Source organism: Nitrincola salilacus, assembly GCF_046271865.1.
GTDB lineage: Bacteria > Pseudomonadota > Gammaproteobacteria > Pseudomonadales > Balneatricaceae > Nitrincola > Nitrincola salilacus.
This window is the reverse complement of record NZ_CP176580.1, coordinates 2,878,428-2,936,098: the sequence shown is the minus strand read 5'-3', so window position 1 is coordinate 2,936,098 and position 57,671 is coordinate 2,878,428. Positions and strand designations below refer to the sequence as shown.

45 protein-coding genes (2 of these 45 cut by a window edge) are annotated in these 57,671 nt (G+C 52.5%); 27 read left to right on the top strand and 18 right to left on the bottom strand.

The features are described 5' to 3' along the window. Window positions 1-2,032: the 3' portion of a cation-transporting P-type ATPase gene (locus ACK3CJ_RS13715; protein ID WP_409522783.1), read on the top strand. Its footprint begins 698 nt before the window's first position; 2,032 of the gene's 2,730 nt are visible here — the last part of the coding sequence; the start codon falls outside the window, past its left edge; the stop codon is at window positions 2,030-2,032. Window positions 2,033-2,038: 6 nt separating this feature from the next. Here ACK3CJ_RS13715 and ACK3CJ_RS13710 read toward each other — a convergent pair whose 3' ends face one another. Then, complete coding sequence (locus ACK3CJ_RS13710; protein WP_409522782.1) at window positions 2,039-2,359, bottom strand: DUF3301 domain-containing protein; 321 nt, start codon at window positions 2,357-2,359, stop codon at window positions 2,039-2,041. Between the two features lie 133 nt (window positions 2,360-2,492). On the opposite strand from ACK3CJ_RS13710, the gene ACK3CJ_RS13705 reads away from it, so the two are divergent. The 9 genes from ACK3CJ_RS13705 (at window position 2,493) to ACK3CJ_RS13665 (ending at window position 13,690) form a co-directional block, all read left to right on the top strand. Then, window positions 2,493-3,971, top strand: a complete 1,479-nt coding sequence (locus tag ACK3CJ_RS13705; RefSeq protein WP_409522781.1) for a protein adenylyltransferase SelO — start codon at window positions 2,493-2,495, stop codon at window positions 3,969-3,971. Window positions 3,972-4,047: 76 nt separating this feature from the next. Further along, window positions 4,048-4,812: a DUF599 domain-containing protein gene (locus tag ACK3CJ_RS13700; RefSeq protein WP_409522780.1), complete on the top strand. Its 765-nt coding sequence runs from the start codon at window positions 4,048-4,050 to the stop codon at window positions 4,810-4,812. Window positions 4,813-4,970: 158 nt separating this feature from the next. Further along, window positions 4,971-6,890 carry a molecular chaperone HtpG gene (htpG, locus tag ACK3CJ_RS13695; RefSeq protein ID WP_409522779.1) on the top strand — a complete coding sequence of 640 codons (1,920 nt, stop codon included), beginning with the start codon at window positions 4,971-4,973 and terminating at the stop codon, window positions 6,888-6,890. A gap of 184 nt (window positions 6,891-7,074) precedes the next feature. After that, complete coding sequence (locus ACK3CJ_RS13690; protein ID WP_409522778.1) at window positions 7,075-7,971, top strand: GGDEF domain-containing protein; 897 nt, start codon at window positions 7,075-7,077, stop codon at window positions 7,969-7,971. A 414-nt stretch (window positions 7,972-8,385) separates the two neighbouring features. Then, window positions 8,386-9,501, top strand: coding sequence for an ABC transporter ATP-binding protein (locus tag ACK3CJ_RS13685; RefSeq protein ID WP_409522777.1), 1,116 nt, complete (start codon window positions 8,386-8,388; stop codon window positions 9,499-9,501). A 50-nt stretch (window positions 9,502-9,551) separates the two neighbouring features. Then, window positions 9,552-10,652 carry an extracellular solute-binding protein gene (locus ACK3CJ_RS13680; RefSeq protein WP_409522776.1) on the top strand — a complete coding sequence of 367 codons (1,101 nt, stop codon included), beginning with the start codon at window positions 9,552-9,554 and terminating at the stop codon, window positions 10,650-10,652. Next, the gene (locus tag ACK3CJ_RS13675; protein ID WP_409522775.1) at window positions 10,621-11,931 is read left to right on the top strand and encodes an ABC transporter permease; all 1,311 of its coding nucleotides are present in this window, start codon (window positions 10,621-10,623) and stop codon (window positions 11,929-11,931) included. The genes ACK3CJ_RS13680 and ACK3CJ_RS13675 overlap by 32 nt, the downstream gene beginning before the upstream one ends. A gap of 14 nt (window positions 11,932-11,945) precedes the next feature. Then, complete coding sequence (locus ACK3CJ_RS13670) at window positions 11,946-12,797, top strand: ABC transporter permease (protein ID WP_409522774.1); 852 nt, start codon at window positions 11,946-11,948, stop codon at window positions 12,795-12,797. A 188-nt stretch (window positions 12,798-12,985) separates the two neighbouring features. Next, entirely contained in the window at window positions 12,986-13,690 is a 705-nt protein-coding gene (locus ACK3CJ_RS13665; RefSeq protein WP_409522773.1) for a spermidine synthase, read from the top strand. Between the two features lie 61 nt (window positions 13,691-13,751). On the opposite strand, the gene ACK3CJ_RS13660 is transcribed toward ACK3CJ_RS13665, so the two are convergent. Continuing rightward, window positions 13,752-16,007 (bottom strand): Orn/Lys/Arg decarboxylase N-terminal domain-containing protein, encoded by a 2,256-nt coding sequence (locus ACK3CJ_RS13660; RefSeq protein ID WP_409522772.1) that lies wholly within the window; start codon window positions 16,005-16,007, stop codon window positions 13,752-13,754. Between the two features lie 237 nt (window positions 16,008-16,244). On the opposite strand from ACK3CJ_RS13660, the gene ACK3CJ_RS13655 reads away from it, so the two are divergent. The 9 genes from ACK3CJ_RS13655 to ACK3CJ_RS13615 all read left to right on the top strand — a co-directional run bounded on the left by ACK3CJ_RS13655 (window position 16,245) and on the right by ACK3CJ_RS13615 (window position 30,207). Then, entirely contained in the window at window positions 16,245-17,765 is a 1,521-nt protein-coding gene (locus ACK3CJ_RS13655) for a sensor histidine kinase (protein ID WP_409522771.1), read from the top strand. Then, window positions 17,762-19,999, top strand: a complete 2,238-nt coding sequence (locus tag ACK3CJ_RS13650; RefSeq protein ID WP_409522770.1) for a bifunctional diguanylate cyclase/phosphodiesterase — start codon at window positions 17,762-17,764, stop codon at window positions 19,997-19,999. The genes ACK3CJ_RS13655 and ACK3CJ_RS13650 overlap by 4 nt, the downstream gene beginning before the upstream one ends. Before the next feature lie 152 nt (window positions 20,000-20,151). Further along, the gene (locus ACK3CJ_RS13645; RefSeq protein ID WP_409522769.1) at window positions 20,152-21,666 is read left to right on the top strand and encodes a FecR domain-containing protein; all 1,515 of its coding nucleotides are present in this window, start codon (window positions 20,152-20,154) and stop codon (window positions 21,664-21,666) included. Continuing rightward, window positions 21,663-23,036, top strand: a complete 1,374-nt coding sequence (locus tag ACK3CJ_RS13640; protein WP_409522768.1) for a tetratricopeptide repeat protein — start codon at window positions 21,663-21,665, stop codon at window positions 23,034-23,036. The genes ACK3CJ_RS13645 and ACK3CJ_RS13640 overlap by 4 nt, the downstream gene beginning before the upstream one ends. Before the next feature lies 1 nt (window position 23,037). Continuing rightward, window positions 23,038-24,948, top strand: a complete 1,911-nt coding sequence (locus ACK3CJ_RS13635; protein ID WP_409522767.1) for a CHASE2 domain-containing protein — start codon at window positions 23,038-23,040, stop codon at window positions 24,946-24,948. Window positions 24,949-24,961: 13 nt separating this feature from the next. After that, entirely contained in the window at window positions 24,962-25,186 is a 225-nt protein-coding gene (locus tag ACK3CJ_RS13630; RefSeq protein WP_409522766.1) for a hypothetical protein, read from the top strand. A gap of 285 nt (window positions 25,187-25,471) precedes the next feature. Further along, window positions 25,472-26,035: a TMEM165/GDT1 family protein gene (locus tag ACK3CJ_RS13625; RefSeq protein WP_409522765.1), complete on the top strand. Its 564-nt coding sequence runs from the start codon at window positions 25,472-25,474 to the stop codon at window positions 26,033-26,035. A gap of 36 nt (window positions 26,036-26,071) precedes the next feature. After that, window positions 26,072-27,079 (top strand): efflux RND transporter periplasmic adaptor subunit, encoded by a 1,008-nt coding sequence (locus ACK3CJ_RS13620; RefSeq protein ID WP_409522764.1) that lies wholly within the window; start codon window positions 26,072-26,074, stop codon window positions 27,077-27,079. Next, the gene (locus tag ACK3CJ_RS13615; RefSeq protein WP_409522763.1) at window positions 27,079-30,207 is read left to right on the top strand and encodes an efflux RND transporter permease subunit; all 3,129 of its coding nucleotides are present in this window, start codon (window positions 27,079-27,081) and stop codon (window positions 30,205-30,207) included. Before ACK3CJ_RS13620 ends, ACK3CJ_RS13615 begins: the two co-directional genes overlap by 1 nt. A 63-nt stretch (window positions 30,208-30,270) precedes the next feature. Here the strand turns inward: ACK3CJ_RS13615 and ACK3CJ_RS13610 are convergent, their stop codons facing one another. The 3 genes from ACK3CJ_RS13610 to ACK3CJ_RS13600 all read right to left on the bottom strand — a co-directional run bounded on the left by ACK3CJ_RS13610 (window position 30,271) and on the right by ACK3CJ_RS13600 (window position 32,980). Next, window positions 30,271-31,041 (bottom strand): heme ABC transporter ATP-binding protein, encoded by a 771-nt coding sequence (locus ACK3CJ_RS13610; protein ID WP_409522762.1) that lies wholly within the window; start codon window positions 31,039-31,041, stop codon window positions 30,271-30,273. Between the two features lie 92 nt (window positions 31,042-31,133). Continuing rightward, window positions 31,134-32,156 carry a FecCD family ABC transporter permease gene (locus ACK3CJ_RS13605; RefSeq protein ID WP_409522761.1) on the bottom strand — a complete coding sequence of 341 codons (1,023 nt, stop codon included), beginning with the start codon at window positions 32,154-32,156 and terminating at the stop codon, window positions 31,134-31,136. Further along, window positions 32,153-32,980 (bottom strand): heme/hemin ABC transporter substrate-binding protein, encoded by an 828-nt coding sequence (locus tag ACK3CJ_RS13600; RefSeq protein WP_409522760.1) that lies wholly within the window; start codon window positions 32,978-32,980, stop codon window positions 32,153-32,155. Before ACK3CJ_RS13600 ends, ACK3CJ_RS13605 begins: the two co-directional genes overlap by 4 nt. Before the next feature lie 139 nt (window positions 32,981-33,119). Between ACK3CJ_RS13600 and ACK3CJ_RS13595 the strand changes: the two genes are divergently transcribed. The 3 genes from ACK3CJ_RS13595 to hutZ are packed head-to-tail and all read left to right on the top strand — an operon-like array spanning window position 33,120 to window position 36,443. Then, entirely contained in the window at window positions 33,120-35,387 is a 2,268-nt protein-coding gene (locus ACK3CJ_RS13595; protein WP_409522759.1) for a TonB-dependent hemoglobin/transferrin/lactoferrin family receptor, read from the top strand. A 32-nt stretch (window positions 35,388-35,419) separates the two neighbouring features. Further along, window positions 35,420-35,923 (top strand): heme utilization cystosolic carrier protein HutX, encoded by a 504-nt coding sequence (hutX, locus tag ACK3CJ_RS13590; protein ID WP_409522758.1) that lies wholly within the window; start codon window positions 35,420-35,422, stop codon window positions 35,921-35,923. Continuing rightward, on the top strand, window positions 35,916-36,443 hold the full coding sequence (hutZ, locus tag ACK3CJ_RS13585) for a heme utilization protein HutZ (RefSeq protein ID WP_409522757.1): 528 nt from the start codon (window positions 35,916-35,918) through the stop codon (window positions 36,441-36,443). The genes hutX and hutZ overlap by 8 nt, the downstream gene beginning before the upstream one ends. A 97-nt stretch (window positions 36,444-36,540) precedes the next feature. Here the strand turns inward: hutZ and ACK3CJ_RS13580 are convergent, their stop codons facing one another. Both ACK3CJ_RS13580 and ACK3CJ_RS13575 read right to left on the bottom strand, forming a co-directional pair. Beyond that, window positions 36,541-37,902: an 8-oxoguanine deaminase gene (locus ACK3CJ_RS13580; protein WP_409522756.1), complete on the bottom strand. Its 1,362-nt coding sequence runs from the start codon at window positions 37,900-37,902 to the stop codon at window positions 36,541-36,543. Window positions 37,903-38,029: 127 nt separating this feature from the next. Next, on the bottom strand, window positions 38,030-39,517 hold the full coding sequence (locus ACK3CJ_RS13575) for a nucleobase:cation symporter-2 family protein (protein WP_409522755.1): 1,488 nt from the start codon (window positions 39,515-39,517) through the stop codon (window positions 38,030-38,032). A 402-nt stretch (window positions 39,518-39,919) separates the two neighbouring features. Here ACK3CJ_RS13575 and kbl point away from each other — a divergent pair, with 402 nt between their 5' ends. From kbl to yfaE, 5 genes are all read left to right on the top strand, one after another. Further along, entirely contained in the window at window positions 39,920-41,113 is a 1,194-nt protein-coding gene (gene kbl / locus ACK3CJ_RS13570; protein ID WP_409522754.1) for a glycine C-acetyltransferase, read from the top strand. 23 nt (window positions 41,114-41,136) lie between these two features. Beyond that, window positions 41,137-42,159 (top strand): L-threonine 3-dehydrogenase, encoded by a 1,023-nt coding sequence (gene tdh, locus ACK3CJ_RS13565; RefSeq protein ID WP_409522753.1) that lies wholly within the window; start codon window positions 41,137-41,139, stop codon window positions 42,157-42,159. 467 nt (window positions 42,160-42,626) lie between these two features. Continuing rightward, a complete protein-coding gene (nrdA, locus tag ACK3CJ_RS13560) occupies window positions 42,627-44,888 on the top strand; it encodes a class 1a ribonucleoside-diphosphate reductase subunit alpha (protein ID WP_409522752.1) in 2,262 nt (753 codons plus the stop codon). 75 nt (window positions 44,889-44,963) lie between these two features. Continuing rightward, complete coding sequence (gene nrdB / locus ACK3CJ_RS13555) at window positions 44,964-46,094, top strand: class Ia ribonucleoside-diphosphate reductase subunit beta (protein ID WP_409522751.1); 1,131 nt, start codon at window positions 44,964-44,966, stop codon at window positions 46,092-46,094. Window positions 46,095-46,106: 12 nt separating this feature from the next. Continuing rightward, window positions 46,107-46,370 carry a class I ribonucleotide reductase maintenance protein YfaE gene (gene yfaE, locus ACK3CJ_RS13550; RefSeq protein ID WP_409522750.1) on the top strand — a complete coding sequence of 88 codons (264 nt, stop codon included), beginning with the start codon at window positions 46,107-46,109 and terminating at the stop codon, window positions 46,368-46,370. Window positions 46,371-46,699: 329 nt separating this feature from the next. On the opposite strand, the gene nth is transcribed toward yfaE, so the two are convergent. From nth to cysD, 11 genes are all read right to left on the bottom strand, one after another. After that, the gene (gene nth / locus ACK3CJ_RS13545) at window positions 46,700-47,332 is read right to left on the bottom strand and encodes an endonuclease III (RefSeq protein ID WP_409522749.1); all 633 of its coding nucleotides are present in this window, start codon (window positions 47,330-47,332) and stop codon (window positions 46,700-46,702) included. A 24-nt stretch (window positions 47,333-47,356) separates the two neighbouring features. Continuing rightward, window positions 47,357-48,334 carry a sensor domain-containing diguanylate cyclase gene (locus ACK3CJ_RS13540; RefSeq protein WP_409522748.1) on the bottom strand — a complete coding sequence of 326 codons (978 nt, stop codon included), beginning with the start codon at window positions 48,332-48,334 and terminating at the stop codon, window positions 47,357-47,359. Then, window positions 48,331-49,362 carry a response regulator gene (locus ACK3CJ_RS13535; protein WP_409522747.1) on the bottom strand — a complete coding sequence of 344 codons (1,032 nt, stop codon included), beginning with the start codon at window positions 49,360-49,362 and terminating at the stop codon, window positions 48,331-48,333. Before ACK3CJ_RS13535 ends, ACK3CJ_RS13540 begins: the two co-directional genes overlap by 4 nt. Window positions 49,363-49,593: 231 nt before the next feature. After that, window positions 49,594-50,298, bottom strand: coding sequence for an electron transport complex subunit E (locus ACK3CJ_RS13530; RefSeq protein WP_409522746.1), 705 nt, complete (start codon window positions 50,296-50,298; stop codon window positions 49,594-49,596). Further along, the gene (gene rsxG / locus ACK3CJ_RS13525; protein WP_409522745.1) at window positions 50,295-50,957 is read right to left on the bottom strand and encodes an electron transport complex subunit RsxG; all 663 of its coding nucleotides are present in this window, start codon (window positions 50,955-50,957) and stop codon (window positions 50,295-50,297) included. Before rsxG ends, ACK3CJ_RS13530 begins: the two co-directional genes overlap by 4 nt. A 3-nt stretch (window positions 50,958-50,960) precedes the next feature. Then, window positions 50,961-52,016, bottom strand: coding sequence for an RnfABCDGE type electron transport complex subunit D (locus ACK3CJ_RS13520; protein ID WP_409522744.1), 1,056 nt, complete (start codon window positions 52,014-52,016; stop codon window positions 50,961-50,963). 43 nt (window positions 52,017-52,059) lie between these two features. Then, window positions 52,060-53,817: an electron transport complex subunit RsxC gene (gene rsxC / locus ACK3CJ_RS13515; protein ID WP_409522743.1), complete on the bottom strand. Its 1,758-nt coding sequence runs from the start codon at window positions 53,815-53,817 to the stop codon at window positions 52,060-52,062. Then, on the bottom strand, window positions 53,814-54,410 hold the full coding sequence (rsxB, locus tag ACK3CJ_RS13510; protein WP_409522742.1) for an electron transport complex subunit RsxB: 597 nt from the start codon (window positions 54,408-54,410) through the stop codon (window positions 53,814-53,816). The genes rsxC and rsxB overlap by 4 nt, the downstream gene beginning before the upstream one ends. Window positions 54,411-54,422: 12 nt before the next feature. Beyond that, window positions 54,423-55,007: an electron transport complex subunit RsxA gene (gene rsxA, locus ACK3CJ_RS13505; protein ID WP_409522741.1), complete on the bottom strand. Its 585-nt coding sequence runs from the start codon at window positions 55,005-55,007 to the stop codon at window positions 54,423-54,425. A gap of 112 nt (window positions 55,008-55,119) precedes the next feature. Next, window positions 55,120-56,811: a sulfate adenylyltransferase subunit CysN gene (gene cysN / locus ACK3CJ_RS13500; protein WP_409522740.1), complete on the bottom strand. Its 1,692-nt coding sequence runs from the start codon at window positions 56,809-56,811 to the stop codon at window positions 55,120-55,122. Between the two features lie 56 nt (window positions 56,812-56,867). Next, window positions 56,868-57,671, bottom strand: the 3' portion of a protein-coding gene (cysD, locus tag ACK3CJ_RS13495; protein WP_409522739.1) for a sulfate adenylyltransferase subunit CysD. 114 nt of this gene lie beyond the right edge of the window; only the last 804 of its 918 coding nucleotides appear in the window; the start codon falls outside the window, past its right edge; the stop codon is at window positions 56,868-56,870.

Below are 57,671 nucleotides of genomic sequence, written 5' to 3'. Positions count from 1 at the left end.
ACTGCTGTCGGAAACCCAGAGTTTGACCACGCCACTGATTCGGCAGATGGATGAGTTTGGGCGCCGGCTCAGTTTTGCCATTATGGCGATTGCTGTAATGACTTTTGCCTTTGGTCTCTGGGTGCGTGATTACTCGGCGGTGGATATGTTTCTGGCAGCGGTCAGCCTGGCTGTGGCTGCAATTCCCGAAGGGCTGCCAGCTATTATGACCATTACTCTGGCCATTGGTGTGCAGCGTATGGCGCGCCGCAATGCAATCATTCGAAGGCTCCCAGCCGTGGAGACACTGGGGTCGGTCACAGAGATCTGCTCCGACAAAACCGGTACGCTGACACGTAATGAAATGACCGTTCAGACAATTGTGACGCGTGAGCGCGAATATCGTGTCAGTGGAGTGGGTTACGGGCCGCAGGGAGACTTCTATCTGGGGGAGGTGGATGTCGAGCCGGGTGATACTGAGGAGGTTCTGGATGAGTTGCTGCAGGCAGTCCTGCTGTGCAATGAGGCGCATCTGGCAGAGCGCGATGGACGTTGGGTACTGGAGGGTGATCCGACTGAAGGTGCATTAATGGCAGTGTCCATGAAGTCTGGCCTTGATCCGGATCAGTTGCGCAAGGATCGCCCGCGTACCGACAGCATCCCCTTTGATTCCGCACATAAGTTCATGTCCACGCTGCATCATGATCATGAAGGACATGGCTATATCATACTCAAGGGTGCGCCCGAGCGGGTTCTGGAGCGTTGCTCCAGTCAGCGAATGCTGGAGGGAGATGCGCCGCTGGACAGAGACTACTGGCATCAGCAGATGGAGCAGGTGGCTGCACATGGGCAGCGGTTGTTGGCGATAGCAGCACGACGCACAGCTCAGGAACATGTTGAGCTGAACTTTGCTGATCTGGAAACGAATATGGTGTTGCTGGGTCTGGTCGGCATCATCGACCCACCACGTGAAGAGGCAATCGTTGCTGTGCGCCAGTGTCACGAAGCCGGTATCCGTGTGCGTATGATTACCGGGGATCATGCAGCAACAGCGTTGGCGATCGGTCGTGAGCTGGGTATCGGGGATGGCAAACAGGCGTTGATCGGACAGGATATAGAGGCGATGACCGATCAGGAGCTGCAGGAGCGGGCGCGTGATATCGAAGTTTTTGCGCGCACGACCCCCGAGCATAAGCTGCGTCTGGTCAAGGCACTACAGGCGGATCAGCAGGTGGTGGCGATGACAGGCGATGGTGTCAATGATGCCCCAGCCCTTAAGCGTGCGGATGTCGGGATCTCAATGGGGATGAAAGGGACAGAAGCCGCCAAAGAAGCATCGGAAATGGTGCTGGCGGATGATAACTTTGCATCCATAGCTTATGCCGTTGAAGAGGGGCGGACGGTTTATGACAATCTGAAAAAAGCGATCCTGTTTATTCTGCCGACTAATGGTGGGCAGGCGTTTACCATAGTAGCAGCGATCTTTCTTGGGCTGGCGCTGCCGCTGGAGCCGGTTCAGGTGCTCTGGGTCAATATGGTGACGGCAGTCACATTGGCGTTGGCGTTGGCGTTTGAACCACCGGAGCCAGGGCTGATGACAAGACAACCGAGGCGCCCGAATTCACCGCTGTTAAGTGGCTTTCTGGTCTGGCGGGTGCTGTTTGTGTCGGTACTGCTTGTGGCTGGAACATTCGGCCATTTCTACTGGATGCTGGAACAGCAGGGGGCAAGCGAAGCGCTGGCCAGAACCACGGCGATCAATACACTGGTAGTGGCGCAGATGTTCTATCTGATCAATAGCCGCTATATCCTGGAATCTGTTCTGAATCGAAACGGTCTGCTGGGCAGCCGTCCGGTTCTACTGGCGATTGGTATTCTGGTGGTGCTGCAGTTGCTGTTCACCTATGCAGGGCCTTTCCAGTTCCTGTTCAACACGGTCGCTATAGGGTTTGATGAGTGGGTGAGGATACTGATTTTCGGTGTGTGTCTGTTATTGGTGGTTGAAGCGGAAAAAGCGATACTGCGACCAAGACTTGATCGCAGTAACACCTGATCCGGTTTATTCAAATCGATGGGGGTCCACCTGCAGGCTGGTGACACGGTGTCCGAGCAGAATGATTTTGCCCTGATACCGCTCATCACCGGTTGATGTGAACTCAAACAGATAGCTGCGCCAGAGGTGCAGTCGGCCGTCATCACCACGTTTAAACCAGAAACCGCGCAGTGCAATACTCTCATCCAACAGTTGCAGATCCATGCTGGCGCAGTAGCGTTTAACATGGCGCAGAGCCAGCTCTTTCATTTTCAACCCCTGCCACCATTGCAACAGGATGAGCAGTATCAGAATCAGCCAGAAAAGGTCGCGCAGTTCAACAAACACCGGTTTCAATCTCCACGCCAGAAGCCACTGAGAGCGGTCGCACAGTGCTAATACCCCTGCTAATCATACAATGATAATTCCTGAGTAAAATGATAAGGTATAGACAGGACTCAACAGAAGATGGATACACGATATGGCTTCACATCATCACCCTCTGGAGCAGCTCACTTTCGATAACAGCTATGCTCGGCTGCCCGAAACCTGGTATCAACGCACCCAGGTACAGCCGCTGAAAAACGCCCATCTTATCAGCTTTAATCCTCAGGTTGCATCTCTTCTGGATCTTGATCCGTGCCGTGTTAATCCCGATCAGTTGGCATACTATTTCGGTGGTGGCGGGCAGTTGCCGGGCAGCGATCCGCTGGCAATGAAATACACAGGCCATCAGTTCGGTGTTTATAACCCGCAACTGGGAGATGGTCGTGGTTTGCTTCTGGGTGAGGTGTTGAATCATAAGGGCGAGCGCTGGGATCTGCATCTTAAAGGGGCAGGGCGTACCACTTTTTCCCGCTTTGGTGATGGTCGTGCCGTTTTGCGCTCCAGTATCCGTGAGTATCTGGTCAGTGAGGCGATGCATGGGCTAGGCATCCCTACCACACGGGCCTTGTGTCTGATCGGCAGTGAGGAATATACGATGCGTCAGGGTATGGAACCCTGTGCCATGCTGCTTCGTGTTACCCAGTCGCATATCCGCTTCGGGCACTTTGAGTATTTTTATTACAGCAACCGACATGATGAGTTGGCTCAGTTGGCTGATTACTGCATTGAACGTTACTACCCAGAATGCAGGCAGACCGAGAACCCGGTCAGTGCTATGTTGGATGAGGTGATTGAACGGACCGCCAGGCTGGTGGCGCAATGGCAGAGCTATGGTTTTGTGCATGGTGTGTTGAACACAGATAACATGTCGATTCTGGGTGAAACCTTCGATTATGGTCCCTATACCTTCATGGATGAATACAGGCCCTCTCTGGTCAGCAACAGTAATGATCATGACGCACGCTATGCCTTTGAACGCCAGCCCGCGATTGTAATGTGGAATCTGGCTTGTCTGGCACAGGCGCTGTTGCCTCTGGTTCCGCGTGAAGTGTTGGAAGCGCAGCTGGACAGTTTCCAGACTCTATTTGAGGCTCACGAGTTGGATATTAAACGTCGCCGCCTTGGATTGCTGACACATCAACCGGGCGATGATGAATTGATTGCAAATCTCTGGCAACTGATGGCTGAACAGCGTCTTGATCTTAATCGTCTGCTGCGCGCTCTGGCACAGTTTCATCCCTCTCAACCGGAAAGTCGCACGGCGGCATTGGCACTGACAGCGACCGAACAGCCCTTGAGCGCCTGGCTGGATCGTTATGCTGATCGCATCGCTCTTGAGGCTGCCAGTCAGCCGATACGTCGGCAGCAGATGCATGCCATGAATCCTCTGTTTGTGTTGCGTAACTATATGGCCGAAGAGGCGATACGTGCTGCGACCCAGGGGGATTATCGTCTGGTGAATGAGCTGCTGGGGCTTTTGCGCCATCCAGGCCAACACAATGACAGCATGATGCACTATGCGTCCACTCCACCTGACTGGGCTGCAGGGATCTGTTTGAGTTGCTCCTCTTGAGCAGCTTCTGCAGTGATTCGTAGAGGTTTATGTTTTACTATAGTGCGACACTATTTGCGGATGTTGAGTCGACTGAATGGAAGATCTGCTGAGTTTTATTTCGGGGAACTGGCTGAACCTGATCGCGTTGGTCTGGTTTCTGATCTGCTTCAATGGCTATATGACTTATACCAGAGTCAAGAGCTACAACACGCCTTGCCTGGCGAGTATTCTGCACCTGTATCGCACCGAATGGATGCGTCACATGCTGATGCGGGAAAACCGTATCACTGACACCACCGCCGTGGCTAACCTGGAGCGTAGTGTCTCGTTTTTTGCATCCACCACCATACTGGTGCTGGCGGGCCTGCTGACGGTTTTCAGTGCCATGGACAAGGCAATCACGCTGGTCGCCGAGATCCCCTTTGCTTATCCCGCTACAAAGGAAGAGCTGGAACTGAAGCTGTTGGTGATGGTGATTCTATTCGTATTTGCATTCTTTAAATTCACCTGGAGCCTGCGTCAGTACGGCTTTGTCTCTGTGATGATCGGCGGTGCGCCCATGCCGCAAGAGGGTGTAGACCGACGTGCGAATGAAGCACATGCGGCACGTATTTCCAAGATGTCGTCGATGGCGGCAAATAATTTCAACCTGGGGCTACGCTCCTATTACTTCAGCATTCCGGTCTTGAGCTGGATGATCAACCCCTGGTTGTTCATGATTCTGACTGTTGTGATTGTGTTTGTACTCTATCGTCGTGAATTTGCGTCCTCCACGTTGAAAACCCTGATGATGAGTTCGGAGTTGAACCCCGAGCTTTATGATCGCCGTCAGGACGATAAATCCATGGGTGGCCTCTGAAAAGGGGACACTTGCTTTATCTTCCCACTTGGCGCCCTTGAAAAAACCCGGGTCTTACCCCATATCCTCACCACGTAGCAGAATTTTCAGTGTACATGCCAGGTGCGTGTATGTTTTTTGAACAAAACGACTGCAGTGATTGATTGGGTAATAGATTTATGAGCACAGAAACTCAGAAAGAAACACTTGGCTTCCAGACCGAAGTAAAACAGCTTCTGCACCTGATGGTGCATTCTCTGTATTCCAATAAAGAGATCTTTTTGCGTGAGCTGATCTCCAATGCGTCAGATGCGGCTGAGAAGCTTCGTTTTGAAGCGCTCTCCAACGCCGACATCTATGAGGGTGATGGCGATCTGAGAGTGCGTGTTGAGTTCGATAAGGATGCCCGCACCGTCACGATAGATGATAACGGTATTGGTATGAGCCGCCAGGAAGTGATCGATCATCTGGGTACGATCGCCAAGTCCGGTACAGCTGGCTTCATGTCCAATCTGACAGGTGATCAGGCAAAAGACAGCCAGTTGATCGGCCAGTTTGGTGTCGGTTTCTACTCCTCCTTCATTGTTGCCGAGAAGGTTGATGTTTACTCACGTCGTGCCGGTTTGCCCGTCACAGAAGGTGTGCACTGGTCCTCTGCCGGTGAGGGTGACTTCTCGATCGGTACGATTGAAAAATCCAGCCGTGGTACGCGCATTGTGCTGCACCTGAAAGAATCTGAAAGCGAGTTTGCTGATGGCTGGCGCCTGCGTTCACTGGTGCGCAAATACTCTGATCATATTGCCGTGCCCGTGCAGATGCTGAAAGAGGCGATGCCGGCTGACGAGGAAGGTGAAGAGGCGAAAGCCGAACCAGTCATCGAGTATGAAAACGTCAACAGTGCCACAGCACTTTGGACGCGCAGCAAGAATGATGTCAGTGATGAGGACTATCAGGCTTTTTACAAGCATATCTCGCACGACTTCAATGAACCGCTGTCATGGTCACACAATAAGGTTGAAGGTAATCTCGAATACACCAGCTTGTTGTATGTACCGGAAAATGCGCCATATGACCTCTGGAACCGTGATGTTCCCCGTGGGCTGAAGCTTTATGTGCAGCGCGTATTCATCATGGATCAGGCAGATCAGTTCCTGCCACTGTACCTGCGCTTTATTCGCGGGGTGGTCGACACCAACAATCTGTCGTTGAATGTATCGCGTGAAATTCTACAGAAAGATCCGAATGTCGATAAGCTGCGCTCAGCCTTGACCAAGCGTGTTCTGGACATGTTGGCGAAGCTGGCCAAAGACGATACCGAGAAGTACAACAACTTCTGGAAAGAGTTCGGACAGGTGCTGAAGGAGGGCCCGGCTGAAGACTACTCCAACCGCGAGAAAGTACTCAAGCTGTTGCGCTTTGCATCCACTCATGAAGGCAAGCCAGAGCAGACGGTTGCGCTGGAAGACTACGTGGCGCGCATGAAAGAGGGTCAGGACAAGATCTACTACGTTGTGGCTGACTCTTTCAATGCGGCGAAGAATAGCCCACATCTGGAAATATTCCGCAAGAAAGGCATCGAAGTGCTGCTGCTCAGTGATCGTATCGATGAGTGGATGATGAGCCAGTTATTTGATTTCGATGGCAAGTCTTTGCAGGATGTGACCAAAGGTGAACTGAAGCTGGGTGATATCGAATCGGAAGAGGAGAAACAGCAGCAGGAGGAAGTCAGCAAACAGTTTGAGGGGCTGATCGAGCGGCTGGACAAGGTGCTGGAAGGGCGTGTCTCTAATGTGCGTGTTACACACCGTTTGACGGACTCTCCTGCCTGTCTGGTATTGGGTGACTATGATATGGGGCTGCAGATGCGCAAAATCATGGAAGCAGCTGGCCAGAAAGTGCCTGACAGCAAACCGATTTTTGAAGTGAACCCCGAGCACCCGCTGATTCAGAAACTCGATCAGGAGAGTATCGAAGACCGCTTCTCGGAGCTGGCGCTGGTGTTGTTTGATCAGGCCGAGCTGGCGGCTGGTGGTCAGTTGGATGACCCTGCAAGCTATGTGTCGCGTCTTAACAAGTTGTTGCTGGAACTCAGCGCCTGATAAAGGTCTGATTTTCAGCCTATACTAAACAGCCACCTTCGGGTGGCTGTTTTGCTTTTATGTCCAAGGATGGACAGTATGCTGGCAATGCAGGAGCAATTGCCAGCGATGTGTTTCCTTTTTTGGCAATATGGTTTAATTTGCTTAAAGACAGACTATTTTGATAACCGGTTTGGAGTAAGAAATGTCTGAGAATAAGAAGGCTTTACTCAATCAGTTCGATGCACTCCTGGCAGTAACCACTGATATGGTGTTGCTGCTCAAGGATGATAGAGTGATCGGCGCCAGTGCCGGTGATCAGGAATGGCTTGATGCCAGTCAACTGCTTGAAAAGAAACTGAGCGATATTCTTCCACAGGATATGGCCAGCTATTTCAGTGATCTCGGCAAGAAGGCGTTTGAATCTGGTGATACAGTACACGCTGACTATGCGTTTCGTCCGGAGCATATGCCTTTTTTCAGCGAACTTGGCATGCCAGAGCCCATTGCTTACAAAGGTCGTATGAGGGCGGCAGACAATAATGTAATTGTCTGGGTGTCCAAAAATATGAATGATCGTAAGAGGCTTGAGCGCAAGATCACACATCAGGCGCAACGTGACTCCCTGACAGGTGCTTATAACCGGCGTGCGCTTTTACCGGTACTGGAACAGAACGTGGCGCAGTCGATACGTTATGACGGTATCTGCAGTCTGTTGTTGATTGATATCGACAACTTCAGTGACATAAACGATCAGTTTGGCTGGGATGCGGGTGATCAGCTTCTGCGGCAGATTGTGACCGAGCTGCACCGTATGAAACGTACGTCTGATTTTCTGGCGCGCTATGGTGATGACCAACTGGCGTTGTTTTTGTCGGAAACCAACCATGAGCAGGCGATGTTGGCAGGCGAGCGTGTCAGACGTCTGGTGCATGAGCTGGAGGTACCCTACCCGACAGGCATTCTCAAGTGTACTGTGAGCGTAGGCGTTTCTTCTATCATCGGACTTGAAGATACGGCTCCGGATATGCTCAAGCGCATTGAAGAGAATCTGGCTGTGGCCCGTCACAGCGGTGGTAATCGCGTTGAAGGTGAGGGCTGACGACCCCGGATTAACTCCTTTCGCGACTGTCTCAATACCAGGTCCTGTTAATCATGACAGGACCTGTCTGACCTCTGGTTCACCTTCAGCCGCTGTTGATAAATAAGCCTTCTGCATCAACATTTCAGGTTGCGAAATCCCACTTTATGATCCATCTTTTGATGGGGCTGAAATGCAATTCCAAAATGGAATGTAAGAATTCCTTTAATTATCAGTATTTTATAAAAATTATACAAAATGTCGGTACTTTTATACAAAGTGTCGTTTGCAGCCTTTGCGCCGGTTGTACTATCAATCATATTCAGATATGTTTCTTATAAGAACAATAATTACGACTGTGCTGCTGAACTGTTTTGTCAGTTCAGGCTTGTTTGGTCGATCTGCCCAGCCCAAAAGTCGGGAGGAGAACTACCAATGGAAACACCGACCAATATGGATCGGAAAGAGAAGAAAAAATCCTTCGTGGTTTTTGACAGTGTGCAAAAAACCTATGATGGAGAATCTCTTGTTGTTAAGAACTTCAACCTGGATATGGATCAGGGAGAGTTCATTACACTGCTTGGGCCCTCTGGTTCAGGTAAAACGACTTGCCTGATGATGATGGCTGGCTTTGAGGTACCGACCCATGGGCAGATTCTGCTCGATGGTGTACCCATCACCCGTTTACCGCCGCACAAGCGAGGAATCGGGATGGTGTTTCAGAACTATGCCCTTTTTCCTCACATGACCGTCGCCGAAAACCTTGCTTTCCCTCTTCAAGTTCGCAATATCAATAAATCTGATGTCACCGCCAAAGTGAAACGTGCACTGAGCATGGTTCGCCTGGAGAATTTTGGTGATCGTCGTCCAGCTCAGTTGTCCGGTGGTCAGCAGCAGCGCGTTGCCGTTGCACGTGCACTGGTGTTTGAGCCGGAACTGGTGTTGATGGATGAGCCTCTGGGTGCGCTTGATAAAAACCTGCGCGAAGAAATGCAGTTCGAGATCAAGCATATCCATGATCAGTTGGGTGTCAGCATGATCTATGTGACACATGACCAGTCCGAAGCGCTGACCATGTCAGATCGCATCGCCGTATTTGATGACGGTATCGTACAGCAGCTTGCTTCACCCGAAGCGCTCTATGAAGCACCTGAAAATGCCTTTGTAGCGAGCTTCATCGGTGAAAACAACGCATTTGTTGGTGATGTACTGGAGCTGAGCGAACAGGAAGCCACTGTGAAACTGCCTGGCGGGCAGATGGTGCGTGCACTGCCGGTTAACGTGTCAGGTAAGGGGCAGAAAAGCACCCTGTCACTTCGCCCTGAGCGCGTTGTGATCAATCCGGAACCCGGGACACAACCTAATATTCTGGATGCCGTGGTGCATGAGGTGATCTACATGGGAGATCATCTCAGAACCCGATTTGCCGTTGCTGGAAATGACAATTTCATTGTAAAAACCCCTAACTCTTTCGGTGTCAGCCGCCATAAGGCGGGAGACAAGATAACAGTTGGATGGAACGTAAGTGACTGTCGCGCATTAGATGCGTGAATCGAAACGCAGGCATATGCCTGAACAAAAACAACATGCAGGAGCTACACATGAAAAAATCTTTTCGTAAATCCGCTTTGACGGCTGCCGTGATGCTGGGCACTTTGGGTGTCGTATCTGTGGCTCAGGCTCAGGAACCTCTGAACGTGGTTTCCTGGGGTGGTGCTTATACCATGAGTCAGGAAGAGGCTTACTCCAAGCCCTGGACTGAGCAAACCGGGCAGCGCATTGTCAATATTGACCGTTCTGCGACCGGTCTGGCAGGACTTCGTGCACAGGTAGAGGCTGGTAACGTGACCTGGGATCTGGTGGATATGCTACCGGCAGATGCCAAAATCGCTTGTGCTGAGGGCCTGATCGAAGTACTGGATCATGATGAGTTGCTGTCACCAGCACCAGATGGAACACCAGCGAGTGAAGATTTTGTACCAGGTGCGCTGGATGAGTGCTTTGTAGCCACCATCGTTTACTCCAACATCGTTGCCTTCAATACCGAGATGTTCCCTGCAGACAAGAAGCCATCCAAGATAGCCGATATCTTCGATCTGGAAAACTATCCAGGCATGCGCTCACTGCAACGTCGTCCAATCAATAACCTGGAATGGGCGCTGCTGGCCGATGGCGTGCCGCATGGTGAAGTCTACGACATGCTGGCGACTGAAGCGGGCCTGGAGCGTGCTTTCGCCAAGCTGGATACCATCAAAGACAACACCATCTGGTGGTCGGAAGGTGCACAGCCACCACAGCTGCTGGCAGATAAAGAAGTCGCGTTTGCCTCTGCTTATAACGGTCGTATCTTTGACGCTCAGGTGAACGAGAGTCAGCCATTCGAAATCATCTGGGATGGGCAGGTATTCGAGCTGGATGGCTGGGTTGTACCTCAAGGCAAAATGGATACTGCCAAGGAGTTCCTGCGTTTTTCCACGGATACAGAGCGTAACGCCGGTCAGGCGAGTTACATCTCTTATGGTCCTTCTCGTATGAGTGCGGCTGGACTAGTCGGTAATCACATCCCAACCGGCGTGGAAATGACTCCACATATGCCGACATATGAGCCTAACTTTGCTACGGCTCTGCCAAAAGATGATGAATTCTGGGCTGACTATCAGGATGAACTGAATGAGCGTTTCGATGCCTGGCTCGCAAACTAATCCCGAACCCGGGGTTAACGGCAGCGGCGGTGCGACAGCACCGCTGCTCGCCGCAGATGGGCGCCCGCTGAAGGTAAGTCTTCGTCGGGCACTGTTCAAAAACAAGGCAAGAGCGCTGCTGCTGGTATCGCCATTGCTGATCTTCCTCGTTATTACTTTCGTCATGCCGATCTTCAGCATGCTGACACGTAGTGTCGAAAGTAATGAAGTGGTTACGCTGCTACCCAACACAGCCATGGCGATTCAGGCCTGGGACGGTGATGGTCTTCCTGACGAGCTGACTTTTGCCGCATTGGCTGGGGATCTCAAACAGGGGCAGATAGATCGTAATCTGGGCCGTGTGGCGAGCCGACTGAATTATGAATATTCAGGTATGCGCTCAACCATCACGGGTACAGCACGACGGATAACCAATCTGGAAAATCCGGAGTCCTGGAAGGATGCGCTGATTGATGCTAACGATAACTGGGCGGACACAGGTGTCTGGCGAGTTATCAAGCGTGAGTCATCAGGCTATACCTTGAGCTACTACCTTGCTGCAATGGATATGCGTTACAACGAGGACGGCGAGATGGTTCGGCAGCCGGAAACGCGCAGAGTCTATGTGGACTTGATGGTCAAGACGCTCTGGATGAGTATTCTGATTACCTTCATGTGCTTCATACTGGGCTATCCGGTGGCATTCTTACTGGCCAGTCTACCGTTGAGTACCTCTAACCTGCTGATGATGATGGTGTTATTGCCGTTCTGGACCTCTTTGCTGGTTCGAACGACAAGCTGGATCGCCATTTTGCAAAGTCAGGGTGTGCTGAACAATATTCTGGTCTCTATCGGCGTTGTGGATGACGATAACCGGCTGCAGCTGATCTATAACCAGATCGGAACAATTGTAGCGATGACACACATCCTGCTGCCGTTCATGATTCTGCCGTTGTATTCAGTGATGAAGAGTATTTCGCCCTCTTATATGCGTGCTGCGCGCTCGATGGGCGCAACAGGCTATACCGCCTTCAGGCGTGTCTACTTCCCGCAGACACTGCCGGGGATAGGAGCGGGTGCCATACTGGTGTTCATTCTGGCAATCGGCTACTACATTACACCAGCGCTGGTGGGTGGAGAGTCTGGCCGCTTTATCACCAACTTCATTGCGTACCATATGCAGGTATCACTGAACTGGGGGCTGGCTGCTGCAATCGCATCGATTCTGCTTGGTTTGGTTATCATGTTGTATCTACTCTACAACCGCATCGTCGGTTCAGATAATCTGAAGCTGGGTTAAGGGAGGAAATACCTATGGCAGTTCCTGCCTACGCAACACCTGCTGAAAAGATCTGGTATTACGCCTTCAGAATAATATGTGGTCTGATCTTCTGTTTCCTGGTTGGGCCACTGTTTATTATTATTCCGTTGAGCTTCAATGCTGAGCCTTACTTCTCCTTTACGCAGAAGATGTTGACTCTGGATCCAGAAGGCTTTTCACTGAGGTGGTATCAGGACTTCTTCACGTCGGCTGCCTGGCTGCACTCGATCAAGAACAGTATCATCATTGCAATTGCCTCAACGATATTGGCAACGGTGCTAGGCACCATTGCGGCACTGGGTCTGTCCAGTCGCTTCATGCCTTATCGGTCGGTGGTGATGGCGATACTGATTTCACCTATGATCGTACCGGTGATTATCTCTGGTGCAGGTATGTTCTTTTTCTTCTCCAGCATAGGGATAGCACAGACCTATCTGGGGGTGATTCTGGCACATACCGCACTGGGTATACCCTTTGTGGTGATTACGGTCACTGCCACACTGACTGGCTTCGATCAGAGTCTGGTCAGGGCCGCTGCATCGATGGGTGCAAACCCGACAGTTACCTTCTTCAAGGTGATACTGCCACTGGTGTTGCCAGGGGTTATTTCGGGTGCACTGTTTGCCTTTGCCACCTCGTTCGATGAGGTAGTGGTAGTGCTGTTCATCTCGGGTCCGGCGCAGTCGACGATGCCGATTCAGATGTGGTCGGGTATTCGTGAGTCAATCAGTCCAACGATCCTGGCAGTGGCCAGCATCTTGGTACTGTTGTCGATCGCAATGCTGACGACGGTGGAGCTGTTGCGTCGCCGATCTGAAAAAATTCGTGGTATCTCCCCGGGTTGATCAACTCAATCCATTTTGAAAGCGGGCTTGGCCCGCTTTTTTTTGTTCTTGACGCATAAACTTGTGAGGCGGTTGAGTGATTTTTCTCGACCCCGTCATCTGAGCGGGTTAGCATTGCCGCCCGGCGTTCCTGCCTGCTGACTCTGAATATTACAACTCTAAATTTTACTCATTTTTGCTGAGGCTCCATGAAACCCACCATCCTGCTGGGCACAGCCCTTATTCCTGATACCCGGACAGAGCTGAAGCTTTATTCCCATGATGGTGAGTTTTCCATCAAAATTCCCGGTCGGGGAGAGCTGATGAACACACGTGTACATGGGTCGGAAATTGCTCTGGCTGAACTGGCCTGCGAGCGGATGGCTGAGAAACAGACTCCAAGAGTGTTGGTTGGTGGTCTGGGCATGGGCTTTACTCTGGCGGCTGCTTTGAAATCTGCAGGCCCGACCGCAGAGGTTGTTGTTGCAGAGCTGGTGCCAGAGGTAGTCGAGTGGAATCGTACTCTGATGGGCGAAGCATCGGGCCATCCGCTATCAGACCCGCGCAGTAAAGTACATGTTGGGGATGTGGCAGAGCTGATCCGTTCAGAAAAGGGTGGGTTCGATGCCATCATGCTGGATGTGGATAACGGTCCGGAAGCGATGATTCGTCGTGAGAACAACTGGTTGTATACCATTGCAGGGCTTGAAGCGGCGCGTCGTGCTTTGCGACCGGGTGGTGTGCTGGCTGTATGGTCTGCCGGGCCCGATCAGATGTTCAAGGCTCGCTTGCACCATGCGGGATTCAAGGTGGAGGAGAAGATTGTCAGGCCGAACAGATCCGGCAAGGGATCGCGCCACTATATCTGGGTGGGTACATCAAGAGTCACGTCCAGAGCCTCATCTGGAGTTTGAGGTGCTGAGGAGTTGTAAGTGAATATTGTGGCAGGAGTAGCACTCCTGCCACAGATGAAGATCAGACTTTGACGACATCCACGAAGTAGGCGTCTTTTCCGTCAATCTTTTCGCGCACCAATCCATGAACATCGGTTTCAAAGCCCGGGAACATGGCATTGAAATCACGCGCAAACATCAGGTAGCGAAGGATCGACTTGTTGAACCGCTCGCCAGGAACCAGTAGCGGAATACCCGGTGGGTAAGGCGTTACCAGCATGGCAGTCACTCTGCCCTCCAACTCGTCTATTGATACTCGTTCCACATCACGATGCGCCATGCGTGCCCAGGCATCAGCCGGCGTCATGGCAGGCTCGATCTCAGACAGATACATCTCGGTAGTGACGCGCGCAACATCATATTCTTTATAGACGTTGTGAATCTGGTTACACAGATCACGCAGCCCGATCCGCTCATAGGTCGGGTATTTACGGGCAAACTCCGGCATCACGCGCCACATCGGCTGGTTATGGTCATAGTCATCCTTGAACTGCTGCAACTCGGTCACCATTGAGTTCCAGCGACCTTTGGTGATGCCGATCGTAAACATGATGAAGAATGAGTAGAGTCCTGTCTTCTCAATGATGATGCCGTGTTCTGCAAGGTACTTGCTGACAATTGCTGCAGGAATACCCTGTTCGTCGAACTGACCGGCGAGATTCAGGCCCGGTGTGATAATAGTGGCTTTGATCGGGTCGAGCATGTTGAAGCCTGACTCTATTTCGCCGAAGCCGTGCCACTTGTCATCCGTGTGTATAACCCAGTCATCGCGATCGCCGATCCCTTCTTCGACGAGTTTATCGGGGCCCCAGACCTGGAACCACCAATCATTATCACCGAACTCCTGATCCACTTTACGCATGGCGCGACGGAAATCGAGTGCTTCCAGAATGGACTCTTCTACCAGCGCCTTGCCACCGGGAGGCTCCATCATCGCCGCAGCCACATCGCAGGAAGCAATAATGGCGTACTGAGGGCTGGTGGATGAGTGCATCAGATAGGACTCATTGAAGCGGTGTGTATCCAGTTTGCGCTTGGTGCCATCCTGCACCAGTATCTGTGAGGCCTGAGAAAGGCCGGCCAGCAGCTTGTGCGTTGACTGAGTGGCAAATACCAACGTATCTTCCGAACGTGGGCGATTCTCGCCGATCGCGTGCATATTGTGGTAGAAGGGGTGGAAGGTGGCATGGGGCAGCCAGGCTTCATCAAAATGCAGCGTATCGATACTGTCCCCGAGCATCGACTTGATGGTTTCCACGTTATAGAGAACGCCATCATAGGTACTTTGTGTGATGGTCAGGATACGTGGCTTTTTGTTCTTCGCCTTGCGGGCAAAGGGGTTCTGCTCAATCTTGCGGCGGATGGTTTCAGGATCGAACTCGGATTTGGGAATCGGTCCGATGATGCCGTAGTGGTTACGTGTCGGCATCAGGAAGACAGGTACTGCGCCAGTCATGATGATGGAGTGCAGTATCGACTTGTGGCAGTTACGGTCGACGATGACGATATCGCCAGGCGCCACGGTTGAGTGCCAGACCATCTTGTTGGAGGTGGATGTACCATTGGTGACGAAGAACAGATGATCGCAATTGAAAATGCGGGCGGCATTGGCCTCACTGGCTGATACGGGGCCGGTGTGATCGAGTAGCTGTCCCAGTTCGTCCACGGCATTGCAGACATCGGCACGCAGCAGGTTTTCACCAAAAAACTGGTGGAACATCTGCCCGACCGGACTCTTCAGAAATGCCACGCCACCGGAGTGTCCGGGGCAGTGCCAGGAGTAAGAGCTGTCACTGGCATAGGCCATCAGCGCCTGGAAGAAAGGCGGTGCAAGACAGTCAAGATATTTGCGTGCTTCGCGGATGATATGGCGTGCCACAAACTCAGGCGTATCCTCGAACATGTGGATGAACCCATGGAGTTCGCGCAGGATATCGTTCGGGATATGGCGCGATGTACGTGTTTCGCCATAAAGAAAAATTGGAATGTCGGCGTTGCGTTTACGCACTTCTGCTATGAAGTTTCTGACCGCTGTCAGGGCTATGCCGACATCTTCATCACTGCCACCGCCGAACTCTTCATCGTCGATTGACAGAATAAAACAGGATGCACGGCTGGCTTGCTGAGCAAAGGAGGTCAGATCGCCATAGCTGGTAAAGCCGACAACCTCCATCCCTTCGCTGCTGATCGCCTGGGCAAGGTCACGGATACCGGAACCTGAGATGTTTTCGGAGCGGAAATCTTCGTCAATGATGATGACGGGAAAACGAAATTTCATCAATGCTGCCTGTTGTCGGTGGTTGAGAAGTCATATTCACCAGTGAATGTTACAGGGATATTCTACAGGCAGAATTCTTAACAGGAAACGAATAGTCTCTGCTCCGAGCAAACAGAATCAACCCACTTTGGATGGGTGCCCGGAATCGCAGAGTGTTGACTCCTGACGCCATTAGTCTAACTTTGAAGCTAAGAATCTGTTTTTACTCTTTTGATTCATCAGTGGCGGAATATCTTCATGCATGAGCCTGTCAGGTTTTCACTGAGTGTCCGTTTCCTACTGCTGGTGCTGCCAGTACTTTTTGTCGCGTCATCTGTGTTTCTGGCAGTGCTGGCTTACAACGAGCTGAATAATGCTGAGCGCTTGAGTCGGCAGGTATCGCAGGATCAGGCTGCGCGTGTTGCATATCTGCTTGCAGAGCCTGTATGGCAGTTTTCCGATACGGTTTCTGTCACCCTGCTGGAGTCTGTGCTTGAAGACCCCCAGATCATCTGTATCGCGCTGGAGTATGAGCGCAGCACACGTACGCCGATTCGTATCGGCGACTGCTCCGAAGAAGCGATTGGCCAGACCGAGCTTTTCTGGTCACCGGTCAATTATACTCATCAAGGGAATCAACTACAGATAGGTAAGGTATATCTACATACCTTTGTGGACCACGGCTGGCATACCATCGCTAAGGAGGTTCTGCAGTTGGCCGGGCTTGTCATCATGCTGTTCCTCGCGCTGGCACTGACGACTGCACTGGCCTTTCGCTGGACCATTCTGCGCCCGTTGGATCGTGTGTTTGATTCGCTCAGGTATTATCAACGCACGGGGCAACGACAGCCCGTCGACTGGAGTACAACGGATGAGCTGGGACTGTTGATAACCGAATACAATGAGAGTTTGAAGCGTCAGGCAGAGTCGGAGCAGAGTGCTCACTCTGCCCGTGAAATGGCTGAGGATGCCCTGCAAAACCTGAAACAGGCGCAGGAGGGGCTGATTCAGGCCGAGAAAATGGCGTCGCTGGGGAGTCTGGTAGCGGGTATTGCACATGAGATCAACACACCTGTCGGTAACAGTGTCACGGTGGCGTCATCGCTGCATGAGAATACACGAGTGTTCCGCGAAGCCCTTGTGAATGGAACGCTAAAGCGCTCGAGCCTTGATCAGTATCTGGATAATGTCGATGAAGCCACTGGAATACTGGAGAGAAATCTTCATCGAGCCGTTGAGCAGGTCTCCAATTTCAAACAGGTTGCGGTTGATCAGACGAGCTCACAACGGCGTGTCTTTGATCTGAAAGAGGTGGTGGATGAGGTGATGTATACCTTGCGCCCGAGAATCAAACATACGCCACATAAAGTCACTGTTAAAATTCCCGCAGGCATACAGTTCGATAGTTTTCCCGGGCCGCTGGGACAGGTGGTAACCAATTGCTTTAACAACACGCTGCTGCATGGGTTTGAAGGGGTAGAGGCGGGTGAGATCGTTATTGATGCTGAGCTGTTGGGTGAGGGAAGGGTATGCTTGACCCTGACCGATAACGGTATTGGCATGAAGCCTGAACAACTGAAAAAGGCTTTTGATCCCTTCTATACCACCAAACTGGGAAAGGGCGGCTCAGGACTGGGTCTGCATCTTGTCTATAACATAGTGAGCGGCATTCTGGGTGGAAGTGTGCAGATGAGCAGTGAGTACGGTTCAGGTCTGACCGTCAAGCTTGAGTTGCCGACTTCTGCCCCGGACCAGGCAGATCCTAAAGGTGATGTATGAGCCATGACTCGAATGATGACAAAGATCTGGTATTGTTCACAGAGGAAGAGGCATCGTTATTTCCCACCGCAGTGGCGACCGAGTCGTTTTGGTCGGTGTTGGTGGTTGATGATGAAATCGGCGTACATGAGGCGACGCGCTATGCGTTGAAGGACTATCTGATTCTGGATAGACCTGTCCGCTTTTTCAGTGCGTATTCTGCTGATGAGGCTCGTAAAATGCTGCAGAGTCAGCCTCAGTTTGCCTGTATTTTGCTTGATGTGGTGATGGAGTCGGATGATGCTGGTCTCAATCTGGTCAGTTATATCCGTGAAACGCTTGAAGAGAGCAGCACCCGAATTATTCTGCGCACGGGTCAGCCAGGTTATGCGCCTGAACTTGAGGTGATCAGCAAGTATGATATCAACGATTACAAATGCAAAAGTGAGCTGACCCGCAGTCGCTTGATCACTACACTGACAGCAGCAATTCGTTCCTACCACCAGATCAAGACCATAGAAACCAATCGCCAGGGACTGAATCTGATTATTCAGAGCGCGTCAGGCCTGTTTCTAGAGCGTGCTGTGCATACCTTTGCCCGGGGGGTACTGATGCAATTGTGCAGCATGCTCAATATCGATGAGAATGGTTTCCTGTGCTGTCACGAAGATGCTCAGGATAATCAGGTCAAGGTGCTGGCAGGGCTCGGGCGTTATGCAGATCTGGTCGGCTCCACGGTAGAGGCACTCAACGATGAGAAGCTGCTGAAGGAGATCAGTCATGCGCTTGCCAGTCGAGAGAATATAATCGACGTTGATCATGTGATCTTTTATATGAGCTCTCCACATGGTGATGAGCTTGTGGTGCGTATCGAAACGCTGCGTCCGCTGAGTGATATGGATATCAAACTGGTGGAGCTGTTTTCTGTCAACATCTCAGTTGGATTTGATAATGCGCGGATGTTCGAACGAATTGAACGGCTGGCATTTGTCGATCATCTGACGGGATTACCTAACCGCACAGCCTTTGCTCAGATTCTGGGCCATTACATTAAAGGTAAAGCGCCGTTCATGCTGCTGATGGCCGATATTGATAATTTTCAGTCCATTAATGATGGGCTTGGCAGGGCAATCGGTGATCAGACACTGATGATGACAGGAGCTCGTCTGGAACAGTTTTTTGGTGAAGGGTGCGAACTGGCAAGAGTGTCGGCAGATACCTTCTGTTTCATTCTGACGGATATGAATATCAACAAGCTTGAGATTCATCTTCGAAAACTCAAAAAGTCGCTTGATCATGGTCTGACTATAGATAACTACGAAGTGCCAGTCAGCCTGACTCTGGGTATTGCTCTTTATCCGGATCATGGGAATGATGCAGAAACCCTGCTGCAGAATGCCAGCATTGCACTGAAAAATGCCAAGCGGAAACTCCGTGCAGGCTTCAGCGTATTCAATATCGAGTTTGAACGAGCGCTACAGCAGCGGCTGGAGATCGCCAGAGAGCTCCATCACTGTGTGACGCAGGGGGAGTTGCTGCTACATTTTCAGCCACAGGTTTCACTGATCAAGCGTGGGGTGATAGGCGCAGAAGCGCTTGTTCGCTGGCGTCGTCATGGTGGCGATCTGATGTCTCCGCTGTTGTTTATCCCGGCTGCAGAGAGCTCAGGTCATATTCTTGCCATAGGGGCCTGGGTAATGGAAGAGGCCTGTCGACAGCAACAGATCTGGGTGCATAGAACCGGTAAAGAGCTTGTCGTAGCTGTGAATGTGTCGATGAGACAGCTGGTGGACGTGGATTTTATCAGCATGATGGATGATGTTCTGAGACGCACGTCGATCAACCCGGGCATGCTGGAGCTTGAAGTCACCGAAACCGTCATGATGGAAAATTCTGAATCGGTTGGTGAGGTTCTGCTCCAGTTGCGAGATCGGGGGCTTCAGGTTGCGATAGATGACTTCGGCACCGGCTACTCATCATTGAGCTACCTTCAGCAGCTGACGGTTGATCGCCTTAAAATAGATCAATCTTTTGTTCGTGGTCTCGCTCATCGGGTTGAGGATCAAGTGATTGCGGCGTTGATCATCAAGATGGGGCATCTTCTGAATATCAAGGTGATAGCAGAGGGCGTAGAGACTCAGGAGCAGCAGAACGAACTGCTTAAACTCGGGTGTGATGATGCTCAGGGCTATCTGTACGCGAAGCCGATGGAGTCGCATCTTCTGATGGATTTTATTAGTGGCTATGGCAAGTGATTAATTATTGACTCACTTTATATCAGGTCTATATTGAAAAGGGTGTTCGAAGCGCAAGTCAGGCAGTTGGCGCAACGTGCAGAAGAAGATTAGCCTGTCCATTACAGGGATAAAGATGGCAAGGTGGTTGTCTCAGTCAGGAGATACTTCACATGCAACGACTAATATGTCAGTTTATTTTCCTGTATCTGTTGTTTTTTACCCAACTTGCTATCGCCTCAGTCGGTAATATTTCTTTGCTTTATGGAGATGCTTCGATACTGCGAGACAGGGTTGCCATCGAAGCCACCACCGGGAGCCCGCTTAATGAACGTGACACTTTAGTCACGGCTCAGGGGGCTCGCGCCCAGATCAGCCTCAATGATGGCACGGTTATTTCGCTGGGTGGTAATGCTGAGTTCCGCGTTGATGAGTTCGTCAATACCGAACTGGATACTGCACTGACACTTAATATCGCCCAAGGGACTTTCAAGGCGATTTCGGGACGTATTGCGCGTCAGTCGCCAGAACGCTTTCGACTGAACACCCGAACAGCGACTGTCGGTATCCGTGGCACCATTATTGTCGGTAAGGTTACACCGGATTTTGAGTTGTTTGTGACGATTCGAGGGCAGATATTTGTTATTGAAAATCTGACTGGTGCCCAGGTGGATGTGCCTGCCGGGCAGTTCACTCGGGTCGTACAGGGCTTCCCACCCACGCAGCCTGAAGATCTGACTCAGGGCATTGCCAACGAGTTGGCAACTGATGTTGATCAACCACCACCTGCAGCCTCACAATTGTCTGGAGTCATTCGGGCCAGCGGTGCTGGGCTGCAAGCCAGTTCTGATACTGAAGGTGGTGTACAGGCGTCAGAGAGCGGTGTCATGTCCATGTCAGTGGGGCAGCCAGCTCAGTTGATGAGCATGACTGCGAATCCGGCATTGGCTGATCAGGCATTGGCGGAGCAAAGCACCGATCAGCAGTCTGAGACGCTACCAGGTGGCAGCGATGATTCGCCTTTGGCGCCATCAGAACCTGAACCAGGGTCTGGGCCTTTGCCTGGTGATGATGATCTAACACCGGTTGAGCCACCTGAACTGACTCAGGAAGAGTTGTTGGAGAAGTATCTTGTTTTCCGTTACAGCTACTACAGCTCTGCATTCCAGAATGTGTCGTTCTATCCTCCCGTCACTGAACTGCCAGGCCCGGATGATAATTATTCTGTCTGGGATTATTGGGTTGGTGGAACCTGGGTGGCTGGGCCAAAAACAGAGGATACACTCAGTCACATCAACAACCTGATTGGATCCCAGGCTGTGTACACCTATAACGGTCAGGCAATTGGCCATGTATATCAAGGATTTAGCGATCCAGTCTACACGATACCACTGGATAGTTTCAATAATACCCAGATCACCTTTGACTTCGGAACTGGCGTACACAGCGGCACTATGCAGTTTCTCAGTAGTGGTGCCGGGGGATTCTGGAATGTTCTGCTCAGTGGGGGTACTGTTTTCCCCAGTGCGAATTTTACCTTTGGACTGTATGACAGTACGTTTAATGTACCCGGTACCATGTCAGGTACCTTTTTTGGCCCCGACGCCGAGTCTATCGGTGCATTCTTTAACCTGCTTGACTCGGCCAACCAGATTCAGGCGCTGGGCGTGATAAGGGCAGAACGATGAACAGACAACTGGCAAAAATAGGAACAACGTTGCTGTTATGTGGGGCTCCACTGTTCGTCCCGATGATGTCGCTGGCGCAGGAATTAAGTCCCACTCAGCAGCAAGCTGCGATGACGCAGTCGTTTGATCAGGCGATGGAGGCATTTGTCGCAGCTGATTACGCTCTGGCATTTGAACGTTTCGCTGCACTGCAGACCCGGTTGCCGGACAACCTCAGTGTAAACTTCTATCTGGCGCGCAGTGCTATAGCGTTGAAACGCTATGATGAGGCATTGATGTCATTGGATCGTGTGCTGATTATCGATCCGGATCACGTCGCCGGTCGGCTGGAGATGGCACGCCTGTACTATGAACTGCATCAATACAGTATGGCTTCCACCGAGCTGGAACACGCGCTCAGCCTTGATATGCCGGATGATATACGCGCTGATGCAGAAGGGTTTGGAGAGTTGCTTACTGCACGTCAGAGTCGTCACCATCTCACCACCACCCTGATGGTCGGCCTTGGCTATGACAGTAATGCGAGTAATGATATAGGTGGCTCCAACAGCTTCGAGTTGCCTGGCTTTGGAAACATCGGAATCAGTGGTCGAGACAAGATAGCGGATTACGGTCTGACCCAGGCTCTGAGGCTGGATCATACCTATGACTTCGGCCTGCGTGGTGGCTGGTATCTGGAGAACCGCTTTCTGGTGATGAATCGCAACAATAAGAAGGAGTCAGCAAACGATCTGTTCTATCTGTCGGGCCAGATTGCGCCGACCTACTATGCAGATCAGTATAAAGTCAGCTTTCCTTTCCATCTGGATGAGATACTGCTCGATTACAGTCACTATCTGACAAGCACCGGTCCCTCTGTACGCTATGACTACCGGTTGTCACCCTCACTGCAGTTATCTGCCACCTATCTGATCAGTCATCTGTCCTATGCGACTGACAGCCGTCCAAGAAATGCCTGGAGTCATAAGGGCGTGATCGGTGTACAGAAGAACCTGACGGAGCAGGAGATGCTGATATCAGCGAGCCTGGGCTATGAAGACCGTCGCCAGCGCTCCTCCAGCCGATACTTCTCAGACCCGGCGTCACTGACTGAGTGGTCACTGAGCGCGGAGCTGAGTAAGTCACTGTCTGACAAACTGCGAGGCAGTGTCGGATACAGTTGGCGGCAAACCGATTATGACGAGACCAATTTGCTGTTTGCCAATCGGCGCTCAGACAGGGTCAATCGGATAGATATGTCACTCATCTACGCGTTGGATAAACAATCTGCCGTCAGTCTGACCTTGACTCATGCCGATCATTCGTCCAATCAGAGGCCCTACAGCTTTGACAAGTCGACCGCAGCACTGAACTACATCATCCGATTCTGATATGCGCAGAATCTGGTTGCAGTTTTTGTTGGCCATGTCGATGCTGATTATGAGCTTGTCACTTTACCTGTCATCACCGCCGTTGCTGCAGACATTTGAACTGCGGCTGGTGGATCAGATGTTGGTGTTTCGCGGGGAGCAGCCGGTTGATCCGGATATTGTCATTGTCGATATTGATGAGCGTAGTCTGCATCAGTTAGGGCAGTGGCCATGGTCACGCGATCTTGTGGCTGAGTTGCTGGATCAGTTGACGCTATCGGGTATCGGCATGATCGGGCTTGATGTGGTGTTTGCAGAACCTGATAGAAGCTCACCTCGGCGCATACTGGCAGCGCTGGGAATGGAAGTAGGTAATGCGCCAGATTTTGATGAGCAACTGATTCAGACTATTGTGAACACTCCGACAGTTTCCGGATATGTATTTGCAATGGAGCCTGATGGCTTGCCGCCTGGCTTATCACCGGAACCGCCTCCGATGATCGTTGAGTATCGCAAACCGCCCGATAGTCTGCTGATGAAGCCGTATCGGACAATTCTGAGCATTCAGCAGCACCAGGAGCCGACACTCTTCAGCGGTTATATCAATACACTTCCTGATATAGATGGCACCATTCGTCACCTTCCTCTGGTGATGGAGTACGAGCAGATGATCTATCCTGCACTGGCATTGGAAATGGCGCGCCTGGCTCTGGGTAAGGCGCGCATCATGATCAGTTACGATGGGCCACTGGTTGAGGGTATCAGCCTGGATGACTATCACCTGTCAACAGATATGCACGGGCGCCTGCGTATCAATTTTCGGGGGGCTGCCCGTCACTACCCCTATCTGTCAGCGGTAGATCTGCTGGAAGGTCGGGTGCCTGACTCCGCGCTAGAGGGCAAAATGGCTCTGATCGGGACATCTGCAGCAGGCTTGCTTGATCTTCGCAGCACGCCACTGGATTCTGTTTATCCCGGTGTCGAGGTTCATGCTACGGTGCTTGATAACCTGCTCAATGGTGATTTTCTGGTCACACCAGCCTGGGCAACTGGTGCAGACATTGTGTTGCTGGTGGTTCTGGCAGCGCTGATGTGGGGCTTCCTGATTCTGCCTGGCTCAGCCGCTGGCAGTCTGCTGTCGTTGATTCTATTGATCGGGGTGGCGTTGTTTCACTATTACCTGATTGTGTTTCAGGGACTTGTCCTCAATCTATTATTGCCACTGGCTATGATTGCTGCTCTCTTCTTGTTGGGGAGTGTGTTGAACTTCGTGCTGGAACAGCGACAGAAAGAAAAAATTATTCGTCGCTTTGAACGTAAAGTCTCTCATGATGTTGTCGAGCAATTGTTACGCAGTGATGCATTGATTCTTGAGGGGACAGAGCAGGAGGTGACGGTTTTTTTCAGCGACATACGAGGATTTACGGCTCTGTCGGAGAAAATAGGCTCAGCAAAGGCGCTTATACTGCTCTTGAACCGTTACATGACGCCCATGACCGGCATTATCACAGCGCATAAGGGTACCGTGGACAAGTTCATCGGGGATGCCATTATGGCCTACTGGAATGCGCCTTTGCCTGATCAAAAACATGCGGATCAAGCGCTCCAGGCGGCCATTGAACAGATCATGGCGCTGGAAGAGTTGAATCAGGCGTTTCAGTCAGAAGGACTGCCTTGCTTACAGATCGGCATCGGCCTGAACACAGGGCTGGCGGTGGTGGGTGAAATGGGATCTGCGGACCGCTCAGACTACACCTGTATCGGAGATGAGGTGAATCTGGCCTCTCGCACTGAAGGACTGTGTAAGTTATTCGGAGCGAATATCGTGCTGACGGATTCAACCCGACAAGCACTGCTGCAGCCGGATCTTTATCGGTTGCGCTGTCTGGGTCAGAGCAGTCAAGGGACGGGAGCAACCGGTTGTCGTCTATGAGTGCATCGGATACGTGGAGCAGGAGTGGGTAAACTTTGACTTAGCAGCTCAACAATGCCTGGATTCTGCGTTATCACTGTTTCAACAAGCACGTTTTGCTGAGGCCGCTATCCTTTTCAAACGCTTACTGGAGCAGGAGCCGCAGCAGCTGTATCGCTTTTATCTGGACTACTGTATTGGTTGTCAAAAGCACCCGGAGCAGGATTTTGATGGTACCCTGCGTCTGACTTCAAAATAAGCCAGTCAGTCGATTTCGATAGGCGCTCCAGTCCACTGTTCGCTGGCGTACCCAGTGCTATGACTTTAATAATTTTTTCTGCTACTATTCGGTCGATCTTGGGGGAGTAATCTTCCTGTCTGCTCTAAAGGGCAGACACTGAGCGACTGTCAACATACTTGAGCCTCATTGCTCATGGCAGTAGCGTCCCGACTGTGGGATTGATGAGACCTGAGACACAACATGCCGCCTTGGTGGGCCGGTATGCTGTGTCTTTGGTTTTTTATGCCCACCCGGATAGCTCAAATGGATGCCTTCATCTCCTCAACGCTGGTTGTTGCCATCGCCGAAATTGGCGACAAGACACAGCTTCTGACTCTTTTTCTTGCTGCTCGCTATGCCCGGCGCAGTGCCATTATTCTGGGTATTCTGGTGGCCACGCTGCTTAATCATGGCTTATCTGCCTGGTTGGGGGCCTGGGCGGTGCAATGGTTACCACCTCAGTTGTTACCCTGGTTGCTGGGTGGCAGCTTCATTGCTGTGGGGCTCTGGGTACTGGTGCCAGACAAGGATGAGGGAGCAGATACGCGGGTGCTGACCTACGGTGCATTTACCGCCACCTGCATACTTTTTTTCCTGGCCGAGATCGGTGACAAGACACAAGTGGCGACTGTCATTATGGCGGCACGTTTCGAAGATGCCGTGCTTTGGGTGATAGCTGGTTCCACGCTGGGAATGATGTTGGCCAACGTGCCGGTTGCTTATGCCGGCAGTTGGTTGATGCAACGCATCTCGCTGACCTGGATTCGCTGGGTGGCGTGCATACTGTTCGTCCTGATGGGTCTCATGAGCATAATGGTTTATAAATAGTGGCCTACTGATAATAAGTTCTACTGGAGTCTGAAGATGACATGGAGAATGGCTTTTGCCCTTTTGGCACTGTTCGGGTTCGCCCAGAAAACGGTCGCTGCCGACCCCTGGAGTGCTCGAATCACGGTAGCAACCGTTGAGTCGGTCAGTGAACGACTGGTTCAGCAGTTTGCGGCCGAAGTTGTCAGCCTGAATCATACATTTCTCGCCAGCGAACTGGCTGCCCGCATCGAACAGATCCAGGTAAGACCCGGCGAAACGGTAGAGCAGGGGCAGTTGCTGGTCAGGCTGGATTGCCGGGACACCCAGGCGCAGCAGGCACTTCTGCAGGCGAGATTACGTGATATTGACGCTGGACTGAAACGCGCAGAGCGACAGGCGGAACGCTTACAGGGTCTACAGTCGCGCCAGCTTACAGATACCTCTTCACTTGAAGATGCACAAACTGATGTAGAACGTTCCCGCGCTCAGATTGAAGGGGTTCGTGTCGAGCTGGCGCTGGCCGAACGGCAGATTGAACGCTGTGAAATCCATGCTCCCTTCAAGGCGACGGTGTTGCAGCAACTGACTGGCGAGGGGCAGTGGGTCAGCCCCGGTACGCCGTTGCTTGAGCTGGTGCAGATCAGCCCTGCCGAGATAGAAGTACAGCTACCGGCGAGTCTGTTTCTGCACAACGGTAACCAGTGGCAGGTTGAGTTCAGCGCGACAGGCATCAGCGCCCAACCGGTATCATTGATTCGGCAGTCCATGATGCAGGACCCGCGCAGTCGGACCGTGAAGACCTGGTTCACAGCACCGGAAAACGCACGCATCGGCATGATCGGTCAACTGACGATTGATCACGGCGTGGAATATATCCCGGCCAACCTGATTCTGCGAAGAGAGGGGGAGCTGGGGGTCTTTCTGATTGAGTCTGACTGGCCGGAGTTTTTCCCACTGGTGGGTGCGCAGGAAGGTCGGCCCTTTCCGGCTCCCCCTGAATGGGCACAGCGTGAGATCGTGATATCTGGTCATCATCGCCTGCCTCTGCAGAAGGAGGAGTGATGCTTCGTCGTTTCCTCAGTAATACGGTTTTCACCAATCTGGTGTTTGTGCTGGTCCTGTTGATCGGATTGATGTCTTACAATCTGATGCCCAGGCAGAAAGATCCGACCATCAATTTCAACTGGATCGTGATCATGACCTTCCTGCCGGGGGCCAGCGCGGAAGATATCGAGATGCGTGTGACGCAGCCACTGGAAGATGCGCTGCGCAAGCTTAACGATGTCAACTTCGTGGCCAGTACCTCACGTGTCGGCATGTCCAATGTGTTGGTGCGTTTTCGCGATCTGGATGAGCGTACCTTCGATAAACGTGTGAATGACCTGCGCCGTGAAATACAAAACAAACGCAATGAGTTGCCACCGGATATCATTGAACCGACCATCATCGAGATCACCAGCGCGAATGCCTTTCCGACAGCCACCATTGTTGTGCAGGGCCAGGCGGATGATGAGATGCTGCGGAGTCATGCCTTCCAGATCAAGCGCGAGCTTGAACGGATACGCGGAGTGGATCGTGCCGACAGCGTTGGGATGAATGATCCTGAGGTACAGGTGCAGCTGGATTTTGATCTGCTGGCCGGGCTTGGACTATCGCCAACACTGGTGGCAGATATGATAGCGATGCAGTGGCGCGATCAGGCGGCCGGTAAGCTGACCGTTGCGAGTGAACAGTGGTTGGTGCGGCATATAGGGCAGTCACCGGACCCGGATCAACTGGCGCGCATGGTGCTGCCTCACAGCAGTGGTGAGCTGCTGCTGGAAGAGGTGGCACGTATTCAGCGCAGCCGGCAGGATGCCACCCAGCGCGTGTTGTTTGAAGATAAACCAGCAGTCATGTTTGCCGTGATGAAGGATGCGAATTCCAATACGCTCGTACTGGTTGAGGAGCTTGAGGCTTTTGTAGAGGATTATAACCAGCGCAATGAAGAGCAGGGAATCCGGGTGGTACTGGCTGATGATCAGACCGAATCGACCCGTCGAGCGATAGACACAATGCAGACTAACGCCTTACAGGGCCTGGTCTTCGTTCTGTTGGTCAGTTGGCTGTTTCTCGGCTGGCGCATCGGTTTGCTTGTGGCAATGGCGATCCCCTTCTCGCTGACCGGTGTGTTTATCGTTCTGAACCTTACCGGTGAAACACTCAACCTCACGGTGCTGCTTGGCGTTATCATTGCACTGGGTATGCTGGTGGATGTCGCGGTGGTTATGGTGGAAGCGATGCATCAGCGCCTTCATCAGGGGATGACGACGATCGAAGCCGCGATTACCGCGATGCAGGAGGTAGGCTGGCCGATATTGGCGGCTGTCCTGACCACTATGGCAGCTTTCCTGCCTCTGATGCTGCTACCCGGTATCCTGGGCGACTTCATGCGTATTGTTCCGATGGTCGTGACCATCGCACTGGTGTTCAGTCTGGTGCAGGCGTTCTGGATGCTGCCGTCACAAAGTCACTTCCTGAATATTCAACACAGCTCAGTTGCATCCATTCACTCCCGCCGTGAACATACTCTGCGACGGATGCGTAACCTATATGGTCGTATTCTTGTACGCAGTTTCCGTCACCCCTGGGTAACGCTGCTGGTACTGATAAGCGCCTTTGCTTCGGCAGTCTGGCTGGTGGCCACTGAGCGCATTGCGACTAATTTCTTTGCTGCGGATACCTTGCAGGTGTTCTATGTCAATGTGGATATGCCAGCAGGCACCACGCTGGACAATACACTGTACAAAACGCAGCAGGTGGAGGCCCTGACACGTGCTTGGCTGAAGCCGGATGAGGTACGCTCGCTGGTACCCTATGCCGGTCAGATGTTTACCGAAACGGAACCCCTGATCGGTGAATCCTATGGTCAGATTTTTGTCAGCCTGACTCCAAGGCACAATAACGGACGCAACGCGGATGAGATCATCGATGGGCTGCGTGATCATCTGTTGGCACAGGCGCCGGTGCCGGCCACTGTCAGTCTGCTGAAACTGGCAGACGGACCACCCAGCTCAATGCCGATCAGTATTAAGGTCAGAGGGGATGACTATGAGGAGATCAAGGCCGCTATCGATGATCTGACACGGGTACTGGAAGCGATTCCAGGTGTCACCGATATCACCAATGATGCGGCGCCGGGTAGTCAGCAACTGATCACCCACCTGAACATGCCTGCGATCGCCCGTGCAGGGCTGGATGCCGGCAGCGTCATGCGCACATTGCGCATTCTGACAGATGGTGAAGTGGTAGCGCAGATGAGTGATCGTGGAGAGCAGGTTGATCTGCGCATCCGCAGTCAGGTGCAGGAAACGGATGATATTCAACGCTGGCTGGATACGCAGATCGCGACACCTGCCGGGCAGCGCGTACCGCTCAGCGAACTCCTGGATATGGAAGTGCAGACGGGGTATGCAAGCCTTCGCCACTACAACTTCAGCCGCTCGATTACGCTGGAGGCTGATCTGGATCGTAGTGTGATCGATACCCTGCAAGCCAACCAGCAGGTGATGGATGCCTGGGAAACACTGGCGGACTCTCATCCTGGAATCTCGCTGGATTTTTCCGGTGAGCTGGATGATATTCAGGAGTCGCTGGATGCGATGGTGATCCTGTTTGTGCTGGGTGTCGGCCTCATGTATCTGATACTGGGGGCGCAGTTCCGCAGCTACTTCCAGCCACTGATTATCCTGCTGACCATTCCAATGGCGTTCACCGGTGTGGCCTATGGGCTCTGGTTCAGCAAGAACCCCTTGAGCCTGTATACCCTGTATGGCCTGATTGCGCTGTCGGGTATTGCGGTGAACTCTGCCATCGTGCTGATGGCGGCTGCCAACAGTCGACGCGAAGCCGGGATGAGCGTTCAGCATGCGATAGTTTATGCAGCGCGTCGTCGACTGGTGCCGATCATCATCACTGCAGCCACTACCATGGCAGGGCTGATGGGGCTGGCGGTGGGGCTGGGCGGTAAATCGTTGATCTTCGGGCCGGTAGCCACGGCGATTGTCTGGGGGATCAGTGTTTCAACCCTGTTGACACTTTTTACGATTCCGCTGATCTATAAAATGACAGCCAGGCGTCGCGTAGAGACGAGTAACCACAAGTCGGAAGGCCAGGAGTCTGGTAACCCGGTATCCAGTCATTCTGAATAAGTAACAGGCCGGTTCACGTGAAATGATCCGGCCTGTTACTTGCTGCGAGCTGGCAATCAGGCATCAGATGATGACTGGATGGTCCAGATCAGCAATGTTCAGGCGTCTTGCCTCATAGTGATAGAGCGCACGAATGGGTTCTACACCGAGCACTTTGTCAGGTGTACCATCCGCGATCAAGCGGCCATCCTGCAGCAGAAGGATACGATCAGCGTAACGTGCAGCCAGATTCAAGTCGTGCAGTACAAGGATGACTGCATAGGCAGATTCGTGCGCCAGTTTACGGCTCAGGGCTAGTACTTGATGCTGATGCCCCAGATCCAGCGCAGAGGTGGGTTCATCCAGTAACAGCAGGCGCTCGGTATTACCTTCCCCCAGTTGAGCCAGGACTCGGGCAAAATGCACGCGCTGTTTCTCACCGCCGGATAGCTGAGGAAACAGACGGTCACGCAGATGCCAGACATCCAACTTACGCATCGCCAGCTCCACTTCCAACTCATTTTCTTCAGTGCTGCATTTGTGGGGTATTCGGCCCAGCATGACAATTTCTCTGGCCCTGAAAGGGAAGAGGACAGCCGTCTGTTGAGGTAGCACGCCCACCAGACTGGCCAGTTTCATCTTATCCCAGCATTCTCGGGGTTGGCCGAAAAGGGAGATCGGAAGGGAGTGATGATTGAGATCGCCACTGATCGCCTTGAGCAAAGTACTTTTGCCGGCACCATTAGGACCCAGAATGGCAATCACCTCACCGCAGGAGGCTTTGAACGAGATGTTCGACAGCAGATGTCTACCGTCCACTGACACACTCAGATCATTGATCTCAACAGCAATCATAGCTGCATTCTCAGCAGCACTCTCAGCAGCACTCTCAGTAGGGCTCTCAGTAGGGCTCTTAGTAGAGCTACCAACAGCAACCCCAGCAGTAGTCATAGCAATCCCGCTCCTTTTCTCTGTTTCAGCAGTAATCCAATAAAGAAGGGCGCCCCTATCAGCGCGGTAATGATACCTACCGGCATCTCGGCAGGAGCGGCAAGTGTGCGCGCCAGCATATCGGCCATCAGCAGTAACCATGCACCGACAATGGCGGACAGAGGCAGCAGTGTTCTATGATCCGGGCCTGTCAGCAGGCGCACCAGATGAGGCACCACCAGACCGATAAAACCGATAATACCAACAGCGGATACACTGACTCCCACCGTGATGGTCGAGAGCAGTAGTAGCTGACGCTTGAGGGGGTTAACTTCAATGCCGAGATGACCCGCTTCAGATTCGCCCAGTGCCAGAGCGTTGAGGTGACTAGCCTTGCAATACAAGAGTATTGAGCAGATCACACTGACACTGCAGACGATCATCACCAGCGTATGGTTGGTCTGGGCCAGTGAGCCCATCTGCCATAGAGCCAGATCACGAAGTGCCTGATCATCAGCCAGATAGTTCATTAAGCCGAGCAGACTGCCCGACAGGGCCGTGATGGCGACGCCCGCCAGCAATAGAATGCTGACAGAGGTACCCCAAGGGGTCTTTGCCAGTTGGTAGACGATCAGGGCGGCAGCCAGTGCGCCCAGAAAAGCCATGAAAGAGGTCAACCCCAGGCTGAACCATTGCGGTAGTGATAAGGTCAATGGCGTTAGCAGCACGAGGGCGATGGCAGCACCGACAGCGGCACCACTCGACACGCCAATAATGCCGGGATCTGCCAGAGGGTTACGGAATAGCCCCTGCATTACGGCCCCGGAGACAGCCAGTGATGCTCCCACGGCCAGGCAGAGCAGGGTTCGCGGCAGTCGGATATGGGTCAATACCAAGGCTTCAGTATGATCCAGTGGGGTCAGGCCCAGCAGCTGTTTCCAGTTGAGGGCGATAGGGCCGGTCAGAATCGAATAGAGGCTGGTCAGTACCAGCGTCAACATGATGAGAAGCAGCAGGTTGTTGGCACGTATCTGCATCATGACGAATACCAGAGTGAGTGCAGTCTCAGCGCTTCGGCCAGCGTCTTGAGACCAAATCCACCGTTCAGACTGGTGCTGTCAATGGTCAGAATCTGCCCCTGTCTGGCATGAGGCATGCTTCTGAGCAGTGGGTAACGCTGCAGCAGACTGTCCATATTCTGTTCTGAGCCAAGTCGTCTCTCTCCAATCAGGATGATATCCGGCTGCATCTGAATGACCCCTTCAAGGGTGACTGGTCGATATCCCTCCACCTGTAGTGCCGCAGGATTCAAGCCGCCTGCGGTAGTGATCAGGCTGTCTGCCAGTGTATTTCTGCCACCGATCTGCATATTGCGCTCATCTGCCATGAGCAGAAATATCACACTCTTGGGAGTGGAAATCGGTCTGTTCAGAACGGCTTCCTGCTGATCGATCTCGTGCAGAATCCTTTCGGCTTCCTGCGGTCGCTGAAGCCTGTTGGCAAGCTGTAGAAGGTTATCTTTCAGGCCTGCAACATCCAGAGCTTGCGGCATCAGTAGTGTTGAGATGCCAGCTGCTTGCAGAATTTCGATCGTTTGAGGTGGGCCTGCTTCGGATGATCCCACCAGAAGGTCTGGCGTAAGAGACAGGATCCCTTCTGAACTGAGCTGTCGATGGTAACCCAGCCTGCTGATACGGCTTTCATCGTTCACCTGGCTGACGCTGTCTACGGCTACCAGTTCTGATTCCACGCCAAGAGCAATAATCAGTTCGGTAATGGTGCTGCCGGCACTGACAATTCTCATTTCTGACAGGGCTGGTAGTGACAGACACAGAAGGCATCCAAAAAGAATCAATCGAGTCATGATGACATTATCCGCATAGCTATGGGTTGATCTGTTATCCATATGCTAGTAATAATGATAATGATTTGCAATAGTCTGTTTTTTTGTTATGTTGTGCAGCTGTTGTGTTATTCATCATCGATTTCAAAGAGGGGTTGGCATGGCGTTTATCGAGCCAGATAGTATGTCTTTTAGGGAGTTGGGTGGGAGTGTCTTTCCGCTGAGCCTGCTTGCGACTGCCTTGATGTCAGCGACGGCAATTGCTGCTGACGCCACGGATGAGGGGTATCGTATCGCCCCCATCACAGTCACGGCCACACGCTCGGGTCAAACGACGGAAGAGGTTTCCGCTTCGGTATCTGTTATTGAGGCCGAGCAGATTGAACGGCAGCAGATAAACGACCTGCGTGATCTGTTGCGTTATGAACCCGGAGTTAATACGGGTGGTGGAGGAAGCCGATTCGGGCTCGATGGCATCACTATCCGCGGCATTGGTGGTAACCGTGTTCTGACCCAGGTGGATGGTTTACCAATAGCCGAGGCGTTCAGTTTCGGACCTTTTCTGGATGCGCGGCGTAACTATGTCGATACCGATGCACTGAAGCAGGTTGAAGTTATACGTGGACCTGCCTCATCACTGCATGGTGCGAATGCATTGGGTGGTGTTGTTGCTTTTGTGACCAAGGATGCAGCGGACTATCTTGATCAGGGTGATGGTGTCGCAGGCAGGCTAAAAGCAGGCTATGACTCAAAGGATAAGGGCGCTACCCTCAGCGGAACGATTGCTGGTCGGCAGGATAACCTGGATGGTCTGCTCCATCTGAGCCAGCGTCGATATAACGAAACACGCAGTTATGGCAGGCATCGGGCTGATGGTGCAGCGCGCACACATGCCGACCCGGTTGATGCTACCACTCAGAGCGCCCTGGCCAAGCTGGGGTGGGAGCCTGATGAGAATCAGCGCCTGCAACTGACTCTGGAGCGCTTTCGTGATGATCTGGATACCGAAGTGCGCCACCTCTATAACACGACGACTGGCCGTCCACCGGCATTGGTGCACAGGCAGTCCTATGATGCCGATGATCGGCAGCAACGTGACAAGGTCAGCCTGGATTACTGGGTTCAATCGGATAATGCCGCGTTTGATGAGATCCGCACACGACTGGCCTGGCAGGAGAGCCAGTCGGATCAGCATACGATTGAGCGACGCCTGACTAATGGACAAATGGAACATCAGATCCGGGATTCCAACTATCGGGAGGAGGTGGTTGATCTCGGTGTACAGCTGGATAAGTCATGGCAGTCCGGTCAGGTGGATCACCATATGACCTATGGTATGGACCTGCGTCGACTGGAAAGCCATAACCTGCGCCGGGGCGTTAATCGTAATCTGACAACAGGTCAGGAGACGGCGTTGTTGCCGACAAGCGATTTTCCTGACCCGGTAGCAGATACCCTCGGCCTCTATATCCAGAACGAAATGACTATCGGAAACCTGACACTGCTGCCCGGTTTACGCTATGACCGGCATCGTATCAAACCCTCTGTGTCGGATGCCTATCTGAACAGTGGTGCAACGGATATGAATCCGCCCGACTACAGCGCCTCTCGTGTGACGCCAAGACTGGGGGTTCGCTATCAATTGCAGCCGGGAGTGCTGTTGTTCGCGCAATATGCAGAAGGATTCCGTGCCCCTCCGGTGACGGATATGTATGGCGAATTTGTTAATGCCGGACATGGCTATCAGACGTTAGCTAATCCAAATCTCAAGGAGGAGACCAGTCGTGGTTTTGAAATCGGCACACGCTTAGATAATCGCTATGGTCGAATTGAGCTGACGGCATTTCATAATCAGTACAAGGGCTTTATTGAGCAGCAACGAGTGCCGACACCTGGCGGTGGTGCACTGATGAGCTTCCAGTCGATCAACCTGGATCGTGTTGTGATCAAAGGGGCTGAAGTCAGTGGTCGTGCCTATCTGGATGAAATAGGCGTTGGTCCTCTGGGTAGTCATGCTGGCTTCAGTCTGGCGTATGCTCATGGCCAGGATAGAGGTGGTAACAAACCGCTGAATTCGATTGAACCGCTGACGGCGATCTTCAACCTTGGGTATGAAGATCCTTCTCAGCGCTGGGGCACCGATCTGTATTGGACGCTGGTCGGAGCTAAGAAACGCATTGATCAGACAGAAGCTCAAGACGCGCGTCTGAACAGCTTTCCGGCACCTGCTGGTTACGGCCTTGTGGATCTGAGCGGCTGGTATCGGTTCGGGGCGGGTGTGGAACTCAGTGCAGGGCTCTATAATCTGACTGATAAGCGCTACTGGCGTTGGAATGATGTCAGGGGCGTCAGTGCCACGGATCCGGGGCTTGAGCGTTATTCAGCCTCCGGCCGTACTCTGGCGGTCAATCTGAACTGGTATTTCTGAGTGGCTGGAGAGATCGGGAGATCATAAAATCTATGACAACACTTCAACAGCAGATTGAGATGTGTCTGCAGGAAAAACCAGAACTGCGGCCTGTAGAGGTGGCGCGGCATCTGGGGTGCAGCGAGTGGGAGGTGATCTGCTCGCTGCCGGATGAGCTGGCAACCTGCCTGGAGGGTGAAGTGGCTCAGTCGCTGCTGCAAAGGATGGCTGGCTGGGGGCCGGTGACCACTATCGTTGAGGTCGAGGGATCTATCTTTGAGTTCAAGGGTAGTTTGCCTGCAGGTAGTCTGGCCTATGGCTACTACAATCTTTTCGGTCAGCCCGGACAGATGCATGGGCACCTGAAACTGGATGCTGTGTCCCATATTGCCCTGATCAGTAAACCCCTGCGAGGCAAAGAGGCCTATGCTGTCTCTTTCTTCTCAAACGCTGGAGCCTGCATCTTCAAGGTCTATCTCGGGCGCGATACTCAGGGTGTAATTTTACACAACCAACGACTGGAATTTGAAAAGCTGAAGGAGATTGCATATGAGTGAGCAGCAGAACCGATTACAGAAACGGATCGCACCGGAGATCCAGTCATTAAGGGACCAGGCTCGCTCACTGATGCTGGCGACGATCAATCCGGATGGAACACCTAATGTCAGCTATGCACCTTTTGCGCTGGATCAGGAGGGGTATTACATTCTGATAAGTGATATTGCCAGACATGGTCGTAATCTCAAGGTGAACCCCTATGTCTCATTGATGATCATTGAGGACGAAGGTGCCGCAAAGCAGCTGTTTGCACGTGAGCGTCTGACCTTTGAAGCGCTGGCTAACATGGTGGAGCGCGAAACCGACTTGTGGCGAAACGGTATAGCTCAACTGCAGGAGCGTCATGGTGACATGATTGGCAACCTTTCACAGTTGGGAGATTTTAACCTCTTCTGTTTAAAGCCTGTTGCGGGGCTCTATGTGCGTGGTTTTGGTCAGGCCTATCAAGTGAGTGGTGATGATCTGGTGGAGGTCGTGCATCTGAAGGAGGGCCATCAGCGTTTGAAGGATGCAGGCTGACGCATTCGTTCTGAGGCGATACCTCGCTAGCACACCTCAGAATCAGCACTGCCGCTAGAACCATTTGATCAGGTGGCTCTAGCGGCAAGCTTTAGGTTCAGGTCAGCAACTGTACAGCCAGTTCTCGCTGGCGTGCCTTCATCGCCTCGATATCCAGATCACAGATCTGGCCGTCTATAACACGCCATCGGCCCTGCACCATGACCCTGTCGGCGCGCTGAGCGCCACACAGTATCAGTGCTGCCAATGGATCACCTGCACCGGCAAACTGTATCTCATCCAGCTTGAACAGAGCCAGGTCAGCCTGCTTGCCAACAGCCAGCTCACCGATATCATCACGCCCCAGACAAGCCGCTGAACCACGTGTTGCCCAGTCCAGCACCTTCTGATGGGTGATACGTGCCGCACCATAACGCAGACGTTGTAACAGCAGGGCCTGTCGTACTTCCAGAATCATATTGGAGCCATCGTTCGAGGCCGAGCCATCCACACCGATACCAATCGGACAACCGGCTGCTTCCAGATCCAGTGTCGGGCACTGTCCGGATGCCAGCAACATATTAGAAGAGGGGCAATGTGCAATGCCGACACCTGCCTTACCCAACCGCTGTACTTCCTCATCGTTGAAATGGATGCCATGTGCCAACCAGACACGATCACTGAGCCAGCCGACCGATTCGAGATAATCCACCGGGCGCTGACCGAACATGCGCAGGCAGAAGGCCGTTTCATCCTCGGTTTCGGCCAGATGCGTATGCAACTGTACATCATGTTGCTGGGCCAGGGTCGCACTGGCTTTCATCAGATCGGTACTGACCGAAAAAGGCGAGCAGGGGGCCAGTGCTATCCGCACCATCGCGCCGGGGCGCGCATCATGGTAGCGCTGAATCAGACGCTCGCTGTCATCCAGAATAGTCTGTTCAGACTGTACGGTGGACTGTGGCGGCAAGCCCCCCTGATCCTTGCCGAGGCTCATGGAGCCACGTGTCAGATGCACACGGACACCGAGTCTGGCTGCCTGTTCGATCTGTATATCGATCGCCTCTTCGAGCCCGGCGGGGAAAAGATAGTGATGATCACTCGCCGTGGTACACCCGGACAGCAGCATCTCAGCCAGCGCAATAGAAGTGGATGACTCCACCATCGCCGGATGCAACCGTGCCCAGATCGGATAGAGCGAAACCAGCCAAGAGAACAGCTCTTTGTTCAACGCCTGTGGATGGGCGCGGGTGAGGGTCTGATAGAAGTGATGATGGCTGTTGATCAGCCCCGGCAGAAGCACCTGCTGGCTGGCATCATGGCTAATATCGATGTTGGATGCAGGTGTTTGCCCGGCCGCAACAAGCTCAATGATGATTCCATCCCTGATCACTACACCGCCGGCATAGGCGCTATCAAGCGCTGCGAGCGGGTGTTTTATCCATATTGTTGTTAAAGGTGATGATGTTGGGTTTTGCATGAGACTTTCGGCTCCATTGTCAGTTGAAAGTGTGCATCACCCGGATGTAGAAACGCCCTGACGTACAATCCGGAAAGGTCCGCCAGGGGATTGGGCCCGACCCATCGGGGTCGATCAGCAATGAGGTTCAACTGTTGTGGCTGTTGCCGGTGGCCTCCTTGAAGGCGGTGCGTGGCAGCGGGTTGTTATTATCGTCAGTGTCTCCAGCAGCATCTGCAGCGGGCTGGACTTCGATATCATCGGTTGTATCTTTCATCTCCGGCAACAGCAGGCTCAGAGTAATGGCAGAGATCGCGCCGATCGCAACCGGTGAGCGTAGAATATTGGCGAGGGTCGCTGGCAGTTCCTGCAGGACTTCCGGCACACTGGCCACGCCGATCCCCAGCCCCATCGAGATGGCGATGATAATCATGTTGCGACGGTCAAGCGTGGCATTCGAAAGGACTCGGATGCCAGCTACGGCCACCGTTCCGAACATGATCAATGTCGCGCCACCCAACACAGGCTTGGGCATCTGCTGCAGTACACCGCCGATGATAGGAAACAGCCCCATGATCACCAGAATGGCGGCAATATAGATACCGACAAAGCGGCTGGCAACTCCTGTCAGCGCGATCACACCGTTGTTCTGGCTGAAAGTCGTGGAGGGCATGCTGTTGAAGGTTGCAGCGATCAGAGAGTTGACACCATCACCGAGCACACCGCCGCGAATACGGTTCAGGTATACAGGACCTTTGACCGGCTCACGCGAAATGGTGGAGTTGGCTGTCAGGTCGCCGGTGGTTTCCATCGCGCTGACACAAAAGAGGATGGCGAGTGGAATAAATGCTGCCAGATCAAACTGGAAGCCGTATTTGAAGGGTACGGGGATCGAGATCAGCGGCAAACTTGAGAGATGTGAGAAATCCAGTCGACCCATGAAGAAGGCGACCACCATCCCGGCAGTGAGGCCGATAACAACAGCGGCCAGCCGAATCATCGGATTCTGTGAACGGTACAGCAGTACAACTGTGACCAGTACGACGGCTGCGAGCATCAGATTGTCAAGGGAGCCGAAGTTCTGCGCGCCGAATCCGCCCCCGATATCTGTCATTGCTACTTTGATCAAGGGAATACCGATCAGCAGAATGATGGTACCGGTCACGACAGGTGTAATGATTCTTTGCAGCTTATGGATAAAGCGGCTGAGGAATATCTCGATGAAAGCCGCGCAGAAACTGACACCGAAAATGGTCGCCAGGATATCCTCTGGTGTGCCGCCATTCCCCTTCACGATCATCCCCGCAGAGAGGATGGCGGTGAGAAAGGCAAAACTGGTGCCTTGCAGGCAGAGCATTCCGGCCCCGATCGGACCAATACGCCGGCATTGAATAAAGGTACCAACGCCCGATACGACAAGCGCCATACTGATCAGATAGGGAATATGTTCACCCAGACCAAGAACGCCACCGACAATCAGGGTGGGTGTCACTACCCCGACCAGGCTCGCCAGAACATGCTGGAAAGCTGCAAACAGAGAAGGGATAAACCCTGGTCTGTCATGCAATCCGTAAAGCAGGTCGTGGTTTTTTTCAGGCTGTTCCGGTTGCTTCTGTTGTGTTGCTTCCTGAGTCATGACAATTCTCTTTTATTGTTATGTGCAGACAATTCGAAAGTACATGAAAGGATACATCATTGCAAAATATTGTTTATCTATATTGATGTTTATGTACACAATATTTGGTGTGGTTTTTTCAATCATAATTATATGATTTATAAAGGCTTAATCAGTATTGCTGCTAAATAGCTGACTTTAAAATCAGTTATTATTCTGCTTATAAACTGTGAATACCTGAAGTAAGTTTTGACTCAAAAGTCAGGTTATTTCTGTGACGTAATCGCATGAAAAGAGTCGCATGAAAAGAGTCGGGTAAAATTGTACCGATGCAAAAAACTCATTCGCGAGCAGCGGACACTCTGGCGTGCAGAGTGTTAATCTTATAGTTACTGACTCATACTAATAATAAAGGAGATAGGAATGTCTGAAGCTTTTTACCAGCAACTTGATACTGAGTTGGAGCAAATTCGCCAGGATGGCCTTTATAAGGCAGAACGCATCATCACATCCGCTCAACAGGGCGAAGTATCCATTTTGGATGGCAGCCATGTCATCAACCTCTGTGCTAACAACTATCTGGGGCTTGCCAATCATCCGGAGCTGATCGACGCCGCCAAAGAGGGCCTCGACAGTCACGGCTTCGGCATGGCATCTGTACGTTTTATCTGCGGCACTCAGGATAGGCACAAAGAGCTGGAAAATCGGTTGGCAGAGTTTCTCGGTATGGAGGCGTGTATTCTTTACCCTTCCTGCTTTGATGCCAATGGCGGTTTGTTCGAAGTCCTGCTCGGGCCGGAGGATGCGATCATTTCAGATGCGCTGAATCATGCCTCCATCATCGACGGCGTTCGACTGTGTAAGGCAAAACGTTACCGCTATGCAAATAATGATATGGCCGAGCTGGAACAGCAGCTCAAGCAGGCGCGTCAGGACGGTGCGCGCCATATTCTGATCGCAACTGATGGTGTGTTCTCGATGGATGGCGTCATTGCCAACCTGAAGGGGATCTGCGACCTGGCAGAGCAGTATGACGCGATGGTCATGGTGGATGATTGCCATGCTACCGGTTTTCTGGGCGAAAGCGGACGTGGCAGCCATGAATACTGTGATGTCATGGGGCGAGTCGACATCATCACAGGCACGTTGGGTAAAGCCCTCGGTGGTGCGTCCGGCGGCTATACTACGGGTAGGAAGTCTGTCATTGAACTGTTGCGTCAGCGTTCGCGGCCCTATCTGTTTTCCAATTCAGTGGCTCCAGCCATCGTTTCAGCTTCACTGAAAGTGATGGATCTGATTGAACAGGGCGACAGTCTGAGATCGCAACTATGGGACAATGCGCGCCACTTCCGGCAGCAGATGTCTGAAGCGGGCTTTACACTTGCGGGTGCTGACCATGCAATCATTCCAGTGATGATCGGTGATGCGCGTCTGGCGGGAGAGCTGGCCGAGCAGTTGTTGGCAGAAGGGATCTATGTGGTCGCCTTCTCCTATCCGGTCGTTCCAAAAGGGCAGGCGCGTATCCGTGTGCAGATGTCTGCAGCGCATAGTCGTGAACAACTGGACAAGGCTATTGCAGCCTTTATTCAGGCGGGTCGTACACTGGGCATTATCTGATTGGTCAGATCTGAGGAGTCATCATGAAAGCATTGGCTAAACTGAAGCCTGAAGAAGGCATCTGGATGACAGATGTTCCCAGGCCTGTAATGGGGCACAACGATCTGCTGATCCGCATTCGCAAAACGGCCATCTGCGGTACAGATGTTCACATCTATAACTGGGATGAGTGGTCGCAGAAAACCATTCCGGTGCCGATGGTGGCCGGGCATGAATATGTTGGAGAGGTGGTCGAGATAGGGCAGGAGGTACGCGGTTTCAGTATCGGAGATCGTGTCTCCGGTGAGGGGCATATCACCTGTGGTCACTGCCGTAACTGTCGTGCTGGTCGCACCCACCTGTGCCGTAACACCATAGGTGTCGGGGTGAATCGTGACGGCGCTTTTGCCGAGTATCTGGTAATCCCTGCATTCAATGCCTTCAAGATCCCGGACAATATATCCGATGATCTGGCGGCTATATTTGATCCCTTCGGCAATGCCGTGCATACCGCGCTGTCGTTTGATCTGGTTGGTGAGGATGTGTTGATCACCGGAGCAGGGCCGATTGGTATCATGGCTGCTGCTGTGTGCAGACATGTTGGTGCCAGGCAGGTCGTCGTGACCGATGTGAATGATTACCGCCTGGGACTGGCCAAGCAGATGGGTGCCACGCGCACATTGAACGTCATGCAGGAGGATCTGCATGAGGTGATGCATGAACTGGGCATGGCCGAAGGGTTTGATGTTGGCCTGGAGATGTCGGGTGTACCCTCAGCCTTCAAGAGCATGCTGGATGGCATGAATCATGGCGGTAAGATCGCGATGCTCGGAATTCCACCCTCCGATATGGGGATCGACTGGACTCAGGTGATCTTCAAGGGGTTGCAGATCAAGGGGATCTACGGGCGCGAAATGTTCGAGACCTGGTACAAGATGGCCGCCTTGATTCAATCCGGATTGGATCTCACACCGATGATCACCCATCACTTTCCTGTGGATGAGTTCCAGAAGGGCTTCGATGTGATGCGATCAGGGCAGTCGGGCAAGGTGATTCTGGAGTGGTGACTTTCTGATCTCTCAGGTCGTGTTGCCTCATCCATAAGGAGGGGTAGCCACTGTGTTTGATATACCCATTTCGGAGTGCTGTTTAGATTCTTGACGACCATTATGCGAAGGCATCCGGTTTAACACTTTTGTCATGAAAAAAAATCCATTCCGGCAAATTTTGCCTCCTTTGAGCCTCAGCCCGCATGATCTCTGAACTGAGCGCCATTCTGAGCCTTTGCCTACACTGCAAAAGCCTATAAATCAAGAGTTGAATTTTCCTCGTTAGTGGCTATATAGTGTGTTCATTGAGAGTGGGCACACAAGATATTGTGTTTCTAGTGCAAAAAGTAACCAGAGAGAAATAAGCAGCCTGCAGAGCTGTATCATCTGGTTATCACACGCCAGGCAGGGCTTAGGATAAGGCCAAACAGCAGGATCTGACCCGCCTGAATATAATCGACCGATAAAACTGGAAGAGCGTCGTTATGCAGAAAAATCTGATGGTAACCAAACGTGATGGACGCAAGGAGCCGATCGATCTGGAAAAGATCCATCGTGTTATTATCTGGGCGTCTGAGGGGCTGGAAAATGTTTCGGTTTCACAGGTTGAGCTGAGCGCTCATATCCAGTTTTATGAAGGCATCACTACCTCCGATATCCACGAAACGCTGATCAAGTCAGCAGCGGATCTTATCTCGGAAGATGCGCCGGATTATCAGTATCTCGCCGCACGTCTGGCGATCTTCCACTTGCGCAAACGTGCGTTCGGCAGCTTTGATCCGCCGACTTTGTATCAGCATGTCAGCAAAATGGTGGAAGAGAAGCGTTACGACCGCCATCTGATTGAAGATTACACCGAGGCCGAGTTCGATGAGCTGAATCAGCATATTGATCACAGCCGGGATATGAACTTCAGCTATGCCGCAGTGAAACAGCTTGAAGGCAAATATCTGGTTCAGAACCGTGTTACCGGTAAGATCTATGAAAGCCCGCAGATTCTTTACATGCTGGTGTCGGCATGCCTCTTCTCTGGTTATCCAAAAGAGACGCGTCTGGATTATGTGAAGCGTTTTTATGATGCCACGTCGCTGTTCAAGCTGTCCTTGCCGACACCGATCATGTCTGGTGTGCGTACCCCAACGCGTCAGTTCAGCTCTTGCGTGCTGATCGAAACAGACGACAGTCTGGATTCGATCAACGCGACGGCGGCGGCTATCGTCAAGTACGTGTCTCAGCGTGCCGGTATCGGTATCAATGCCGGGCGTATTCGGGCCATCGGCAGTCCGATCCGTAACGGCGAAGCCTTCCATACCGGCTGTATTCCTTTCTACAAGCATTTCCAGACAGCTGTTAAATCCTGCTCTCAGGGTGGTGTGCGCGGTGGGGCGGCAACGCTCTTTTATCCGCTGTGGCATCTGGAAGTGGAATCACTGCTGGTACTGAAAAACAACCGGGGTGTTGAAGAGAACCGCGTGCGCCATATCGACTACGGCGTGCAGCTGAATAAATTGATGTACCAGCGTTTGATCAAGGGTGAGAACATTACCCTGTTCAGCCCGCACGAGGTACCTGGCCTGTATGATAACTTCTTTGCCGATCAGGAAGAGTTCGAGCGTTTGTATGTGAAGTATGAACAGGACCCATCGATCCGCAAGAAGACCATCAAGGCCGTTGAGCTGTTTGGTCTGCTGGCATCCGAGCGTGCATCCACTGGCCGTATCTATATTCAGAACGTCGACCACTGTAATACGCACAGCCCATTTGATCCGGCAGTGGCACCGGTGCGTCAGTCCAACCTCTGTCTGGAGATTGCGCTGCCTACCAAACCACTGAACGATGTTAATGATCCGGAAGGCGAAATCGCACTCTGTACGCTGTCGGCGTTCAACCTGGGTGCACTGAATAGTCTGGATGAGCTGGAAAATCTGTCCGATCTGATCGTGCGCGCCCTCGACAGCCTGCTTGATTATCAGGACTACCCGATTCCGGCTGCCTTCAATGCCTCCATGAGCCGTCGCACGCTGGGTGTTGGTGTGACCAACTTCGCCTACTATCTGGCCAAGAATGGCGTGAAGTATTCCGATGGCTCCGCCAATGGTCTGGTGCACAAAACCTTCGAAGCGATTCAGTACTATCTGCTTAAGGCTTCCAACCAGCTGGCGAAAGAGATGGGCCCCTGCCCGAAATTCAACGAGACCAACTATGCCAAGGGTCTGCTGCCGATCGATACCTACAAGCGTGATATCGACAGCTACTGTGAAGAGCCGCTGCACTACTTCTGGGAAACCCTGCGTGAGGATATCCGCGAATTTGGTCTGCGCAACAGCACGCTGACAGCGCTGATGCCTTGCGAGACCTCCTCGCAGATCACCAACTCAACCAATGGTATTGAGCCGCCGCGTGGTTTCGTGTCGGTCAAGTCGAGCAAAGATGGTGTTCTGAAACAGGTGGTGCCCGAGTATCTGAAGTTGCGTGAGCAGTATGAATTGCTCTGGAGCATCCCGGATAACGAAGGCTACCTGCAGTTGGTTGGTATCATGCAGAAATTTGTGGATCAGGCGGTTTCATCCAACACCAACTACGATCCAAGCCGTTTCCCGGACGATAAAGTGCCGATGAAGCAGCTGATGAAAGATCTGCTGACCGCTTATAAATATGGTCTGAAAACACTCTACTATCACAACACGCGTGATGGCGCGAGTGATCAGGCGGATGAGGGTTGTGAAGGCGGCGCCTGCAAACTCTGATTTTCTACTCAATACGTTGCTCTCGCTCGAGAGCAACGCTTCAGGTTCGAACGCTACACCAGGGATATAAACGGAATGGCATACTCCACTTTCAGCACCAGTAATCATGATGCGACACGGGAGCCGATGTTTTTTGGTCGCGGGGTCAATGTTGCCCGTTATGACAAACAGAAGTACCCTATTTTTGAAAAGCTGATCGAAAAGCAGCTGTCCTTTTTCTGGCGTCCGGAAGAAGTGGATCTGACCAGTGATCGCAAAGACTTCGTTGATATGCCTGAGCATGAAAAGCATATCTTCCTGAGCAATCTCAAATATCAGACATTGCTGGATTCCGTACAGGGTCGCTCACCTAATATCGCTTTTCTACCGGTGGTGTCCCTGCCGGAGCTGGAGACCTGGTTTGAAACCTGGGCGTTCAGTGAAACGATCCACAGTCGCTCTTACACGCACATCATCCGGAATATCATCACCGAGCCCTCAACCGTTTTTGATCAGATCGTGACCAACGAAGAGATCGTCAAGCGGGCAGAGTCGGTGACACGCCTGTATGACGAATTTATAGAGCTGGTCAATGTCTATTCACTCTATGGTCCCTGTGTGAAAGAGATTGATGGTCGCCGACTGGATGCGACCCTATACAACCTGAAAAAGAAACTCTACCTGACCATGGTTTCGGTCAATGTGCTGGAGGCGATTCGCTTCTATGTCAGCTTTGCCTGCTCTTTTGCATTTGCGGAACGGGCATTGATGGAAGGCAACGCGAAGATCATCCGTCTGATCGCGCGCGATGAGGCGCTGCATCTGACCGGTACTCAGCATATACTGACCATCATGGCTGCCGGCAAGGATGATCCTGACTTCAAGCAGATAGCGGTAGATTGTCTTCCAGAAGTATATGAGATTTTTCGAGAAGCTGCGGAGCAGGAGAAAGACTGGGCGACCTACCTGTTCAGTCAAGGCTCCATGATCGGCCTGAATGCCCGCATCCTTGGTGATTATGTCGAATACATCACCAATGTCAGGATGAAGGCGCTGGGGCTGGATGAAATCTTCCCGGCCAGACAGAACCCTCTGCCCTGGATGAATGGATGGCTGGTCAGCGACAACGTACAGGTCGCTCCACAGGAGTCCGAGATCAGTTCCTATCTGGTGGGTCAGATAGACAATGATGTCGCAAGCGATGATTTTGACGGGTTTGATCTGTAAGGATGTCAATCGATGGCAGGTATACCGCGCATCAAGGTCAATAACTACCACACCTTTTTCTATCAGTACGAGTTCTCGTTGCTGGATGCTCTTGAGGTGCAGGAGATTCCTGCGCCCTATAACTGTCGCGGTGGATACTGCGGCAGTTGCAAGGTCAAGCTGCTGGACGGTGAAGTTGAAATGGTCCAGGATGCGCTGGTAGATCTGCAGGATGATGAGATACTGACATGCTGCTGCAGACCCCTTACGCATATCGAAATAGAACTTCCTGAATAACCCTCTTCATAAAAAGGTTTAAGGCATTAATCGTGCCTGTTTTCGAACCTCTCTCTTGACTTTTGCACACCTTGCCTCAAGGTTTCTATGAAAAATCCTTTATAGGGGATAATTTTTAATTTAATCCTATTGATTTATATAACTCATTGAAATATATGTAATTATTATCGGCTGTTTGTTTTTGTACCAATCTGCTGAAAGCCCCGAAATACGTTGGATTGGGGTATTGATCCCAAAACTACTCACAGTTTTATCCACAGAAAGTGTGAGTAAGATATTTTGTGGATAAGCGCTACAGGAGTGGATTTTTCAGGTAACTATTTGTCGCTTTACTCACTTTTTTCCTTGTATTCACAGAGGTCTTCAATAATGCAGGAGCCGCACTTGGGTTTACGTGCGGTGCACACATAACGGCCATGCAAAATAAGCCAGTGATGCGCGTCCAGCAGAAACTCTTTTGGCACATGTCGCATCAGCTTGTGCTCAACCTCAAGTACATTTTTCCCCGGTGCGATACGGGTACGATTAGACACTCTGAAAATATGAGTATCAACCGCCATGGCGTGCTGACCAAATGCAGTATTCAACACGACATTGGCTGTTTTGCGTCCCACACCCGGTAATTTCTCCAGCGCCTCGCGCTTGGGCGGGACCTCGCTGCCATGCTCGTCAATCAGAATGCGGCAGGTTTTGATCACATTTTCGGCTTTGGTGTTGAACAGACCGATGGTGCGGATATATTGCTTCAGCCCCTCAACGCCAAGCGCAAGAATTGACTCGGGAGTATTGGCGACCGGGTAGAGCTTGCGGGTAGCCTTATTGACACTGACATCGGTCGCCTGCGCCGACAGCATAACGGCAACAAGCAACTCAAAGGGAGAGGTGTATTCCAGTTCGGTTCGGGGTTCGGGGTTTTGCTCACGCAGGCGTGAAAAGATCTGATAACGCTTCTCAGCATTCATCGCATATCATCTTGTTCGATTGTGTTATTTATCAGGGATATTGCTGAAGACTGTGACGAGGTTGCGCCCATGCTCCTTGGAGAAGTAGAGCGCCTGATCGGTCTGCTCTATCCATCGGTGATAATCATCCTGCAGGTTGTCCACCTCTGCAATACCGATACTGACGGTGATATCGATCCGCTGGTTATCATATCGGATATCCAGCCCCTCGACGGCAGCGCGCAGGCGTTCTGCAAACACTTCGGCATTGGCAGCAGGGGTGTTCACCAGCAGTATACCGAACTCCTCGCCACCATAGCGGCCGGCAATATCGGTGGCGCGCGCATGGTGGCTGATCTCGCTGGCGAGTTTTCTGATCACCTCATCACCTGCCAGGTGGCCCATGGTGTCATTGATCGGTTTGAAGTGATCTATATCCAGCATCACCAGTGAGCTGGGGACCTGGGTACGTACATAGCGCTCGAACTCATGCTTGACGCATTCTTCCCAATAGCCGCGGTTATTCAGTTTTGTCAGGCGGTCAGTACGGCTGAGCTGCGAAAGTTCAGCATTAGCCTGTTGCAGATCCAGACGGCTGATCGCGGCATCGGTCATATCATAAATAAGGATGCCAAGGTGCTCCACTTTACCGCTGGGAGACGCCAGAGGGATCAGGGTAATATTCTGGTACATGAAATCGGCGCGCCCGGTAATGGGGCGGTAAGACTTGAAGCGGAACAGGTAGGGACGCTCTTCCCAGGTGATGAAGGCACGGTTATTCAGCAGAAATACGCTGTTCAGCTTGCGCTTGAGCCAGGTGGCAGGCAATTCTGGAAAAGTATCGAACAGTGATTTATTGCGCACCTTGCTGTCGCTGATGCCCGAATGATTCACCATGAAACTGTTCCAGAGCTGAATATTGAACTCATGATCCAGCACGATCAGACCGACATCGAGCGTTTGCAACAGACCCAGTTGCCAATGGAACTCGTCAATACTGATGTTTTGATCATAGAGCTTCATTCGAGGTGCTCCAGTAGCTCTGCCAGTGCGGACAGAGAATCTTCCGTGAACAGAATAAGGAGGTCGCAGCTGACGGCGTGGCCTTCAATTTTATAGTCTATCTCAATGGCCAGGGTTTTTTTCCAGCGTGGCTTTTCCAGCTGGAGGTCAGGCGGAGCACAATGCAGCCCCAGAATCTGCGGTGTACCCTGACTGAAGTTCAGGTCCAGTTGGTTGCCGGTACTGCTGATAAAGGCGCCGATCAAAACGTTGGCAATATCCATCAGCAGTTCGCGCTCAATAGCGTCGGTGATTTCGCCTTCATGGTGCAGCAGTTGTGCAATATCGGGTATAGATGAGTCATTGAACATCAACAGGGCCTCGCCTGCGATGCCAGGGCCGATAAAGCTCTGCGATATGGTGGTGATAGGCTCATTGCCGCTCGTGTTTTTCAAAGCCATGTCGAGCTCGGCGATACTGATCAGCTTGACACGTGGAATCGGCAGTTCAATGAATACGTTCAGCAACTGGGCCAGTAGATTGGCTGCGCGCCCCATGGAAACGTTAGCGAGCTCCTGTGTGTACTCACACAGCTGTTGCGTTTCGCTGGGTAAGGCCAGGTCTGTAGCACCGGAAAGAATCGGAGCTGCAGGAGTCGTGTCCTGTCGCTGCTCCAGTTCGCCGAGTAGACCATAGTCGCTCAGCGCCTGATTCAGAGTTTCGACACTGACGGGCTTCTGGATGAAGCCGATTGCACCGAGCGCTTGTACACGTGCCTGAGCGTCTGGCTGAATATCGCCTGATACGACAATGACCAGCGCCGGAAGATCGTCACGGCGAATCCTCTCCAGTACTTCATAGCCATCCATGATAGGCATGTTCAGGTCGAGAAAAACAAGATGGCCTTGCTGTGCACGAATCGCTTCAAGTGCCTGGAGTCCGTGCTCTGCTTCGGTGATTTCAACATTCCAGTGCTGTAGTGCCCGAATCATTTGTCGACGGGCAAGGCGGGAGTCATCACATATGACAATGGGAAGAGGATTCGCCACCATAGCTCCTGAAGGTTATTGTTGTTCTCGAAAGAGGAGGGCTTAGGGTAAAGAAATATTGTGTAATATTCAAACAATAAGTGTAAAAAAATCACCTATAATAAAGCGTTAGGAATTAATTTAGTACACGCTAATGTTTTGAGGGGTTAGCAGTCTCAGAGGCAGAAATCGGGCCAGCAAGCGCTGCTGGCATGGTGCTGTGAGGATAGTGTATGAGGGGTTGTACCTTGCTCAGCCGGTGATTCTGACGCGCTTGCTGCCAGTCACTTGTTCTTTCTGCACAGTCTGTTTCTGGCGAGCCTTGATTCGTGTATCGAGAATATTTTTCAATGCGATCAGAAGACCCATGCCAACAAAGGCGCCCGGTGGCAGTATGGCAAACAGAAAACCACGATAGTTTTCAACCAATGTGATCTGCCAATTGCTGGCGTGCGGACCGAACAGTAATTGCATGTTGCTGAACAGGGTTCCCAGACCGAGTGCTTCACGCATCGCACCCAACAGCATCAGTACCACCGTGAACCCAACCCCCATCATCAGACCATCAGTGACTGAGGCTGCCACCGTATTTTTTGAGGCAAAGGCATCGGCACGGCCCATGATGGCGCAATTGGTCACTATCAGAGGAATGAAGATACCCAGAATCAGATACAGGTCGTAGGTCAGGGCTTGCATCAAGAGTTCGATGGCGGTTACGAAGGCTGCAATGATCATGACGAAAATTGGCAGCCTGACTGACTCAGGCACCAGGGTGCGGAACATCGAGACCGTCAGGTTGGATCCGATCAGTACCAGCGTTGTGGCCAGCCCCAGGCCGATGGCGTTGACGACCGTGCCAGTAACCGCCAGCAGTGGACACAGGCCCAGCAATTGCACCAGCGCCGGATTGTTGTGCCAGAGGCCGTCCAGCGTGATCTTGCGAAAGTCTGTGCTCATGACTCATCTCCTGATGCTGAAACTGTTGGGGTGGAGTCCTGTATCACTACGGGGCTCAGTAGCTCGGGACGCCGGCTCTCGTAAAACTGAACGGTTCTGGCCACGGTTCTGACTACGGCGCGAGGGGTGATGGTCGCCCCGGTGAATTGATCAAAATCGCCTCCATCCTTGCGTACCCGCCAGCGAGAATCGTTGGAGCTGTCCATGGCTTTATTGTCAAAAGCCAGTATCCAATTGGACTTGGCAAGCTCAACCTTGTCGCCCAGGCCTGGTGTTTCTTTGTGCTCAAGCACACGCACTCCAGCAACACGACCATCGCGCCATATTCCGACCAGCAGGCGTATGTCGCCACTGTAACCGTCGGGAGCGGTGGCTGGCAAAATCACCGCAGCCACTTCACCATCAACAATTGACTGATAGGCTGTGATCGGCTCAGCAAAACCCAGCTCTGGTGCGCTGATCTGGAGCGACTGCCTGTGCAGCTGGTCATCCAGCTCGCGTGGCAGAATTTCGTACAGTGCACGAGCCCGGTGCTCCTGTTTATTCAGAGAGATATGCTCGCTTGTCATCACTTGAGTCACTGCAATGACGCCTGCAGTCACGGCTGCAAACAGGGCGATACCCAGGGTGCTGCGTCGCATTGAAATCAAGAGTTCCATCACTTACCCCTTATCCTTTATGCCGACGCGTGCACGGTTGTGACCATAACTGCGAGGCTGGGTGTAGAGATCGATGAAAGGGGCGGCCAGATTCATCAACAAGATGGCAAAAGCAACAGCATCGGGGTAGTTACCCCAGGTGCGGATAATATAGACCAGCAGGCCGACGCCGATACCGAAAATGATCTTTCCTCTGTTGCTGGTAGCACAGGAGACAGGATCCGTGGCGATGAAGAAGGCGCCCATCATGGTGGCACCGACACCCATATGCACAAAGGGGTCGGCATAGTTGTAGGGGTCAATCCCGTAGACCAGGCTGGCCATGATGAATAGTGTGGCGAGCATCGCAACGGGCGCATGCCAGGTAAAGATCTTACGATAAAGGAGGTAGGTGCCGCCCATCAGATAGGCGCCGCTGACAGCATACCAGGCGAAAACGCCCTGGCTCAGTACGGCTGAGTTGCGCCAGACCTCTTCGGTGGTCATGCCGCCACGGTTTTTGAGTGCGTCGAGCGGTGTGGCACCTGTCAGGGTATCCAGCCAGACGGGCTCCATACCCATGAAAATCAGTCGCAGAGTATCCGCGAAGCTGGCAACCTGCCAGCCATCTCCCTGAATAACAAAGGGCAGTGTCCAGCGTGTCATCTCGACAGGGAAAGAGATCAGCAGCAAGGCATAGGCCACCATGGCCGGGTTGAAGGGGTTGTTGCCCAGACCACCATAGAGGTGTTTGGCGAGCACGATGGCGCTGAATATGCCCACGCCCATTACCCACCAGGGTGCAAAAGGAGGTATCGCCAGTCCCAGCAGTACTGCGGTGACCAGCGCGCTGCCATCTGTCAGGAAAAAACGCAGTGAGCGTTTGCGAAGTAGCAGGCAGATCGCTTCAAAGCTCAGTGCCAGCAGCATGGCGAGCGTGATCTGAATCAGGGTGCCCCAGCCGAAGAACAGTGTCATGGCAAAAATGGCCGGCAGGGTAGCGAGCAGGACCTGTCGCATCACTACGGCACTGGTGTTGGTCTTGAACACGTGTGGGGAGCTTAAGCGAATCAGTGACATGACTTGGTTGATCCTGTAGTGATCCTGATGGGGTAAGCGTCGATCACAGTGACTCCGTTTCCTGTTGTGCAGTGGGGGAGGATTTTGCAGCGGGGTCTTCTCCGCCAGCATTGATCCAGGCGCTATGCGCCTGCTCCGCCTTCAGCTCAAGATCCTTGACAGTCTCCTGCATTTTTTCGATACCTTCCTGACCTTTTTCCTCGGCGTTCTTGAGAGCGTCACGCGCCTTCTTGAGTTTTGTACGCGCTATGGCAGCAGCTGTCTTGAGTTGCTTGAGCTCTGCCTCATCGTTTTGCTCCGTGGCAGGTTTGGCATCCTCAGCCCGCTGGCGTTGCAACTGCTGTTTAGCTGCGGCCTCTGCGCGCTCTTTACGTTTCTGTTCCTTCTCGGCCTGCTCACGTTCGAGTCGTGCCTGGCGGGCTTCAAAGCGTATGCGAGCATGATCAGCTTTCTTCTGTTCGGCTTCTTCGCTGCGAATCTCAGACTTGGCAAAACGATAGTGCTGTACCAGTGGGATGCTGCTCGGGCAGACATAGGCGCAGGCGCCGCACTCGATACAGTCAAACAGGTTGTGGTGCCTGGCTTTGTCAAACTCCCGACCCTTGGCAAACCAGTATAGCTGCTGTGGCAACAATTCTGCCGGGCACACCTGTTCACACATGCCGCAGCGGATACAGGGCTGGGCCGGTGGTGCCGGGGGCATCTCATCATGGCTGGCGGCAATGATGCAGTTGGTGGTTTTAATGACCGGGATCTGATCATTTTCGACTGAAATACCCATCATCGGCCCGCCCATGACCAGGCGGAATAGCCTGTTATGATCAACCTCAGAGGCTTGCAGCAGTGTTTCAAAGGGGGTGCCGATCAGCACTTCCAGATTCTGCGGATGGCCGACCGCGTCGCCGGTAACTGTGACGATACGAGAGATCAGGGGTTCACCCAAGTGCACGGCGCGGTGAATAGCTGCAGCCGTACCGACATTCTGGCAGACGATTCCGACATCTGCAGGTATCTTACCGCTGGGGACTTCGACATTGGTCAGCAGTTTGATCAGTTGCTTTTCACCACCGGACGGATATTTGGTGGGCACAATGACCAGGTCAATATTCATCTGAGACTTCAGCTGAGTCTGCTGCAGCGCATCTCTTAGCGAACGTATCGCATGTGCCTTATTATCTTCTATGCCGATCAATATATGGCTGGGTTGCAGCAGGTGGGCCAGTATTTCAATGCCGGACAGCACCTGATCCGCACGCTCTCTGAGCAGCATGTCATCGGCCGTAATGTAGGGTTCGCACTCGGCTGCGTTGATGATCAGCGTGTTGACGATATGATCATCACCCAGGTGCAGTTTGACATCGGTCGGGAAGCCCGCACCACCCAGACCTGCAATACCTGCCTCACGAATAAAATCGATCAGCTCGCTTTTCTTCATCTGCCGATAGTCGCTGATCGGTTGATGTGTTATCCATTCATCCTTACCGTCGCTTTCCAGCACGATGGTATCTGCCTCAAGGCCGGATGCGTGTGGGATCGGATGTGGGCCGATATAGCTGATTCTGCCAGATGTAGGTGCATGCACGGCGGCACTGATGCGCCCGACCGGCTCTGCTATCTTCTGCCCCTTGAGAACGTAGTCACCGACTGCCACAAGTGGTGATGCCGGTAGGCCGATATGCTGTTGCAGCGGCAGAATCAGTCGATCGGGCAGTGGCGCAGGGCGGATTGGCGAGCGCGTCGAGTGTTTTTTGTTGTCGGGTGGATGGATGCCACCATGAAAGCTATAGACCTTGACCATCATGCGCTCTCCTGCATCAGATGTCCGCGTCCACGGTCAGTCAGGATCAGGTTGGGATCCGATACCGGAGCTGGCCAGCGCCAGTTGTTGGGGGTGACCGGCAATGGAATCATATCGATACAGTCAACAGGGCAGGGTTCTACACACAAGTCACAGCCGGTACATTCACTGATGATCACGGTATGCATCTGTTTGGCCGCACCCAGAATGGCATCAACCGGGCAGGCCTGAATGCATTTCGTGCATCCGATACACTCATCTTCGCGAATGTAGGCAACGGTTTTGGGTTTCTCTTCGCCATGCTCGGCGTCCAGCGGGATGGGCTCCAGATCCAGCAGGTCAGCCAGAGCATCGATGGTCGTCTGGCCACCAGGAGGGCACTTGTTAATGGCATCGCCATTGGATATGGCTTCGGCGTAGGGTTTACATCCGGGGTAGCCGCACTGGCCACATTGTGTCTGCGGCAGGATCGCATCTATCTGTTCTACGATTGGATCGCCTTCAACGCGAAAACGAACAGCGGCGTAGCCCAGCAGCAGTCCGAATGCGGCAGCGAGTAGAAGCAGCGCCAGTATGGCAGTCAGTATTGTGCTCATCTGTCTGCCACCTCAGAACTGGACCAGGCCAGTAAAGCCCATGAAGGCCAGTGACATCAGCCCTGCCGTGATCATGCCGATGGCTGCGCCACGAAAGGGGGTGGGTATATCTGCCACTGCAATGCGCTCGCGCAGAGCGGAAAAAAGAATCAATGCCATGGAGAAGCCAACCGCAGCACCGAAGCCATAGGCGATCGACTCAACAAAATTATTCTGCTTCTGGATATTCAGCAGCGCTACACCCAGTACCGCGCAGTTGGTCGTGATCAGGGGTAGAAAGATCCCCAATAGCTTATGCAGCAGTGGGCTGGTCTTATGTACCACCATCTCGGTGAACTGAACCACAACGGCAATCACCAGAATGAATGAAATAGTACGCAAGTAAGTGATATCGAACGGGACCAGCAGGTAGCGGTAAACCAGATAGCTGCAGACAGACGCCAGCGTCAGTACAAAGGTTGTCGCCAGAGACATACCCATGGCTGTTTCCAGTTTGTTGGACACGCCCATAAAGGGGCAAAGTCCCAGAAACTGTACCAGCACAAAGTTGTTAACCAGTACGGTACTGATCAGTATCAGCAGAAAGTCGGTTGTCATGAGATAGCCGGTTCGTCCAGATAAACGAAAATCGTTGGTATATCAGCGAAACGTCAATTTTAACGGAATCATCCCGCTTACGGTACAGCAAGCGAGATGATAAATGGCTCAATCAGCTTTTATTACGCTGTTCAATGCGGTTGAGCAGGTCGCTGACGACCGATACAAGGCTGTTTTCGCCAAGTTTATCCAGATCAGCCTCGATAGCGTTATCGATCTGAGTGGTAGCATCGGTCAGGAGAATGAAGCCCTTGCCTTGTAACCAGCCGGACACATCGCCTGCATGGTCTTGCAGAACAGGGCTCAATGTCTTTGTTTTCAGTACCAGAGGCAGGCGACCAAGATCAAACAGGCGTTTTTCCAGAGTGTAGATCAGTTTGCTGCGATCGTTTTCGCTGCCACCAGTGATCTGGACAACCTGAGCCTTCTGGCCAAGGCGCTGCTCCCACTGCTTTGCATCAACCAGGCTGCTGTCGACGACAGTCAAGCCTTCGTGGCTGTCACCAGCTTCCAGGATCATGCCGGCGGCCACAGTGCTGTTGGTCAGGCGATCTACCAGAATAAATGAACCGGTGCCTTTGTGCAGCTTGTAGTTGTCGGCAATGACAGGTCGCTCGACGACCACTTCAACGCGAGCAATCTCATTCAGCTTGAGCGTTGCGGCCGGGAAGTGCTCACGTGTGTTGACGTCGATACGGTGACGTATGGCGCTGATCTGTCCTGCATTGCGAGAGGTGGCCAGTTTGACCTCGTAGTTGCGCCCCGGAACCAGCTCGGCTTCAGACATCCACACCAGATGAGCATCAAAGCTGTTGCTGGTTTTAGCATCAGCAGAGCTGTGGACGATCATATCGCCGCGTGACACATCAATCTCATCTTCGAGCGTCAGGGTCACTGCCATCGGTGCAAAGGCTTCCTCGACATCGCCATCGAAGGTGACAATCGATTTGATGCGGCTTCTCTTGCCGGATGGTAAAACGGTTATGTCATCACCCGGGCGGACAATGCCAGATGTGATGGTGCCGCAGTAACCACGGAAATTAAGGTTCGGGCGGTTGACATACTGTACCGGGAAGCGCAGTTCATCAAAGTTATAATCCTGAGCAATCTCGATGTGTTCAAGCAACTGCATCAGGGGCTCGCCCTTGTGCCAGGGCATGTGCTCTGAAGGATTGACGACATTATCGCCGTTCAGTGCCGACATCGGGACGAAGTGTGCATCCTGAATATTCAGGTCGGATGCGAAGGCGAGGTAGTCCTTTTTGATTTCCTCAAAACGCTCCTGGCTGTAATCCACCAGATCCATCTTGTTCACGGCAATCAGGACGTGCCGAATACCCAGCAATGATACGATGAAGCTGTGGCGACGTGTTTGTACCTGAACACCATGGCGGGCATCGATCAGAATGATGGCCAGATCGCAGGTGGAGGCACCAGTGGCCATGTTGCGGGTGTATTGCTCATGGCCCGGTGTGTCTGCAATGATGAACTTGCGCTTCGCCGTTGAAAAATAACGGTAGGCAACATCAATGGTGATGCCCTGTTCACGTTCGGCCTGCAGGCCATCCACCAGCAGTGCGAGGTCTATCTCTCCACCTGTGGTGCCTGATTTCTTACTGTCTGACTGAATGGCGGCCAGCTGATCTTCATAGATCATTTTGGAATCATGCAGCAAGCGGCCGATCAGGGTCGACTTGCCATCATCCACGCTGCCGCAGGTCAGGAAACGCAGCAGTTCCTTGTTTTCATGCTGCAGCAGATAAGCATCAATATCGCTGGCAATCAGTTCGCTCTGGTGGCTCATACTTTCTATACCTTAAAACAGATTCAGTGGCTGACGTACATACAGGGTCGGGTGGATCAGAAGTAACCTTCCATCTTCTTCTGTTCCATCGAGCCGGCACCATCGTGGTCGATAACACGACCCTGACGCTCGGAGGTGGTGGCCAGCAACATCTCCTGAATGATCTCAGGCAAGGTTTCTGCACCGGATTCAACGGCGCCGGTCAGCGGGTAGCAGCCCAGTGTACGGAAACGGACTTTTTTCATCATCGGCGTTTCGCCCGGTTTCAGCGGCATACGCTCATCGTCCACCATGATCAGCGAACCATCGCGCTCCACCACTGGGCGTATTGCTGAGAAGTACAGTGGCACAATCGGGATCTGCTCCAGATAGAGGTATTGCCAGATATCCAGCTCGGTCCAGTTGGACAGTGGGAACACGCGAATGCTCTCGCCCTTGTCGACACGGGTGTTGAAGATGTTCCACAGCTCTGGGCGCTGATTCTTCGGATCCCAGCGATGGTTCTTGTCGCGGAATGAGAAGATACGCTCTTTGGCGCGGGACTTCTCCTCATCACGACGAGCACCGCCAAATGCAGCATCAAAACCGTATTTATTCAGGGCCTGCTTCAGGCCCTCGGTCTTCATGATGTCGGTATGCTTTTTGGAACCGTGCACAAAGGGGCTGATGCCCATCTGCAAACCTTCCTGGTTGATATGAACGATCAGATCCATACCCGCCTGACGCGCCATCTGGTCGCGGAAGTTGATCATCTCCTTGAACTTCCACGTGGTGTCGACATGCAACAGCGGAAAAGGAGGGATGCCAGGGTGGAAGGCTTTGCGTGCCAGATGCAGCATCACGGTAGAGTCTTTACCGAT

Bases quoted from the DNA above. Each gene is read 5' to 3' on its own strand.
- rsxG (WP_409522745.1), bottom strand. From the start codon at position 50,957: ATGGAACTCTTGATTTCAATGCGACGCAGCACCCTGGGTATCGCCCTG.
- ACK3CJ_RS13620 (WP_409522764.1), top strand. From the start codon at position 26,072: ATGACATGGAGAATGGCTTTTGCCCTTTTGGCACTGTTCGGGTTCGCC.
- nrdB (WP_409522751.1), top strand. From the start codon at position 44,964: ATGGCATACTCCACTTTCAGCACCAGTAATCATGATGCGACACGGGAG.
- hutZ (WP_409522757.1), top strand. From the start codon at position 35,916: ATGAGTGAGCAGCAGAACCGATTACAGAAACGGATCGCACCGGAGATC.
- tdh (WP_409522753.1), top strand. From the start codon at position 41,137: ATGAAAGCATTGGCTAAACTGAAGCCTGAAGAAGGCATCTGGATGACA.
- ACK3CJ_RS13650 (WP_409522770.1), top strand. From the start codon at position 17,762: ATGAGCCATGACTCGAATGATGACAAAGATCTGGTATTGTTCACAGAG.
- kbl (WP_409522754.1), top strand. From the start codon at position 39,920: ATGTCTGAAGCTTTTTACCAGCAACTTGATACTGAGTTGGAGCAAATT.
- ACK3CJ_RS13520 (WP_409522744.1), bottom strand. From the start codon at position 52,016: ATGTCACTGATTCGCTTAAGCTCCCCACACGTGTTCAAGACCAACACC.
- rsxB (WP_409522742.1), bottom strand. From the start codon at position 54,410: ATGAGCACAATACTGACTGCCATACTGGCGCTGCTTCTACTCGCTGCC.
- ACK3CJ_RS13635 (WP_409522767.1), top strand. From the start codon at position 23,038: ATGCGCAGAATCTGGTTGCAGTTTTTGTTGGCCATGTCGATGCTGATT.
- htpG (WP_409522779.1), top strand. From the start codon at position 4,971: ATGAGCACAGAAACTCAGAAAGAAACACTTGGCTTCCAGACCGAAGTA.
- ACK3CJ_RS13680 (WP_409522776.1), top strand. From the start codon at position 9,552: ATGAAAAAATCTTTTCGTAAATCCGCTTTGACGGCTGCCGTGATGCTG.
- ACK3CJ_RS13615 (WP_409522763.1), top strand. From the start codon at position 27,079: ATGCTTCGTCGTTTCCTCAGTAATACGGTTTTCACCAATCTGGTGTTT.
- rsxC (WP_409522743.1), bottom strand. From the start codon at position 53,817: ATGATGGTCAAGGTCTATAGCTTTCATGGTGGCATCCATCCACCCGAC.
- ACK3CJ_RS13700 (WP_409522780.1), top strand. From the start codon at position 4,048: ATGGAAGATCTGCTGAGTTTTATTTCGGGGAACTGGCTGAACCTGATC.
- ACK3CJ_RS13610 (WP_409522762.1), bottom strand. From the start codon at position 31,041: ATGATTGCTGTTGAGATCAATGATCTGAGTGTGTCAGTGGACGGTAGA.
- ACK3CJ_RS13690 (WP_409522778.1), top strand. From the start codon at position 7,075: ATGTCTGAGAATAAGAAGGCTTTACTCAATCAGTTCGATGCACTCCTG.
- ACK3CJ_RS13580 (WP_409522756.1), bottom strand. From the start codon at position 37,902: ATGCAAAACCCAACATCATCACCTTTAACAACAATATGGATAAAACAC.
- ACK3CJ_RS13600 (WP_409522760.1), bottom strand. From the start codon at position 32,980: ATGACTCGATTGATTCTTTTTGGATGCCTTCTGTGTCTGTCACTACCA.
- ACK3CJ_RS13665 (WP_409522773.1), top strand. From the start codon at position 12,986: ATGAAACCCACCATCCTGCTGGGCACAGCCCTTATTCCTGATACCCGG.
- cysN (WP_409522740.1), bottom strand. From the start codon at position 56,811: ATGAGCCACCAGAGCGAACTGATTGCCAGCGATATTGATGCTTATCTG.
- ACK3CJ_RS13685 (WP_409522777.1), top strand. From the start codon at position 8,386: ATGGAAACACCGACCAATATGGATCGGAAAGAGAAGAAAAAATCCTTC.
- ACK3CJ_RS13575 (WP_409522755.1), bottom strand. From the start codon at position 39,517: ATGACTCAGGAAGCAACACAACAGAAGCAACCGGAACAGCCTGAAAAA.
- ACK3CJ_RS13540 (WP_409522748.1), bottom strand. From the start codon at position 48,334: ATGAAGCTCTATGATCAAAACATCAGTATTGACGAGTTCCATTGGCAA.
- rsxA (WP_409522741.1), bottom strand. From the start codon at position 55,007: ATGACAACCGACTTTCTGCTGATACTGATCAGTACCGTACTGGTTAAC.
- ACK3CJ_RS13625 (WP_409522765.1), top strand. From the start codon at position 25,472: ATGGATGCCTTCATCTCCTCAACGCTGGTTGTTGCCATCGCCGAAATT.
- ACK3CJ_RS13670 (WP_409522774.1), top strand. From the start codon at position 11,946: ATGGCAGTTCCTGCCTACGCAACACCTGCTGAAAAGATCTGGTATTAC.
- ACK3CJ_RS13675 (WP_409522775.1), top strand. From the start codon at position 10,621: ATGAGCGTTTCGATGCCTGGCTCGCAAACTAATCCCGAACCCGGGGTT.
- ACK3CJ_RS13640 (WP_409522768.1), top strand. From the start codon at position 21,663: ATGAACAGACAACTGGCAAAAATAGGAACAACGTTGCTGTTATGTGGG.
- ACK3CJ_RS13660 (WP_409522772.1), bottom strand. From the start codon at position 16,007: ATGAAATTTCGTTTTCCCGTCATCATCATTGACGAAGATTTCCGCTCC.
- ACK3CJ_RS13605 (WP_409522761.1), bottom strand. From the start codon at position 32,156: ATGATGCAGATACGTGCCAACAACCTGCTGCTTCTCATCATGTTGACG.
- ACK3CJ_RS13645 (WP_409522769.1), top strand. From the start codon at position 20,152: ATGCAACGACTAATATGTCAGTTTATTTTCCTGTATCTGTTGTTTTTT.
- ACK3CJ_RS13530 (WP_409522746.1), bottom strand. From the start codon at position 50,298: ATGAGCACAGACTTTCGCAAGATCACGCTGGACGGCCTCTGGCACAAC.
- ACK3CJ_RS13655 (WP_409522771.1), top strand. From the start codon at position 16,245: ATGCATGAGCCTGTCAGGTTTTCACTGAGTGTCCGTTTCCTACTGCTG.
- nrdA (WP_409522752.1), top strand. From the start codon at position 42,627: ATGCAGAAAAATCTGATGGTAACCAAACGTGATGGACGCAAGGAGCCG.
- ACK3CJ_RS13595 (WP_409522759.1), top strand. From the start codon at position 33,120: ATGGCGTTTATCGAGCCAGATAGTATGTCTTTTAGGGAGTTGGGTGGG.
- hutX (WP_409522758.1), top strand. From the start codon at position 35,420: ATGACAACACTTCAACAGCAGATTGAGATGTGTCTGCAGGAAAAACCA.
- ACK3CJ_RS13705 (WP_409522781.1), top strand. From the start codon at position 2,493: ATGGCTTCACATCATCACCCTCTGGAGCAGCTCACTTTCGATAACAGC.
- nth (WP_409522749.1), bottom strand. From the start codon at position 47,332: ATGAATGCTGAGAAGCGTTATCAGATCTTTTCACGCCTGCGTGAGCAA.
- yfaE (WP_409522750.1), top strand. From the start codon at position 46,107: ATGGCAGGTATACCGCGCATCAAGGTCAATAACTACCACACCTTTTTC.